The sequence below is a fragment of the Pseudomonas sp. ICMP22404 genome (assembly GCF_006227205.1).
Classification (GTDB): Bacteria; Pseudomonadota; Gammaproteobacteria; order Pseudomonadales; family Pseudomonadaceae; genus Aquipseudomonas.
On record NZ_VCNG01000007.1, the window covers coordinates 171153 to 228823 of the forward strand.

General features: G+C 57.8%; 52 protein-coding genes and 1 tRNA gene (2 of these 53 cut by a window edge). 42 read left to right on the plus strand and 11 right to left on the minus strand.

Annotated elements, in window-relative coordinates; genetic code table 11:
* The 7 genes from FGE05_RS14520 to FGE05_RS14550 all read left to right on the plus strand — a co-directional run.
* Window positions 1-126, plus strand: partial view of a helix-turn-helix domain-containing protein gene (locus tag FGE05_RS14520; protein WP_139645952.1) — the final stretch only. 441 nt of this gene lie to the left of the window's left edge; only the last 126 of its 567 coding nucleotides appear in the window; its start codon lies off the left edge, out of view; it ends in the stop codon at window positions 124-126.
* Between the two features lie 198 nt (window positions 127-324).
* The gene (locus tag FGE05_RS14525) at window positions 325-810 is read left to right on the plus strand and encodes a DUF3592 domain-containing protein (RefSeq protein ID WP_176563012.1); all 486 of its coding nucleotides are present in this window, start codon (window positions 325-327) and stop codon (window positions 808-810) included.
* A gap of 134 nt (window positions 811-944) precedes the next feature.
* A complete protein-coding gene (locus tag FGE05_RS14530; protein WP_139645954.1) occupies window positions 945-1640 on the plus strand; it encodes a hypothetical protein in 696 nt (231 codons plus the stop codon).
* Window positions 1641-1693: 53 nt separating this feature from the next.
* Window positions 1694-2281: a hypothetical protein gene (locus FGE05_RS14535; protein WP_139645955.1), complete on the plus strand. Its 588-nt coding sequence runs from the start codon at window positions 1694-1696 to the stop codon at window positions 2279-2281.
* Between the two features lie 305 nt (window positions 2282-2586).
* Window positions 2587-2952: a DUF6124 family protein gene (locus FGE05_RS14540; RefSeq protein WP_139645956.1), complete on the plus strand. Its 366-nt coding sequence runs from the start codon at window positions 2587-2589 to the stop codon at window positions 2950-2952.
* 451 nt (window positions 2953-3403) lie between these two features.
* Entirely contained in the window at window positions 3404-9277 is a 5874-nt protein-coding gene (locus FGE05_RS14545) for a hypothetical protein (protein ID WP_139645957.1), read from the plus strand.
* On the plus strand, window positions 9274-11145 hold the full coding sequence (locus FGE05_RS14550) for a hypothetical protein (protein ID WP_139645958.1): 1872 nt from the start codon (window positions 9274-9276) through the stop codon (window positions 11143-11145). Before FGE05_RS14545 ends, FGE05_RS14550 begins: the two co-directional genes overlap by 4 nt.
* Window positions 11146-11347: 202 nt before the next feature.
* Here the strand turns inward: FGE05_RS14550 and FGE05_RS14555 are convergent, their stop codons facing one another.
* From FGE05_RS14555 to FGE05_RS14575, 5 genes are all read right to left on the minus strand, one after another.
* Window positions 11348-12706, minus strand: coding sequence for a hypothetical protein (locus FGE05_RS14555; protein ID WP_139645959.1), 1359 nt, complete (start codon window positions 12704-12706; stop codon window positions 11348-11350).
* 18 nt (window positions 12707-12724) lie between these two features.
* Window positions 12725-13369, minus strand: coding sequence for a DUF3885 domain-containing protein (locus tag FGE05_RS14560; protein WP_257225653.1), 645 nt, complete (start codon window positions 13367-13369; stop codon window positions 12725-12727).
* A 126-nt stretch (window positions 13370-13495) separates the two neighbouring features.
* Window positions 13496-13783 (minus strand): barstar family protein, encoded by a 288-nt coding sequence (locus tag FGE05_RS14565; protein ID WP_139645962.1) that lies wholly within the window; start codon window positions 13781-13783, stop codon window positions 13496-13498.
* Between the two features lie 107 nt (window positions 13784-13890).
* Window positions 13891-14220 (minus strand): hypothetical protein, encoded by a 330-nt coding sequence (locus FGE05_RS14570; RefSeq protein WP_139645964.1) that lies wholly within the window; start codon window positions 14218-14220, stop codon window positions 13891-13893.
* A gap of 320 nt (window positions 14221-14540) precedes the next feature.
* Window positions 14541-14625: transfer RNA gene (locus FGE05_RS14575), tRNA-Leu, on the minus strand.
* Window positions 14626-14733: 108 nt separating this feature from the next.
* Between FGE05_RS14575 and queA the strand changes: the two genes are divergently transcribed.
* The 6 genes from queA to FGE05_RS14605 all read left to right on the plus strand — a co-directional run bounded on the left by queA (window position 14734) and on the right by FGE05_RS14605 (window position 20816).
* A complete protein-coding gene (gene queA, locus FGE05_RS14580) occupies window positions 14734-15783 on the plus strand; it encodes a tRNA preQ1(34) S-adenosylmethionine ribosyltransferase-isomerase QueA (RefSeq protein WP_053192626.1) in 1050 nt (349 codons plus the stop codon).
* A gap of 14 nt (window positions 15784-15797) precedes the next feature.
* Window positions 15798-16913, plus strand: a complete 1116-nt coding sequence (tgt, locus tag FGE05_RS14585) for a tRNA guanosine(34) transglycosylase Tgt (protein ID WP_162843649.1) — start codon at window positions 15798-15800, stop codon at window positions 16911-16913.
* Between the two features lie 43 nt (window positions 16914-16956).
* Entirely contained in the window at window positions 16957-17292 is a 336-nt protein-coding gene (gene yajC, locus FGE05_RS14590) for a preprotein translocase subunit YajC (protein ID WP_024777037.1), read from the plus strand.
* Between the two features lie 65 nt (window positions 17293-17357).
* Window positions 17358-19226 carry a protein translocase subunit SecD gene (gene secD, locus FGE05_RS14595; RefSeq protein ID WP_139645966.1) on the plus strand — a complete coding sequence of 623 codons (1869 nt, stop codon included), beginning with the start codon at window positions 17358-17360 and terminating at the stop codon, window positions 19224-19226.
* Between the two features lie 9 nt (window positions 19227-19235).
* Window positions 19236-20150 carry a protein translocase subunit SecF gene (gene secF / locus FGE05_RS14600; RefSeq protein ID WP_139645968.1) on the plus strand — a complete coding sequence of 305 codons (915 nt, stop codon included), beginning with the start codon at window positions 19236-19238 and terminating at the stop codon, window positions 20148-20150.
* A gap of 117 nt (window positions 20151-20267) precedes the next feature.
* Window positions 20268-20816 carry a glycine zipper 2TM domain-containing protein gene (locus FGE05_RS14605; RefSeq protein ID WP_041023394.1) on the plus strand — a complete coding sequence of 183 codons (549 nt, stop codon included), beginning with the start codon at window positions 20268-20270 and terminating at the stop codon, window positions 20814-20816.
* 237 nt (window positions 20817-21053) lie between these two features.
* Here the strand turns inward: FGE05_RS14605 and suhB are convergent, their stop codons facing one another.
* On the minus strand, window positions 21054-21872 hold the full coding sequence (gene suhB / locus FGE05_RS14610; protein WP_041023393.1) for an inositol-phosphate phosphatase: 819 nt from the start codon (window positions 21870-21872) through the stop codon (window positions 21054-21056).
* Between the two features lie 144 nt (window positions 21873-22016).
* Here suhB and trmJ point away from each other — a divergent pair, with 144 nt between their 5' ends.
* The 22 genes from trmJ (at window position 22017) to FGE05_RS14720 (ending at window position 41347) form a co-directional block, all read left to right on the plus strand.
* Window positions 22017-22787 (plus strand): tRNA (cytosine(32)/uridine(32)-2'-O)-methyltransferase TrmJ, encoded by a 771-nt coding sequence (gene trmJ / locus FGE05_RS14615; protein ID WP_139645970.1) that lies wholly within the window; start codon window positions 22017-22019, stop codon window positions 22785-22787.
* A gap of 1 nt (window position 22788) precedes the next feature.
* Entirely contained in the window at window positions 22789-23565 is a 777-nt protein-coding gene (cysE, locus tag FGE05_RS14620; RefSeq protein WP_139645972.1) for a serine O-acetyltransferase, read from the plus strand.
* Between the two features lie 239 nt (window positions 23566-23804).
* Complete coding sequence (iscR, locus tag FGE05_RS14625; RefSeq protein WP_024777044.1) at window positions 23805-24296, plus strand: Fe-S cluster assembly transcriptional regulator IscR; 492 nt, start codon at window positions 23805-23807, stop codon at window positions 24294-24296.
* Window positions 24297-24346: 50 nt separating this feature from the next.
* Window positions 24347-25561, plus strand: coding sequence for an IscS subfamily cysteine desulfurase (locus FGE05_RS14630; protein WP_024777045.1), 1215 nt, complete (start codon window positions 24347-24349; stop codon window positions 25559-25561).
* Between the two features lie 43 nt (window positions 25562-25604).
* Window positions 25605-25991, plus strand: coding sequence for a Fe-S cluster assembly scaffold IscU (gene iscU, locus FGE05_RS14635; RefSeq protein WP_003185157.1), 387 nt, complete (start codon window positions 25605-25607; stop codon window positions 25989-25991).
* 23 nt (window positions 25992-26014) lie between these two features.
* Complete coding sequence (gene iscA, locus FGE05_RS14640) at window positions 26015-26338, plus strand: iron-sulfur cluster assembly protein IscA (RefSeq protein ID WP_024777046.1); 324 nt, start codon at window positions 26015-26017, stop codon at window positions 26336-26338.
* Window positions 26339-26346: 8 nt separating this feature from the next.
* A complete protein-coding gene (gene hscB / locus FGE05_RS14645) occupies window positions 26347-26868 on the plus strand; it encodes a co-chaperone HscB (protein ID WP_139645973.1) in 522 nt (173 codons plus the stop codon).
* Window positions 26869-26918: 50 nt separating this feature from the next.
* Window positions 26919-28781 (plus strand): Fe-S protein assembly chaperone HscA, encoded by a 1863-nt coding sequence (gene hscA / locus FGE05_RS14650; RefSeq protein WP_139645975.1) that lies wholly within the window; start codon window positions 26919-26921, stop codon window positions 28779-28781.
* A 3-nt stretch (window positions 28782-28784) separates the two neighbouring features.
* Entirely contained in the window at window positions 28785-29126 is a 342-nt protein-coding gene (fdx, locus tag FGE05_RS14655) for an ISC system 2Fe-2S type ferredoxin (protein WP_008014719.1), read from the plus strand.
* Between the two features lie 14 nt (window positions 29127-29140).
* Window positions 29141-29341, plus strand: coding sequence for a Fe-S cluster assembly protein IscX (gene iscX / locus FGE05_RS14660; RefSeq protein ID WP_139645977.1), 201 nt, complete (start codon window positions 29141-29143; stop codon window positions 29339-29341).
* A gap of 91 nt (window positions 29342-29432) precedes the next feature.
* Window positions 29433-29858 (plus strand): nucleoside-diphosphate kinase, encoded by a 426-nt coding sequence (ndk, locus tag FGE05_RS14665; protein ID WP_003185145.1) that lies wholly within the window; start codon window positions 29433-29435, stop codon window positions 29856-29858.
* 27 nt (window positions 29859-29885) lie between these two features.
* Window positions 29886-31031 carry a 23S rRNA (adenine(2503)-C(2))-methyltransferase RlmN gene (gene rlmN / locus FGE05_RS14670; RefSeq protein WP_041023387.1) on the plus strand — a complete coding sequence of 382 codons (1146 nt, stop codon included), beginning with the start codon at window positions 29886-29888 and terminating at the stop codon, window positions 31029-31031.
* A gap of 12 nt (window positions 31032-31043) precedes the next feature.
* Window positions 31044-31802 (plus strand): type IV pilus biogenesis/stability protein PilW, encoded by a 759-nt coding sequence (gene pilW, locus FGE05_RS14675; RefSeq protein WP_041023386.1) that lies wholly within the window; start codon window positions 31044-31046, stop codon window positions 31800-31802.
* Window positions 31802-32836, plus strand: a complete 1035-nt coding sequence (locus FGE05_RS14680) for a RodZ family helix-turn-helix domain-containing protein (protein ID WP_139645979.1) — start codon at window positions 31802-31804, stop codon at window positions 32834-32836. Before pilW ends, FGE05_RS14680 begins: the two co-directional genes overlap by 1 nt.
* Window positions 32837-32839: 3 nt before the next feature.
* Entirely contained in the window at window positions 32840-33949 is a 1110-nt protein-coding gene (gene ispG / locus FGE05_RS14685; protein ID WP_020795607.1) for a flavodoxin-dependent (E)-4-hydroxy-3-methylbut-2-enyl-diphosphate synthase, read from the plus strand.
* Window positions 33950-33974: 25 nt separating this feature from the next.
* Window positions 33975-35264, plus strand: a complete 1290-nt coding sequence (gene hisS, locus FGE05_RS14690; protein ID WP_139645981.1) for a histidine--tRNA ligase — start codon at window positions 33975-33977, stop codon at window positions 35262-35264.
* A gap of 40 nt (window positions 35265-35304) precedes the next feature.
* Complete coding sequence (locus FGE05_RS14695) at window positions 35305-35946, plus strand: tetratricopeptide repeat protein (protein WP_041023383.1); 642 nt, start codon at window positions 35305-35307, stop codon at window positions 35944-35946.
* Window positions 35939-37090, plus strand: a complete 1152-nt coding sequence (gene bamB / locus FGE05_RS14700; RefSeq protein WP_041023382.1) for an outer membrane protein assembly factor BamB — start codon at window positions 35939-35941, stop codon at window positions 37088-37090. Before FGE05_RS14695 ends, bamB begins: the two co-directional genes overlap by 8 nt.
* Window positions 37091-37191: 101 nt before the next feature.
* Complete coding sequence (gene der / locus FGE05_RS14705; protein ID WP_041023381.1) at window positions 37192-38661, plus strand: ribosome biogenesis GTPase Der; 1470 nt, start codon at window positions 37192-37194, stop codon at window positions 38659-38661.
* Between the two features lie 273 nt (window positions 38662-38934).
* On the plus strand, window positions 38935-40083 hold the full coding sequence (locus FGE05_RS14710) for a pyridoxal phosphate-dependent aminotransferase (RefSeq protein WP_139645983.1): 1149 nt from the start codon (window positions 38935-38937) through the stop codon (window positions 40081-40083).
* A complete protein-coding gene (locus FGE05_RS14715; RefSeq protein WP_139645985.1) occupies window positions 40071-40862 on the plus strand; it encodes an amidohydrolase in 792 nt (263 codons plus the stop codon). The genes FGE05_RS14710 and FGE05_RS14715 overlap by 13 nt, the downstream gene beginning before the upstream one ends.
* Before the next feature lie 68 nt (window positions 40863-40930).
* A complete protein-coding gene (locus FGE05_RS14720) occupies window positions 40931-41347 on the plus strand; it encodes a hypothetical protein (RefSeq protein WP_139645987.1) in 417 nt (138 codons plus the stop codon).
* 167 nt (window positions 41348-41514) lie between these two features.
* On the opposite strand, the gene leuA is transcribed toward FGE05_RS14720, so the two are convergent.
* The 3 genes from leuA to xseA form a co-directional block, all read right to left on the minus strand.
* Entirely contained in the window at window positions 41515-43194 is a 1680-nt protein-coding gene (gene leuA / locus FGE05_RS14725) for a 2-isopropylmalate synthase (protein ID WP_139645989.1), read from the minus strand.
* Window positions 43195-43650: 456 nt separating this feature from the next.
* A complete protein-coding gene (locus FGE05_RS14735) occupies window positions 43651-44472 on the minus strand; it encodes a peptidoglycan DD-metalloendopeptidase family protein (protein WP_139645991.1) in 822 nt (273 codons plus the stop codon).
* 3 nt (window positions 44473-44475) lie between these two features.
* A complete protein-coding gene (xseA, locus tag FGE05_RS14740) occupies window positions 44476-45855 on the minus strand; it encodes an exodeoxyribonuclease VII large subunit (protein WP_025212018.1) in 1380 nt (459 codons plus the stop codon).
* Window positions 45856-46072: 217 nt separating this feature from the next.
* On the opposite strand from xseA, the gene FGE05_RS14745 reads away from it, so the two are divergent.
* The 5 genes from FGE05_RS14745 to FGE05_RS14770 all read left to right on the plus strand — a co-directional run bounded on the left by FGE05_RS14745 (window position 46073) and on the right by FGE05_RS14770 (window position 51844).
* Window positions 46073-46840, plus strand: a complete 768-nt coding sequence (locus tag FGE05_RS14745; RefSeq protein WP_139645993.1) for a sulfite exporter TauE/SafE family protein — start codon at window positions 46073-46075, stop codon at window positions 46838-46840.
* Window positions 46841-46991: 151 nt separating this feature from the next.
* On the plus strand, window positions 46992-47540 hold the full coding sequence (locus tag FGE05_RS14750) for a sugar ABC transporter ATPase (RefSeq protein ID WP_139645994.1): 549 nt from the start codon (window positions 46992-46994) through the stop codon (window positions 47538-47540).
* Window positions 47541-47833: 293 nt separating this feature from the next.
* Complete coding sequence (guaB, locus tag FGE05_RS14755) at window positions 47834-49303, plus strand: IMP dehydrogenase (RefSeq protein ID WP_139645996.1); 1470 nt, start codon at window positions 47834-47836, stop codon at window positions 49301-49303.
* 79 nt (window positions 49304-49382) lie between these two features.
* A complete protein-coding gene (gene guaA / locus FGE05_RS14760) occupies window positions 49383-50960 on the plus strand; it encodes a glutamine-hydrolyzing GMP synthase (protein ID WP_041020635.1) in 1578 nt (525 codons plus the stop codon).
* 485 nt (window positions 50961-51445) lie between these two features.
* Window positions 51446-51844, plus strand: coding sequence for a type II toxin-antitoxin system death-on-curing family toxin (locus FGE05_RS14770; RefSeq protein WP_024778922.1), 399 nt, complete (start codon window positions 51446-51448; stop codon window positions 51842-51844).
* A 428-nt stretch (window positions 51845-52272) separates the two neighbouring features.
* On the opposite strand, the gene FGE05_RS14775 is transcribed toward FGE05_RS14770, so the two are convergent.
* A complete protein-coding gene (locus FGE05_RS14775) occupies window positions 52273-54345 on the minus strand; it encodes a TerD family protein (protein ID WP_139645998.1) in 2073 nt (690 codons plus the stop codon).
* Between the two features lie 279 nt (window positions 54346-54624).
* A complete protein-coding gene (gene treR / locus FGE05_RS14780; protein WP_139646000.1) occupies window positions 54625-55329 on the minus strand; it encodes a trehalose operon repressor in 705 nt (234 codons plus the stop codon).
* A gap of 246 nt (window positions 55330-55575) precedes the next feature.
* On the opposite strand from treR, the gene treP reads away from it, so the two are divergent.
* Entirely contained in the window at window positions 55576-57018 is a 1443-nt protein-coding gene (gene treP / locus FGE05_RS14785; RefSeq protein WP_139646002.1) for a PTS system trehalose-specific EIIBC component, read from the plus strand.
* Between the two features lie 51 nt (window positions 57019-57069).
* Window positions 57070-57671 carry the start of an alpha,alpha-phosphotrehalase gene (gene treC, locus FGE05_RS14790; protein ID WP_139646003.1) on the plus strand. 1042 nt of this gene lie beyond the right edge of the window, so the window shows 602 of its 1644 coding nt (coding positions 1-602); the start codon lies at window positions 57070-57072; its stop codon lies off the right edge, out of view.

A 57671-nucleotide genomic window follows, 5' to 3' on the forward strand; every position in this document is an offset into this window, starting at 1 on the left:
CGCGGCGACGCCTTGCATTTCAATGCGCAGAAGCCCCATCGGTTGCGTTCGGTGGGGGATGTTCAGGCGCAGTTGTTGGTGGTGGTGCATAGCGATGAGGCGGCCGAAAAAGATGAGAACGCGTAGAGGCAACTGATCGTCATGCAGCTCAGGTAAGGACAACCATCAACCGGTGGCGAGGGCGCTTGCTCCCGCTGGGCTGTGCAGCAGCCCTGTAAAGCCCGACAGATGCTCCAGGAGCAAGGGAAAATCACTGGAGAAATTCAATTTGTTGGATCGAACGCCGATAGGATGCGCAAGAATTTATCCCCGAGGGACCGGAGCATGTTTTACCCACGTGAAGCTGAAAAAGATCATCTCTATAACCGCATCGTCCTGCTGACCATTGCTTGCATCTTGCTGTTGTTTCTAGCCTCACTGGCAAAACACTCAGGGACCATTTATGGCGCCATTCGGTGGACCCCTGTCGAAGCGAAAGGCACGGTGACGCATCTGGAAGGCATCCCGATGAATCCCAACGGCGTCATCATTCATTACCGGTATGTCGACAGTGATCAACAGGTTCATGAAGACGAATACTTTGACCAGCGCTACAGCGAACATTACCAGTACAAAGTAGGTGAAGAAATTTCACTGCTTTACTCTCGCTGGTTACCCCAAATCAGCAGCATCGCCACCGAGCTGCACACCAACCGCGCCAGCTTTATCGTTATGGCGGGCGGGGTATTGCTGACGCTGTTGTTCCTGTGGATCTCCTTCAGAACGTTCGGGCGCATTTATGGCATGAAGCAGGAAGACCGCTTCTACTAGAACGGTTGTCGGTCATGGCTACCCGAACCCCTTTTTATCCTGAGAGAAAACCGGAGCGGTCAGAGAGACGTTTTGGAACTCAAAGGTCCCTTCGCTCAGGCGACACGTCATTCATGCCATCGGTATTCCTATCAATGAAAAATCTGTTTCTCGCGTTGCTCTCGGTCAGCCTGCTTTCCGGGTGTGTCACCAAGTCTTTGAGTGTTGAAGACCGCCACCAGATCAAAACCATCAAAATCCTTCCTGTGTACTTTGCGGTGGAAAACTTCAAGTACACGAGCATGACCCAGGCTTGGGGGGCAGGCCTGGGTGCCGGGGCAGGCGCAGCGACTGGCATGGCGGCTGGCGCATCGAGCGCTGGCACGAGCGCATTGACGGGCGCTGGTTCGGTCATGGGCACCAAGACGGCCGATGGCGCGACGGCAGATATCTCTCAAGTGATTCTGAACAACATGCAGGCCCACGGTATCGATCTGGGAAAACTGGTGCGTGAAAGCTTCGAGAAGCGCATTAAGCAAGAAGGTATGTTCACCCTCGTGGCGGAAGGCGAGAAAGCGGATGCCGACGTTGAAATCATGGTCTCGCAGTGGGGACTGAGTCTGAAAAACTACAGCTCCGTGCTTTACCCGGTTATCGGCGTCAACGGCTCCATGAAACGTAGCGGCACATCGGTTTGGCGCAACTTCAATACCATCTCGCCCTTCAACGAAAGCAACACCCTCGCCTACACCCCTGAGCAGTACGCCACCGATCCCGAAGCACTGCGTGCAGCGTTTTCCCGCGTATCTGATCTGGCAGTCGGCAAGCTGATAGAAGACCTGAAGCAGTAACTGCACAGACGAACCGGAGTGCTGCACGCCTCCTCATGGATTAGGAGCTATTAATGACCACTGTCTCGACACTTAAGCAGTACTCGGTAAAAAGCTGGGCTGCTCTTGTAGCAATTGTTGGCTTGATGGCGGGGTTCCCCGCCATCTCAACCTGGTTGGACGACATGAGGGCTGACTACTACAAAAGCCATTTCATTGGACGTTGGACCGAGGAGTTCAGCTATCTCGATGGCGGTGTTCAGTTCGAGTTCAAGGGCATGACCGAGTACTTCGCCAACAACCATTACAATCTGAACGGCGTGATCGCGCTGGTTGGAACAGAGCCTTCGAAACCCTATCGGTTCGAGTACAGTGTTAACGGCGCGGGTAGCTGGAATGCGGATAGCGAGTACCTTTCGTTCACATTGGAGCAAATGAAGACGTTGCCCAAGACGTATAGGGTGGACGGCAAAGAGATCTCGCCTTTGACGGTGGCGCAGTTTGTCGGCTCTAGCATGCCCAACCTCAGTGATATCTACCCGGCAGGGGCATCGGGGCAGGCGCGCATCAAGGAGGTGGAGAAGAACAGGATTGTTCTGGAACAAAGAGCCCTGGACGGCAGGCCATTCATCGTGACCACCCGCCGTCAGGTCGCGCCCTAGAGCTCACATCGCCTTGCGCCTTTGCCTACAACTACGCCAGAATCCGCCGGCTTGTGCGCCTGGGGTGGTGTCGGTAGTTTGGACCTGTCATTGATGGTCAGTGATCGGGTTTAGCAGCTCGCCGAGTTAAGTCGCACAACGCGTCATCAGACGGGAATCCCATTCCTGCACTTGATGGTGGCTGTGCGCAGGGCGTCCTCGGGCGCGCCGATTTCTTAACTCGTCGGTCTGCTAACCTGCGTACAGCCGCCTCCCACTTCGTTTAGCAGCGAGCGGGTCGTGGCCTCAACCAGAGAGTTAAGACCATGGTCAAAATTACACCGAACCCTCCAGTTACAGATACGGACGAACCCACATCCCGTGCCCAGTCTGCCCGCAACAAAAAGCTCGACGACGCGGCCACCCGCGCGTTGGATTACTACCTGAAACCCAAGCCTAAGGGCGAAACGTCTGACAAGTCGGACTCCATTTTTCGGATTGATCCGGGAGTTGATTCTGAGTGTTTGCTTGCGAATCTCAGTGAGAACCTGGCTTCGGCGAATGCCATGATCAGTGATTTGGCGTTTGATTTGGATGGGTCAAGACGGCGTGTTGCGTTGGGGATTTTGCAGGTGATTGAGGTGAGTGAGCTGTTGGCGAATCGAGCGTTGGATATTGTTGAGGTGAGGTAGGGCGGAGGAGCTGCGCCGCCCAGGTTGGAAAAAGGTCTTGCTTGGCAAGGCCTTTTTTGTGCCCGAGGGAGACCCTATTACGCCTTATGAATCAGAGCTGTGAGAGCTCTTGAAGAAATAGGGATACAAGCAGGGATAGAAAAAGCTGTTGGCTGCTTCATAGGCTTTAACCTCTTTCCTTTATAAGCGCCCCTCCTTAGCACGTCGCGCCCCGTGAGCCGAAAGGCGCTCGAACGGAAGCGGATTGACAAAATCACCGGCAAGACCAATTCTTTGAGGCAAAACGCCATTATGAGGCCATCCTTTGCTTCCTCTGCTGAAATGAATCGGATACAGTCATTCTCAAAATATCGATTAGTGACACTTATCGACTACAAATTTTGGTGTTTTGAATGGTTTTGTAGAGTCTAATTTAACCTAAATCTCTCGAGCTAGGGGAAAGGGAAGTTCCATGAGTAAGAATTCTCAGTCATTAAATTTAGTGAGCTTGCCGAAAGTTTTTGAAAGCAAGCCTGGTGAGATTGATGTTGCGCTTCTTAAAAGAATTTGCAATGTTTGGCCTAAGTCATCTAGTCATATACGGGCAATAATAGAAGGTTTTACGGGTGTAAAGCTTAACCCCAGAGAAGATACATATGTTCGTTTAAGTAAGCTTGTCTTTTGGTCGGAATTTAGAAAGTTCTGGGAGTTTGCAAGGAAGTCAGGCTTTCCAACCTTTGATAGGTTGGTTTTTGTTTACATTACGCAGAAGCATAAAAAACTGCACTTCGATGCACCCGAGTTGGCATCTTTTTACGAGAAGAGAGCAAAAGAAAATAAGCGAGTTTTTCCTGTATTAGAAAATATCGGTGTGCTTACAGAACAAATGTGCGCGCCGTCAGTGGATAAGGTCACCGCAGCGTTATTTGCTTGGAGTATGTTCGAGTCTTGTCAGCTCCACTTGTTGGAAACCCCTGAGGAAAGTTCTCTTCAGAATCTTGAAGCAGCACTTCGCTCAAGATTGATCGAAGAGAAGGAGGCCGAGATATTAGAGCTTTTAGACGCTGGTAATTGGGAACTACCTTCAGAGAAGCAAAAGCAGAAAATCGTATCAACTGATGTTCCCGCTTTAAATGATCCGGTTTTTAACGGCGCTACGAAAGCAAAACAAACAGAAACAGTAAATGTATACGTCCATCCTTATCATCTTGAGCTAAGCTCTGATCTTCTTGAAGTTCGTGATGCTGTTAGCAAATTACGTGTCTTCAGTGAGGGGATAGCGCAGAAATCTAGTGCGTTGTTAGTCTCCAATAACATGAAGTCGGTATTGGAGGGGATGCATGAAGCTGTGGAGTCAGCACATGGATTGCTGGAGATAGTTGAGCAGAAGCAGAACAATATAGTATCGATGCTTAAAGATCCGTTGAAGAACGGGTATGAAGCATTGGAGCTAACGGATAATTTATTTATACCAAAGCTAATTAGTTTGAGTGGGTTCAGTGAGTGGGCGGTCGCGGTTGAAAATCACGAAAAAGAAATTGCGCAACGGAAGGAAAAAATCGATCAGATTTTGAGTAAAAGCGCCTGCGCAATAAAGGAGCTTGTGTTATATAAAAGAGATTGGAACGCTATGCTATCCACCGATGAAATCCTGGATAGACTAGTGCGGTTCGCAGAAAATATCGAGAGCGGGATACGGTCAGAGCAGGAGCTTTTTAAGGCTGTCGAAGAGAACTATAAAAATATAGATTGGAATCCTCTGCTGGATGATTCACTCGTTAATGTTTGGCGGAAGCTTGGGCTTTATTTAATCCAGAAGAAATTCATAAACAACATTCTGGGAATCTGCGTTCGTAAGGAGTTCGGACTTCTAAGTGGAGAGTTTGTTGGATTAATAGTTTCCTCATTGAGGGATCAGGAGGGCGCTACTGTATCGGGTATTATTTCCGTAGCAGCGTGGTTGACATTAGGCCAGAAAGAAGAAGTTGCTAAGCAAAACGAAAAGTGCGTGCCAGTGATGGCTTTAGCTCAGCTTCAGGCCTACTTAAATAGCGGTGGCGTAAATAATATCGATCGTTACTCTTATTGGAGTGCCTATCCACTACACGATGTTGTGAGCAACCCATTAACTCTTTTTGATGAGTTTTTCGCTGCGCTCTACATATGTACCGTTGAGTATGGTTCTGAAGTTGATGTTCGGTTCTTAACGCAGTATGTAGCGAAGGCTGTAATAAGAAATGGTGAGAAGCAGAGCAGTTCGAGTGTCGAGTTCGAAATGCGCAACAGGCTGTTTTCTATATTGGAACAGCATCGTAAAGGTGGAAGTAATACTTATGCTCATATCTGGAATCTGGCTTATAGTGAACTTTTTGCACCTTTATACGAGGTCGCTGAAAAGCGTGGGCTATCGGAATTTGTTATGGAGTATAAAAAATTCATTGACGATTTTGAAATCGAGAATCACTTGGCAGGATGGAAGCAAGAGATTCCCGAGCATTTAAAGAAGCGCTCCGAGTACGATAAGTTTATTCGTAATCAGGTTGGTATAAAGATTTTCGAAATTAATGATTGGGTGGGACTCTATCTGATCTCAATCTCAAAAGCTGCATATAGTGAAAAGCCAAAACACGAAGGCTTATTGAATAAGATATGTAAGGTTCTCGAGTCTCCCGATTCAGACGTTGCAATGTTAAAAGCATGGCTTCTCCAGTTGCACGAGAAAAGGGATTGCTTTCAGCATGCGTGTTTTGAGAAAAACCTAGATGGTGCTCTAGATGCTATTTATGAAAGTGATGATGTCAGTGCATTTTTTCCTCGTGCTTTCTCGAAAAGGCTTGAACATAAAAGTGTAATTCACAGTGATATTGTAGCTGATATTATTATATCGGAGGCTGGGTTTAATACTCACTCACAGCTGAGTAAGATCTACGCTGAACGGCAAATGTTTGAGGCTTTTTCTGCGCTTACAAGTGAATCCGATGAAGAGGTCCTTCCGAGTATCGAAAGGATTGTAGAGAAGGATCTTGAAGAGCTTGAGGTCGTCCAGCAATCAAAAATCAATTCCTTAAAAAAACGTGTTGACGCTTTGGGTGCGCTGAATCATGAGCTCGTAAACAGTTTAGATCGCGCGCAGGAATTGTTAATTGCTCATAAGTGGAAAAAACTCGAACGAGAACTGGTAGAAGTTGATCAATATCTTTCGTTGGAGGAAAGTGAGGTTCTCGAGTCGAGAGAACGTAACGATTTGACTTCGAAAATTAAAGCTTTAGGCGGAATAGCAAGTATTAATGATAGTGCGTCGGTGCTGAGAGGGAAGTTAAACGTAATCTTGGAGGAGATCAAGCCCCGTCGATCTCATGTTGAGAAAATCAGCAAGTTGTCATTGGTTCGCAATTTGGATGAGGGAGTGCTTGGCGCGGTTGAAAGTTGTATCATAGAGTTAGATACTAGGCTTCCCTACCCTGATGCCCAAACTTCAGAACTTCTCGCGTATTATTTTCAACAAGCCGTTGATCCGCTTTCACTTGAGCTCAATAGGATCAAAACATTATTACCATCTTATGGAAGAAAGTTAAAACTTCTGACGCTGACTTTTTTACATAATATTGTTGTCGACAAGAAATGTTTGGATGAACATTCGAGTCTAGTGCTCGCATTGATTGATACGGCCGAAATGTGGAAGGACTTAGGTTCTTTAGGTGAGAGCTGTGTCGACACAATATTATCCGTTTTCGAATCCAAAGGACTGGACACGAAGTTAGAGCTGGACGCAGAGATTCTGCCATCAGCACCTGAGCTAACTGAAAAAGTCAGTGCTCCGAGTAAAGAGCGTAATACCTCTGCTGATGAAAGATTTAATGCTGGTCTCGATCATTTGGTTAACAAAGCGAAGCTATTATCTGGTGGAAAAAGTGTTGTTAAGTATCCCGATGAATCGATTTCAAGTCTGATTGAATCCAAACAATGGCTCGAAGTTAGCTCTGACGCGCTCAGAGGAGTTCTTGGAGGTCATACCGAACACTCGGCTAACTGGCTTGAATCATTGACTGATTGGAGTGTCAGTCAAATTCTCCATGATCGACTTTCTTTCAACGTTGCCGAGTATTCGGCATGCCTCTATCTCATCAATACCGTAAAAAACTCCTCTGTAGCTAAGGCAATTACTCCGTCGAAAAATATGAAGGGTATGATCGGCGAAATCGCTTGCGAATTTGTTATACGGCTGCTTGAGGAAGTTTCGGAAGGGGATAGGGCAGATAGCAAGGCGACCTTGGCCGAAAGGATCCAATCTGTCTCTAGCGCTGTTGATTTGATATCGCAGTTTTCAGCGGAGTTTACTGCTGCGTTCACTGTAAAAGGTAACGGTGATAGCGTTGTGATGCGATCCCTTTGGGATTATTTCTCAGGCGACGCGCGACAAGCAGAAGCTCGTGCAGCATTTATGAATATTGCCTGGCGACTACACTGTCCAGCGGTCACTGCTGCTTGCTTGTCTTATTCTCCAATTGATATGGAGCGAAGAAGATCGCTGGCGCTTGCTGACATCGCCAACAGAGCGCTTGTCGATGGTAAACATGAGCTGCTGCAAGGCTTTGTAGACCTGCGTAAAAGTATCCAAGCTAAACCATTCCAGCTATTTGTTGAGATGGTTATGAGGCAAGCGCCAATTCATACAGAGAATCAAGCGCAGTTGTCTATGGCGGGCAATGTTGAATTCGTTAGTGGGGGCGTTTTACGGGGTATTCTAAATATCATCCCTCGGAAAGTGGATTGCCCAGATCTAATAAGCATTCTTTTGAGTCCTACAGCTCCGATTAGATTCAAGGGCGGTGACTTAAGGCTAGAGTTGATAGGACCATTTTTTTTCGAGGCATCTCGTCCTGTTGAGTTTGAACAGCTTGATGAAAATGCAGAACAGTTTCGGATCGAGGTAGATTGCGAATCTACGTCAATTACTGGTAGTCGCGCTAAATTTAGTCAAGTCCTTGAATTTAAAATAGCTGGGCGTGAAATATTTGAGCCTTTAGCGCCCGACTTTATTGACGATGCATTTGACAGCTTCCCTGAGCAACAGATGCGCTATGAGGATTACGTACCTAGGGCGGCGGATGAACAAAAAATCGAGAAAGCCCTATTCAACAGTAAAGTAGTTCGAAGCCTCTGGATATCGAGTCCCCGCAGGTCTGGAAAGACCTCAATGCTGTACAGGATCTTAGACTCATTTTCCCATAAAGTTGGCCGAGATAATTTCGTCATCTACCTTACGATTGACGAAAGTTTTCTGACGGGAATCGACTTCAATAAGTGGATATGGAAGCGCCTTTGCAGCATTCTCGCAAACAAAGAACTGCGCGACCTATTTAGTGATTTTGACGCGATGGGTAAAGGCCTTTCCTTTGATGCTGATGCTGGAACGTTTATCGGACAGTTGTCGGATTTGCTGATGGAGCACGGTCCACAGGGCAATCGGGTTATATTTCTCATCGACGAAATTGACCGCTTTGCTGCAATGTTTTTTGAGGGCGGTAGTAGAAAGAAATTAGCGACTGATATTCTTTGGCAGATACGTCATTTTATCGCAGAGCGCAGGGATATTGGCATTGTCTTTGCAGGCTCTTCGGCCGCCAGAGAGGTCTTCATCAGTAATCCCGAATCGCCTTTTTTTAATAGTATTGAGCACCTAGAGCTATCGCCGTTTTCGACTCGCACGAAACAGCAAGAAGTTAGCAGTAGACAGATTATTGAACCAGGGCAAATCCGTTATCGTCATGTGATCTCTAGGGAAAGTCTAGAGCATCTAGTTTGGGTGTGCTCAGGCATTCCTTACTACATGAAGCTCGTAGCTGGAGCTACTTATGCAGTAGCAACTCAATCACACATTCTTGTTTCTGATGTGAACGCAGGACTTCGGGCGCTTTTGTCAAAGAATACCGGTATATCTAAGCTCGATGATATGGGGGGAGACCCAGGCGCGGATGATCTAAGAACAACGGTAACGCTTGAGCGAAACAGCGACGGCGTATTGGTTAGAGCTGTACTTTATGCTGTTGCAGATCTGCATAGCCCTATAAGCGGACATAGGGTGTTGAGAGGTCGAGTAAGTTCGAAGGAAAGCAAGCTTTCCCAACATTATCGACTTCCAAAAGAAATGATTGAACGAGGAATTGAGATTTGCCTAAAACTGGGTCTTCTTAAGCTCGCTGCGTCCGAATCCTCACAGGAACTCTTCTTTGCAATCCCAATTCTGGGCGAATCCTTAAGAAATTCTTCAGCTCGACACTGGGCGTTGGTTGATCATGAGTTAAGCGCGATATCGGCAAACGTATTGGAAGGAACCAAACAATGAAGCTCCCCGGAACGCATATTATGTTGTGCAAGGAAATAGTTGAATCTTGGCTGAAAAAGCGGAGCAACTACATTGTGGTTTCGCCTCCGATGTGCGCATCGCGCCATTTTTTTAAGCACCTCTCTCACGATGAGGTTATCTATTCTTATATAGGTTCTAGTCTCCACTCGTTATGCATCGCAAAGATGGATACGGAGGACTTTCGTAGTGAGATAGTCTTTGCTCATAAGGTTGCGCAAAAGTGGGGTGTGGTTGAGTCTATAAATTTTTCAGAAAGTGATCCCGTTACCCTCTTAAATGCAGCTACTATTGCAGTAAAAGAACGCAATAAAATTCCTATTATTATAATTCATAGGTTTCATGAGGCTCTTGAGAATCTTGGTGAAAGTATCGGGACGGTACTGAGGAATCTAGAGCACGATATGGGACTTAAGACTGTAGTGGAGTTGCCTATTTCGCTTCCAATTCTTCGCGAACGATGGGAGTTGGCGAATAAAACTAAATCACCTTTTCTCGCCTCCGACTGGGGGCAAGGGCACCGCAGCAAGTGCCTCAAGGGCTTAAATGAACATGAAGTTGCCGCTGTGCTTGTTGAGCACGGGGTTAATGCTGAATTTGCGCTGGATGTTCAGCGCATTACTGGTGGGTTAGCTGAAATAGTTAACGATCTGGTCGAGGACTTAACTCGTATGAATCGGGGGGGGCTCGAGCCTTACATTAGGAGCCGAGCAAGGGAGTTATGTGAGCGCCTCATTGACTGGCTTGACGCTTCCTCGGACAGTCATACTTACAAGAAGCTTGTTGCGAGGTCAGTTGCTAATAAGCTTGATAGCAAAGATGCAGCGACGTTACTTAGTCATGACTGGGGAGGTTTGATTCTAGGTAGGGATGGCTCCTTAATTTTCAAAATGTTGGGTTGGGAGTGTTTGGCGAGACTCTCGTCAGTGGTCGATAATCCTGCGGTATCGTCGTTAGATGAGCTTATTAATAGTCGTAATTATAATAAAGCGATAGAGCTTATAGGCCTCTATGAGGGCGCTGACGGGGTGGATGCCCCTGCGTGGGCTTTAATGAGGAAAATAACCTCCGCGTGCAAAATTTTAGATAATATTTTTGGGAATGATGAGGATTGGCGCCACGCTAGGGACTTAATCACAGAGCTACAATTACTGGATCAGCAATCACGACTCGGTTTTGGTAGCTGTATTGAGTCACTAGTGCGCTGGTTGCCCTTGGCTGAATTGATGTGTGATTATTTCTTAAGGTCCAGAGTAGATAATAATCTTCGTTTTGAGCAGTACGTATGTGGTGAGATTGCGGTCAGAGGTTCGTTAGCGTTCTGGCAGCTGTTATATTTGCGTCTAGAAACAGCTAAAGATATGCCTGCATTCCAAGCCCTACAGTCCGTTATTACTCATCCTGAGTCGATGCTGCAAGTTTATGCTAGAGATAAATTGGATCTTTGTTTTTGGAAGGCAGAAAAATTATCTGATGAGGAAGTTAAGCAGATTTCAGAATTTGCCAAAATTCCTTTTCGCGCGCCCGCCAATAATGCTGTTTTGGGTTTTGCAGAGCTGATATATATAAGCTCTTCTCGCGAAGCGAAATTGCCACCGGAGCTAAGATTGGTATCCGGTTTTGACGAAATGCAAAAATTTTTGAAATCGTACGAGCTCCGAAAGCGGCAAGTGCATAGTACCTCTTTTGTAAGCTCAAATGATTGGATCAACTATTCAGAACTATGTAGTTCTATGTTGAGCAAACTCGCCAAGCTGTATGGGGAGAGCCCAAAAAACGTTATTTTACCGCCTGCGCAAACTCTTCTGTCTAGCGCGATAAATTCCTTGAAGGCGATTTCCAGAGCGTAGGAATAGCTGGTACTCGTACTCGAAAAAAGACGGACACGTTAGGAGAAAGTCTAGCTGGAGGAAAGTCGCTAGTCTGATAACCCCCGTGAAAAAAGGGGACGGATTTATTTTCCATGGCTATGGTTGAGCTGGTCCGTCTCCTTTGTTACCTAGATTGGCTTGGCATAAACGCCCGGCGCTCGGTATGTCTAGCGGTAGAGTATTAGTCTCCCCGTGCTTTTCCTCGTTTAAGCAGCTTGGATACGCGTGTCGCAGCGACCCATGCAAATTGGCCTGAACCGACCAGCAGGCACTTCAGTACACGAAGGCACTGACCCAGACGATGCCGTGCCCCCCTAAGAATTCGACGCCTATCAGCCACAGGCCGTGCATCAATCAAACACAGCTTGGTAGTCGCCAATGCCACTTTTGCGCCGACCGCTACGGCGACAGCAAGGAAGTACAGCCAACGCTGATTCTTGGCTTTGTCATGTTGGCTGACTAGCGCCGACAACTGCTTCAAGGAAGGCTTGGCACCGGCGAGCCAGGGAATGATGCATTCGCTGGCTAAGGCTACGGTATGACTGCTGATGTTTTTGTCTACGAGTCCCGGCGGACCATCAGGATTGACCGAGCAATAGCCACGGGGAACGTATTCGCAGGTGCTGGAGAGTGGCGATGAGCGTGACATGCCATTAGAAAAGTATTTCACGGGGCACAACCGCTGGTTGTAGTCGTTGATTTCTTTGCGGATGGCGATCACATCCTCGTCGCTTATGGTTCTTCTTGTCGCGGCGTAAAACCCTTTGGACTCGTTCGGTGCGAAATCTATGAAGTAGTTGGCTTCACCTTCCTTGATGTAGGTAAAGGTCCACTGTGAAACGCTGCTCCACCGGCATGACTTCAGGCTATCCAGACCATTAGCTCTGCAGTAATCATCGTAGCGCTTGATCTGGCTCAGCAGGAAGGCGCTGGCGTCCTGAATGCTCGCTGTCGCCTCCTTCAGCAATGCAGCGTCTTCATTGGCGCCGTTGTCCGCCACGAAAAACACTGCTGCGACCAATGCCAGCGGAAACCAGAAGTGATCGTATATTTGGCGGAAGCGTTCGGTGAGGTTGAGGTTGTCATAAATAAGAACCATGGCACCCCATCCGGCGAGGGCGCAAAGCATCAACAGGGGAATCAGCCCGACTTCGCTGCCCAGTTTCCCGACGCCATTGATGCTGTAACGGATGGGCAAGTAATTGATGTTTGGGAGAAAGCCCAGGCAGTTCAACGCACCCGGTAGGAGCAAGAGTACGAAGAAGATGAGCACGCCTCGCTTCTTGCCCACTGTATAGGCCGCTGATGCCAGCAAGGGAATCAGCAGCAGTGACCGCATCACCAGGTAGCCGAGCGTGAACATTAGCACTGCTTCATCGGGCGACCAGTAAGTTCCGGTGATTTGCCCGGCGTCGTTACGCCCGGTGAAAGTCGAAGATACGACGCCGAGGCCTTCCAGGATCTGGTGCAGATTGTAGGCTGCGCCGTGGAGAAATTTTACGTAAGGGTAGAGGAACCCCTCTATCGAAAACGATATCAATTTGAGTCCTTCAATTCTTCAGCCAAAGGGCGGAGAAGGCGTGACCGCCGCAAACGTGCTATCCATCTCTGCTCGGTCGTAATCCAGTAAATACTTTTGATGCTGACAGTACAGCTGCCTGAGCAGCGTCCCGTTAGGCCCAACGACATCCATGCCTCTGTCGTCATAGGGGAAGACCATTACGCGTTGCGGCAGGTTGAATAGATACAAAACGCAGTTGAATTGCGGCTGGATCGGAGCAAGGTCTTTGGCCAAGGCTCCCCAAAGCAACGTTTCAAGGCGGGAGATGGGGAGTTTGAAAGCAACGTTAATCCAATACTCTGGTTGATCTTCGCTATACCACTCGTCAGCGGCTATATCCTCGCGCCAGATTGAACGCATAGAGGGAATGGGTATCCCGGCTGATCGCAACGCGCGAAGCTCTGGCCTGTGGATGAAATGACTTCCGTTAGAGTAAGCGCGCAGGCAGACGACGAGCTCGTCTTCACCACGGAAAATGTCATTACAGATTCTTGTCGCTTTGCGGAGCGCGGTTAGAAACTGATCAATCACTCCGCCGGGCTCGGAGAGTTCAAAGCGCAAGCCGCCGGGATAGGAATAGAACAGTGGTCTGGCGAATGTGTTGCAGCCAAAGATCCGCTCGATTTCGATTTGTAGGTTCACGTGTGTCCTTGGCAACTCTTCAACCGTTTCCATGGTTTAGATAATGCGATGGGATGTTACGGCGCCTCGGATAGTGGGTCGATGACCTTGAGTGCCGCACCGCTAGCCGTCGAAGCGTTCTTGCAGTCAGTCGAACTCCACATTTGGCGCGAGCGATGGATGCTCAAGGCTCAAGTCTTCAAGGCACCGTTGCATAAGCTCAGCATCTTTCGGCAAACGCCTGCACAACACATCCCACCCGGAAATTCTCAGGTGCACGGGCATTTCCACCAATCCTGTAATTGCGTCCCAGAAGGCATCCCAGTTACAGCCGTACCAGCCCGGAAATCCGAGCGCATCGCTCAAAGTGGAATGCAGTTCCTTGGCATTCATCACTCCGTTTAGGTCTATCTGCACGAGCTGTGGGCGGGTCATCGTCCGAACCTAAATAGCGTTGTTCAATCTGCAACGCGGAGCGTCGCGGGATGCGTTACCACTCGGAGCGTGGGAACGATCGGTGTCGTTCTGCTTCGGCATCTCGCTCACTGAATGTCTTTCAGATAACCCGTAAGCGCCATGAGCGGAGCATCAAACTGTTCCATCGACGGCGCAGCACTGAAATCCGCCGCCAGTCGATTCAGCTCCCGCCCCAGCACCGTATCACCACCGCCAAGCGCTTGCAGGGCCAGCTCCAGGCAATGTTCCACCTTTTCCCGAATTCCTTCGATATCTCCCTTGCGCACCATCAACCCAAATACCTCCCGCTCATAATCCGCCATCAACGGATCATCCCGCAGAATCGGGCTATGGTCCTCTGCTTCATAAACCAGCTTGAGGCAATAAAGGGCGACGGTTTCCAGCAGCAATTCCATGGGGTGAAATCCTTTGTAGCCGGGAGTGAGGGTGGAGTTAACGGTTTAGGTGCCGAGAGCCGCGACGGGGTCAATCTTTGGGCGCCGCAATGACATTTTTGTGAGCGCTTTGCGCTCAAGCGGGAGCAAGCTCCCTCGCCACAGGTTCCTACTGGCCACAGATTCTTCCTTGCCAGAGGTTTGGTGGTTGGGGCCGCTTTGCGGCCCAGCGGGGATGAATCCCCTCGCCACAATGGATTGGGTGATGGGTGGGATCACGGCAAGTCCACTTTCCTGCAGACGAAAAAAAAGACCTTGAATTTCAAGGTCTTTCTTTAAGATGGTGCCCCGAGGGAGACTCGAACTCCCACTCCTTTCGAAAACGGATTTTGAATCCGCCGCGTCTACCAATTCCGCCATCAGGGCTCAATGGCGGCGAAGTATAGAGAGGTGCCTACCGTTGGTCAATCACGTTTCATGGTGAATTTTTGATATTTCCGCTAGACTTTCCGGCCCTGCTAGACGAACCCCATCATGCGTGTTGCTGACTTTACCTTCGAACTCCCGGATTCGCTGATCGCTCGCCACCCTCTGGCCGAGCGTCGCGCCAGTCGACTGTTGACCCTGGATGGGGTCAGCGGTGCCATGGCTCACCGTCAATTCACTGATTTGCTTGAGCATTTGCGCCCGGGTGATTTGATGGTGTTCAACAATACTCGCGTCATTCCCGCGCGGTTGTTTGGCCAGAAGGCCTCCGGCGGCAAGCTGGAGATTCTGGTGGAGCGGGTGCTGGACAGTCACCGGGTGCTGGCCCATGTGCGCTCCAGCAAGTCGCCCAAGCCGGGGTCGTCGATCTTGATCGACGGTGGCGGCGAGGCGGTGATGGTGGCGCGGCATGATGCATTGTTCGAGCTGGCGTTTGCCGAAGAGGTGTTGCCGCTGCTCGACCGTGTCGGGCACATGCCGTTGCCTCCTTATATAGACCGCCCGGACGAAGGTTCGGACCGCGAGCGCTACCAGACCGTGTACGCCGAGCGCCTGGGGGCGGTGGCGGCGCCGACGGCGGGGCTGCATTTCGATCAGCCGTTGCTGGAGGCGATTGCCGCCAAGGGCGTCGAGACCACGTTCGTGACGCTGCACGTCGGCGCTGGTACGTTCCAGCCGGTGCGGGTGGAGCGTATCGAAGACCACCACATGCACAGCGAATGGCTGGAAGTGAGCCAGGACGTGGTCGATGCCGTGGCGGCCTGTCGCGCTCGCGGCGGGCGGGTGGTGGCGGTGGGGACCACCAGCGTGCGGTCCCTGGAAAGCGCTGCCCGCGATGGCGTGCTCAAGCCGTTCAGCGGCGACACCGATATCTTCATCTACCCGGGCCGGCCGTTTCATGTGGTCGATGCCCTGGTCACCAATTTCCATTTGCCCGAATCCACGCTGTTGATGCTGGTTTCGGCGTTCGCCGGTTATCCCGAAGCCATGGCCGCCTACAAGGCCGCCGTCGAGCATGGTTACCGCTTTTTCAGCTACGGTGATGCGATGTTCATCACCCGTAACCCCGCGCCACGCGGGCCCGAGGAAACAGTATGAGTCGCACCTGTCGCATGTCCTTCGAGTTGCTGGCCACCGATGGCAAGGCACGTCGCGGTCGCCTGACCTTCCCCCGCGGTACGGTGGAAACCCCGGCGTTCATGCCGGTAGGCACCTACGGCACGGTCAAGGGCATGCTGCCACGGGATATCGAGGCCATCGGCGCGGAGATCATCCTGGGCAACACCTTCCACCTGTGGCTGCGTCCGGGCATGGAAGTGATCAAGGCCCACGGCGACTTGCACGATTTCATGCAGTGGAAAGGCCCGATCCTGACCGACTCCGGCGGTTTCCAGGTGTTCAGCCTGGGCGCCATGCGCAAGATCAAGGAGGAGGGCGTGACCTTCGCCTCGCCGGTGGATGGTTCCAAGGTGTTCATGGGCCCGGAAGAGTCGATGCAGGTCCAGCGCGACCTGGGCTCGGACATCGTGATGATCTTCGACGAATGCACCCCGTACCCGGCCGATGAAGACGTCGCGCGGGTGTCCATGGAGCTGTCGTTGCGCTGGGCCCAGCGCTCCAAGAACGCCCATGGCGACAACACGGCGGCGCTGTTCGGTATCGTCCAGGGCGGCATGCACCAGGACCTGCGCATGCGCTCCCTCGAAGGCCTGGACAAGATCGGTTTCGACGGCCTGGCCATTGGCGGCCTGTCGGTGGGCGAACCCAAGCACGAAATGATCAAAGTGCTGGATTACCTGCCGGGCCAGATGCCTGCTGACAAACCTCGTTACCTTATGGGCGTTGGCAAACCGGAAGATCTGGTTGAGGGTGTGCGCCGCGGGGTGGACATGTTCGATTGCGTGATGCCAACCCGTAATGCCCGCAATGGGCATCTGTTCATCGACACGGGCGTGCTGAAGATCCGTAACGCGTTTCATCGCCATGATGATTCGCCGCTGGATCCGACCTGCGACTGCTACACGTGCAAGAACTTCTCCCGCGCTTATCTGCACCATTTGGACAAGTGCGGCGAAATGCTCGGTAGCATGCTGAATACGATCCACAATTTGCGCCATTACCAGGTGCTTATGGCTGGTTTGCGCGAGGCTATTCAACAGGGTACATTGGCCGCCTTCGTCGAGGCCTTCTATGCCAAGCGCGGGTTGCCTGTGCCGCCCTTGGACTGAGTTTTCCGATCCTAAGATTCAATACTTGCAACTGGAGTGCTAAATGAGCTTTTTTATCTCTAACGCCATGGCTGATGCCGCTGCTCCCGCAGCCGCGCCTATGGGTGGCGGTTTCGAGTGGATTTTCCTGGTCGGCTTCCTGGTCATCTTCTACCTGATGATCTGGCGTCCACAGGCCAAGCGCGCCAAAGAGCAGAAGAACCTGCTTGGTAGCCTGCAGAAGGGCGACGAAGTGGTGACCACTGGCGGTATCGCCGGCAAGATCACCAAAGTGGCCGACGATTTCGTGGTGCTGGAAGTGTCCGACACCGTTGAAATGAAGTTCCAGAAGGGCGCTATCGCGGCCACGCTGCCAAAAGGCACGCTGAAAGCGATCTAAGGTTTCAAACATCTCTTCAATCGACGGGGCGCGCAAGGCGCCCCGCGTCATAAGCGGGCGGCGTGATGCTGAACAAATACCCTCTGTGGAAATATGTACTGATCCTGGCGGTGCTGGCGGTCGGTCTGATTTATTCCGCTCCCAACCTCTACCCGGATGACCCGGCCATTCAGGTCAGTGGCGCAAGCACTGCCTTGCAGGTCACCCAGGCGGATCTGGACCGTGCGAGCGCGGCCCTCAAGACCTCCGGTATCGAAGTCAAGGCTGCGTCTGTTGCCGATAACGGCAAGGGCGGCCTGTTGCGCCTGGCCAAGGCTGAAGACCAGCTGCCGGCCAAGGATGTCGTGCGCAAGGCATTGGGCGACGAATACGTCGTGGCCTTGAACCTGGCCCAGACCACCCCGCAATGGCTGCGCAAACTCGGCGCGCATCCGATGAAGCTGGGTCTGGACTTGTCCGGCGGTGTGCACTTCCTGCTGGAAGTGGACATGGAAAAAGCCCTCGACGCGCGGATGAAAGTCTACGAAGGCGACGTCAAGAGCCTGTTGCGTAAAGAGCGCGTGCGCTATCGCAGCCTGCCAGACTTCAACGGCGCCATTCAGTTGGGCTTCAGCGATGAAGATACCCGCGAACAGGCCCGTGCGCTGATCCGCAAGACCTTCAACGATTTCGACATTGTGCCGGCTGACCTCAATGGTCAGGCGGTGCTGCGTCTGGCGATGACCCCGGCCAAGCTGGCGGAAATCCGCGAATACTCCATCAAGCAGAACTTGACCACCGTGCGTAACCGGGTCAACGAGCTGGGTGTGGCTGAACCGATCGTGCAGCGCCAGGGCGCCAACCGCATCGTGGTCGAGCTGCCGGGTGTGCAGGACACCGCCGAAGCCAAGCGTATCCTCGGCAAGACCGCCAACCTGGAGTTCCGCCTCGCGGCTGAGCCGGGTGCGTCCAAGGCCACTTCCGAGAGCTTCGAGTTCCGTGAGGGCAACCGCCCTGCGGCGCAGATCGAGCGCGGCCTGATCATCACCGGTGACCAAGTCACCGACGCCAAGGCGAGCTTCGACGAGCACGGTCGTCCACAGGTGAACATCCACCTCGACGGCCACGGCGGCGAACTGATGAGCCGCGCCACGCGCAGCAACGTCGGTCGTAGCATGGCGGTGATCTTCATCGAGCAGAAGCCGGTCACCACCTATACCAAGCAAGTGGTCGACGGCGTCGAGAAAGACGTCGCGGTGCAGGCGTTCAAGGAAGAGAAGAAGATCATCAGCCTGGCGACCATCCAGTCGCCACTGGGCAGCCAGTTCCGCATCACCGGCCTGAACGGCCAGGGTGAATCCTCCGAGCTGGCCCTGCTGCTGCGCGCCGGTGGCCTGGCCGCACCGATGTACTTCGCTGAAGAACGCACCATCGGCCCGAGCCTGGGTGCGGACAACATCACCAAGGGTATCGATGCATCGCTGTGGGGCATGCTGTTCGTGTCGCTGTTCATCATCGCCATCTACCGCTTCTTCGGCATCATCGCCACCGTCGCGCTGGCGGTGAACATGGTGATGCTGCTGGCCCTGATGTCGCTGCTGGGCGCCACGCTGACCCTGCCGGGTATCGCCGGTATCGTGTTGACCATGGGTATGGCGGTGGACGCCAACGTGCTGATCTTCTCGCGGATACGTGAAGAGATCGCCGCGGGCATGTCGATCCAGCGGGCAATCAACGAAGGCTTCGGCCGGGCATTCACCGCGATCCTCGACGCCAACCTGACCACGTTGCTGGTCGGCGGGATTCTCTTCGCCATGGGCACCGGCCCGGTCAAGGGCTTCGCAGTGACCATGTCCCTCGGGATCTTTACCTCGATGTTCACAGCCATCATGGTGACCCGCGCAATGGTCAACCTGATCTTTGGCGGTCGTGACTTCAAGAAGTTGTGGATTTAAGGGGCTGCCATGTTACGTACAATCAACTTCATGGGCGTTCGCAACGTTGCGTTCGGCGTCACATTGTTCCTCACTGCGCTGGCGTTGTTCAGCTGGGCTACCAAGGGCCTGAACTACGGCCTGGACTTCACCGGCGGTACGCTCATCGAGCTGACCTACGAGCGTCCGGCCGACGTGACCAAGGTGCGTGAGCAGCTGGCAACGTCCGGCTACCACGAAGCCATCGTGCAGAGCTTCGGCGCAACCACCGACCTGTTGGTGCGCATGCCGGGTGAAGACCCGCAACTGGGTCACCAGGTTGCCGATGCCTTGCAGAAGGCCGGTGGCGACAACCCGGCGAAGGTCAAACGCGTCGAGTTCGTGGGGCCGCAAGTGGGTGAAGAACTGCGCGACCAGGGCGGCCTCGGCATGCTGATGGCGCTGGGCGGCATCCTGATCTACCTGGCCTTCCGCTTTCAGTGGAAGTTCGCGGTGGGCGCCATTGTCTCGCTGATCCACGACGTGGCCGTGACCGTGGGTATCCTGTCGTTCTTCCAGATCACCTTCGACCTGACGGTGCTGGCGGCGGTACTGGCGATCATCGGTTACTCGCTCAACGACACCATCGTGGTGTTCGACCGGGTGCGTGAGAACTTCCGCGTGCTGCGCAAGGCCTCGTTGATCGAGAACATCAACATCTCGACCACCCAGACCCTGCTGCGGACCATGGCGACGTCGATCTCCACCTTGCTGGCGATTGCCGCGCTGCTGTTCTTTGGTGGTGACAACCTGTTCGGTTTCTCCATTGCGCTGTTTGTCGGTGTCCTGGCGGGTACCTACTCGTCGATCTACATCGCCAACGTGGTGCTGATCTGGCTGAACCTGAGCACCGAGGATCTGATTCCTCCGGCGGCCACCGAAACGGAAGTGGACGATCGCCCGTAAGGCTCGTCGCTCCGTCCGTCACCGCTGAAAAGGCGCGAGTTGAACTCGCGCCTTTTTTTATGCTCCAAGGCTGGGAGAAGCGCGGATTATTCCGTTGGTGATGGCCAGGAGGTTCAAGTGAACAAATCGATGCTGGTTGGTGCGGTATTGGGTGCTGTCGGTGTTACTGCCGGTGGTGCGGTCGCGACCTACAGCTTGGTGAAAAGTGGTCCTGAGTATGCACAAGTACTGGCGGTGGAGCCGGTCAAGACTCAGATCAAAACCCCGCGTGAAGTCTGCAAGGACGTCACCGTGACCCGGCAGAAGCCGGTCCAGGATCAACATCAGATCGCCGGTACTGTGTTGGGCGCCGTGGCGGGCGGCCTGTTGGGTAACCAGATCGGCGGCGGCACCGGCAAGAAAATCGCCACCGTGGCGGGTGCGGCCGGTGGTGGTTATGCCGGTAACAAGATTCAGGAAGGCATGCAGGAGCGTGACACCTACACCACCACTCAAACCCGCTGCAACACCGTCAATGACATCAGCGACAAAGTGGTTGGCTACGACGTGCGCTACATGCTCGACGGCAAGGAAGGCAAGGTCCGCATGGACCGCGACCCGGGCAACCAGATCCCGGTGAACAAAGAAGGTCAACTGATCCTGGGCCAGAACCAACCAGCCCAGTGATCCAACCGCTATGAAAAAAGCACCCTTCGGGGTGCTTTTTTTTCGCCTGAATTCTGGGCTGTAGATCGTTCCCACGCTCCGCGTGGGAATGCATCCCGTGACGCTCTGCGTCACCTTCGAGAAGCGGAACGCGGAGCGTCCCTGGCGGCATTCCCACGCGGAGCGTGGGAACGATCAATTACCGAAATTCAGGCATAAAAAAGCACCCCGAAGGGTGCTTTTCTGTAGCTGGGGCGCTTAGCGCTTCAGCGAGTGTGGCAGGTGTGGCTGGATGGCTGTCAGAACAGCCTTGAAGCACTTGGTGTTGCCGGCAACGATGTGGCCTTTTTCAAGGAAGTCGTGACCGCCGGTAAAGTCGCTCACCAAGCCACCTGCTTCCTGGATCAGCAGGGCGCCCGCTGCCATGTCCCACTCGGACAGGCCCGATTCCCAGAATGCATCAAAACGGCCTGCCGCTACATAAGCCAGGTCCAGGCTCGCGGCGCCGGCGCGGCGGATGCCAGCGGTCTGGCCGACCAGGGCGCGGAACATGCCCAGGTAGTTGTCCAGGTTGTCCATCTGGTCATCACGGAACGGGAAGCCGGTACCCAGCAGGGCGCCGTCCAGGCTGGTGCGACCGCTCACCCGCAGGCGACGACCGTTCAGTTGGGCGCCACGGCCACGGCTGGCAGTGAATTCTTCCTGGCGAACCGGATCCAGCACGACGGCGTGTTCCAGGCGGCCACGGTATTTGCAGGCGATGCTGACGGCGAAGTGAGGAATGCCGCGCAGGAAGTTGGTGGTGCCGTCCAGCGGATCGATGATCCACAGGTACTCTTCACCCTCGATGCCGGTGCCGGCGTGCATACCGGTCTCTTCACCCATGATCGAGTGGTTCGGGTAAGCCTTGCGCAGGGCATCGACGATTTTCTGTTCGGCGGCACGATCAACCTCGGACACATAGTCCTTGGCGTCTTTTTCATCGACCTTGATGGTATCCAGGCGCTCGATGGAGCGGAAGATCAGTTCACTGGCGCTGCGGGCGGCGCGCAGCGCGATATTCAGCATGGGCTGCATGGATGTGTCACCTAAGGTTGTTAAAGAAAGCCGCGCATTCTATCAGAAAGTTTTCTCAGGAGAAGGTTGGCGTTCGCTTTCATAGCTTAACGGTAGGTGCTTATGTAAGATTTGCTCCCTTTATCGTGTTCGAGAGCGCCTCCCTTGTTGCAGAACATTCGTGTCGTCCTGGTCAATACGAGCCATCCGGGCAATATCGGCGGAGCTGCGCGGGCCATGAAGAACATGGGCCTGTCGCGGCTGGTGCTGGTCGAGCCTCGCTTGTTTCCTCATCACGAAGCCGACGCCCGAGCCTCCGGCGCCGGTGACATCCTGGCCGGTGCGCAGGTCGTCGCCACCCTGGAAGACGCCCTGGTGGGCTGCAACCTGGTGCTCGGCACCAGCGCCCGCGACCGCCGTATCCCCTGGCCCATGCTCGATCCCCGCGAGTGCGGGACGAAAGTGGTCGAGGAAGCCGCGCAGGGTATCGAAATAGCACTGGTGTTCGGCCGTGAAGACTCCGGCCTCACCAACGACGAGCTGCATCGATGTCACTTTCACGTGCATATCCCTTCCGACCCCGGATTCAGTTCCCTGAACCTCGGGGCGGCGGTGCAGGTGTTGAGCTATGAAGTGCGCATGGCCTGGCTGGCGGCCGAAGGCAAGCCGAGCAAGGTCGAAAAATATGAGGCGACGTCGCCGCGCAGTGAGACACTGGCGACCATGGACGAACTGGAGCGATTCTATGAACACCTGGAGCAGACCCTGGTGGACGTCGAGTTCCTCGACCCGGACAAGCCTCGGCACTTGATGGCGCGCCTGCGTCGGTTGTACGGACGAAGCTCGGTCAGCCGGGCGGAGATGAATATATTGCGCGGCATCCTCACGGAAACCCAAAAAGCGGCCCGTGGCGAGCTGATTAAGCGGAAGGATTAAAATGTTCGATCGTTTGCGTGAAGATATCCAAAGCGTTTTCCATCGTGACCCGGCGGCGCGCAACGCCTTTGAAGTGCTGACCTGCTACCCGGGAATGCACGCGATCTGGCTCCATCGCCTGTCCGGCGCCTTGTGGAACATGGGGTGGAAGTGGCTGGCGCGGCTGGTGTCCAACTTCGGGCGCTGGCTGACCGGGATCGAGATCCATCCGGGCGCCAAGGTCGGTCGTCGGTTCTTCATCGACCACGGCATGGGCATCGTCATTGGCGAAACCGCCGAGATTGGTGATGACGTGACCCTGTACCAGGGCGTGACCCTGGGCGGCACCAGCTGGAACAAGGGCAAGCGCCACCCGACCCTGGGCGATGGCGTGGTGGTCGGCGCGGGCGCCAAGGTACTCGGTCCGTTCACTGTGGGGGCAGGGGCGAAGGTCGGCTCCAACGCCGTAGTCACCAAGGCCGTGCCGCCTGGTGCGACCGTGGTGGGCATTCCTGGGCGGATCATCGTCAAGTCAGATGACGAGCAGGACGCCCGGCGCAAGGCCATGGCCGAGAAGATCGGCTTCGACGCCTACGGTGTCGGCGAGGACATGCCCGACCCGGTCGCCCGCGCCATCAACCAATTGCTCGATCACCTGCAGGCCGTCGACGGACGCCTGGAGGGGATGTGCGGCGCCCTGAAGGACCTGGGCAGTAATTACTGTGCCAAGGAGCTGCCTGAACTGCGCGAGGAAGATTTCGCGTGTGTGAAGGACAAGGATCAGAGCCAGGTCGGCTGACCGAGGCGTCTGCATCGCGGGCAAGCCTTGCTCCCACAGACCCAGTGGAGACGTCTGTGGGAGCAAGGCTTGCCCGCGATGAACGATAACGCGGTATCGCTGGTCCCCGGCGATCACCCTTTGCTATCATGCGCGCGCTCTTTCGCGGGTAAACCCGAGTACCCCACTAGGTCTTATAGTTGACTTAATTACTCGGGAATTGCATACTCGCCCCATTCCGAACTCCGTGGTAATTGTCCATGCGACTGACTACAAAAGGCCGATACGCCGTGACCGCAATGCTGGATCTGGCATTGCATGCGCAGCACGGGCCGGTGTCCCTGGCCGATATCTCCGAGCGCCAGGGCATTTCCCTGTCTTACCTTGAACAACTGTTCGCCAAGCTGCGTCGCAGCAACCTGGTGTCCAGCGTGCGTGGTCCCGGTGGCGGCTATCAGCTGTCGCGGGACATGCAAGGCATCCAGGTCGCCCAGGTGATCGATGCGGTGAACGAATCGGTCGATGCGACCAAATGTCAGGGGTTGGGCGACTGCCATGGCGGTGATACTTGCCTGACCCATCATCTGTGGTGCGACTTGAGCCTGCAGATCCACGAATTTCTGAGCGGTATCAGCTTGGCTGACCTTGTCACTCGTCGTGAGGTGCAGGAAGTAGCCCAGCGTCAGGACCAGCGCCGTTGCAATGGCAAGGCGCCGCACCTGGACAAGATTGAAGCGTCCGCCGTCGAATGACTGCCGCAGAGCAAGCGGAACGCCAGCCAGCCTGATTTAGGAGAGAGTCCATGAAATTGCCGATTTACCTTGATTACTCTGCGACCACCCCGGTTGACCCACGTGTCGCGCAGAAAATGAGTGAATGCCTGCTGGTCGACGGAAACTTCGGTAACCCGGCCTCCCGCTCCCACGTGTTCGGCTGGAAGGCCGAGGAGTCGGTCGAGAACGCCCGTCGCCAGGTCGCTGACCTGGTCAACGCCGACCCGCGTGAAATCGTCTGGACCTCCGGTGCCACCGAGTCCGACAACCTGGCAATCAAGGGTGTCGCGCACTTCTATCACACCAAGGGCAAGCACCTGATCACCTCCAAGATCGAGCACAAGGCTGTCCTGGACACCACGCGCCAACTGGAGCGTGAAGGTTTCGAAGTTACCTACATCGAGCCTGGCGAAGACGGCCTGATCACCCCGGCCATGGTCGAAGCCGCGCTGCGCGACGACACCATCCTGGTTTCGATCATGCACGTGAACAACGAAATCGGCACCGTCAACGACATCGAAGCCATCGGCGAACTGACCCGTTCCCGGGGCGTCCTGTTCCACGTCGACGCGGCCCAGTCCACCGGCAAGGTCGACATCGATCTGTCGAAGCTCAAAGTCGACCTGATGTCGTTCTCCGCCCACAAGACCTACGGCCCTAAAGGCATCGGCGCGCTGTACGTGAGCCGCAAGCCGCGTGTTCGCCTCGAAGCGACCATGCACGGCGGCGGTCACGAGCGTGGCATGCGTTCCGGCACCCTGGCGACCCACCAGATCGTTGGCATGGGCGAAGCCTTCCGCGTAGCCAAGGAAGACATGGCTGCCGAGAACGTGCGCATCAAGGCCCTGAGCGACCGCTTCTTCAAGCAGGTCGAGCACCTGGAAGAGCTCTACGTCAACGGCAGCATGACCGCCCGCGTACCGCACAACCTGAACCTGAGCTTCAACTACGTTGAAGGCGAGTCGCTGATCATGGCGCTCAAGGATCTGGCCGTGTCGTCCGGTTCGGCGTGCACCTCGGCGTCCCTCGAGCCTTCGTATGTATTGCGCGCCCTGGGCCGCAACGACGAACTGGCCCACAGTTCGATCCGCTTCACCTTCGGCCGCTTCACCACCGAAGAAGAAATCGATTACGCCGCGCAGAAAGTCTGCGAGGCCGTCACCAAGCTGCGCGCACTTTCGCCGCTGTGGGACATGTACAAAGACGGCGTCGACATTTCGAAAATCGAATGGGCGGCGCACTGAGAAGTCGCCACCAGAGCGGCTCCACTGATGAGGATTGAAGCAAATGGCATATAGCGAAAAGGTCATCGACCACTACGAGAACCCGCGCAACGTCGGCAAGATGGACGCGCAGGATCCTGATGTCGGCACCGGCATGGTCGGCGCCCCGGCGTGTGGCGACGTGATGCGTCTGCAGATCAAGGTCAACGAGCAAGGCATCATCGAAGATGCCAAGTTCAAGACCTACGGCTGCGGCTCGGCCATCGCGTCCAGCTCCCTGGCCACCGAGTGGATGAAGGGCAAGACCCTTGATGAAGCCGAAACCATCAAGAACACCCAGCTGGCCGAAGAACTGGCCCTGCCGCCAGTGAAAATCCACTGCTCGGTACTCGCTGAAGACGCCATCAAGGCCGCCGTTCGCGACTACAAGCAGAAGAAAGGCTTGATCTGAACCGCGACAGGTAAGGAGTTTTCATGGCTATCCAGATGACAGAAGCAGCCGCCAGGCACATACAGCGCTCCCTCGCGGGGCGCGGCAAGGGCGAGGGCATCCGCCTGGGTGTTCGCACCACGGGTTGTTCCGGCCTTGCCTATGTACTGGAGTTCGTCGATGAAGTCGGCGAAGACGATCAGGTGTTCGAAAGTCATGGTCAGAAAGTGATCATCGACCCGAAGAGCCTGACGTACCTGGACGGCACTGAGCTGGATTTCGTCAAGGAAGGGTTGAACGAAGGCTTCAAGTTCAACAACCCCAACGTGCGCGGTGAATGTGGCTGCGGCGAAAGCTTCAACATCTGAGGCGGCTCGTGGGTACTCCTTGTCATTTTGCTTTGTTCCAGATGCAGCCGGGTTTCAGCCTGGATCTCGATGAGCTGTCGGCGCGTTATCTCGAGCTGGCCCGAGGCGTCCATCCGGACCGCTTCGCGGACGCCTCCGAGGCCGAGCAGCGGCGGGCGCTCGAGCAGTCCGCGAACCTCAACGAGGCCTACCAGACGCTCAAGAGTCCGGCCAAGCGCGCGCGATACCTGCTTGCCATCAGTGGTCATGAACTGCCCCTGGAAGTCACGGTGCACGATCCCGAGTTTCTTCTGCAGCAGATGCAGTGGCGCGAAGAGCTCGAAGACCTGCAGGACAGTGCCGACCTGGCGGGTGTCGCCACGTTCAAGCGCCGCTTGAAGGACGCCCAGCAAACCCTGAACGAAAGCTTCGCAGCCTGCTGGAACGATGCCGCGCAACGCGAACAGGCCGAACGCCTGATGCGGCGCATGCAGTTCCTCGACAAGCTCACCTACGAAGTGCGCCAGCTAGAAGAGCGCCTCGACGATTAACCCAGTGCCGCTCCGGTCGCACGCCTGATTACAGATAAGTCCTGATTACGATGGCCCTACTGCAGATCGCCGAACCCGGCCAAAGTCCTCAACCGCACCAGCGTCGCCTGGCTGTGGGAATCGACTTGGGTACCACCAATTCCCTGGTCGCTGCGTTGCGCAGCGGTCTTTCCGAGCCGCTGGCCGATGAGCAGGGGCGGGTGATCCTGCCGTCCGCCGTCCGCTACCACGCCGATCGCGTCGAAGTGGGCGAGTCGGCCAAGCTGGCCGCCGCGACCGATCCGCTGAACACCATCGTCTCGGTCAAGCGCCTGATGGGGCGTGGCCTGTCCGACGTCAAGCAATTGGGCGATCAACTGCCGTACCGCTTCGTCGGCGGCGAGTCCCACATGCCGTTCATCGAAACCGTGCAGGGCCCGAAAAGCCCGGTGGAAGTGTCGGCCGACATCCTCAAGGTCCTGCGTCAGCGCGCCGAAGCCGCGTTGGGCGGTGAACTGGTGGGTGCGGTCATCACCGTCCCGGCCTACTTCGACGACGCCCAGCGTCAAGCCACCAAGGATGCGGCCAAACTGGCCGGCCTGAACGTGCTGCGCCTGCTCAACGAGCCGACCGCCGCTGCGGTGGCGTATGGCCTGGACCAGCATGCCGAAGGCCTGGTCGCCATCTACGACCTGGGCGGCGGTACCTTTGATATCTCGATTCTGCGCCTGACCGGCGGTGTTTTCGAAGTCCTGGCCACCGGCGGCGACAGCGCTCTGGGCGGTGATGACTTCGACCACGCCATCGCCGGCTGGATCATCGAGCAAGCGGGCCTGTCCGCTGATCTTGATCCGGGTGCGCAACGTCACCTGCTGCAAACCGCCTGCGCCGCCAAGGAAGCCCTGACCGACGCGATGAGTGTCGAGGTCGTCTACGGCGACTGGAAAGCCTCCTTGAACCGCGAAGCCTTCAATGCGCTGATCGAACCCATGGTCGCCCGCAGCCTCAAGGCCTGCCGCCGCGCTGTGCGCGATTCCGGCGTCGAGCTCGAAGACGTCAAGGCTGTGGTCATGGTCGGCGGCTCGACTCGCGTGCCGCGGGTTCGCGAAGCCGTTGCCGAGGCCTTTGGTCGTCAACCGCTGACTGAAATCGACCCGGACCAGGTGGTCGCCATCGGCGCCGCGATCCAGGCCGATACCCTGGCCGGCAACAAGCGCGACGGCGGCGAACTGCTGTTGCTCGACGTGATCCCGCTGTCCCTGGGCCTGGAAACCATGGGCGGCCTGATGGAGAAGGTGATTCCGCGCAACACCACCATCCCCGTCGCTCGCGCCCAGGATTTCACCACCTATAAAGACGGCCAGTCGGCCATGATGATCCACGTGCTGCAAGGCGAGCGGGAACTCATCAGCGACTGCCGTTCCCTGGCGCGCTTCGAATTGCGCGGCATCCCGGCCATGGTCGCCGGCGCGGCGAAGATCCGCGTGACCTTCCAGGTCGACGCCGACGGCTTGCTCAATGTCTCCGCCCGCGAGCTGGGTTCGGGCGTCGAGGCCAGCATTCAGGTCAAGCCTTCCTACGGCCTGACCGACGGCGAAATCGCCCGGATGCTCAAGGATTCCTTCCAGTACGCCGGTGACGACAAGGTGGCCCGCGTGCTGCGCGAGCAGCAGGTCGACGCCCAGCGCCTGATCGAAGCCGTGCAAGGCGCCCTTGAGGCCGACGGTGAGCGTCTGCTGGACGCGGAAGAACGCATGGTCATCGAATTGCAGATGCAGGAATTGTCCGAATTGATCAAGGGCACCGATGGCTATGCCATCGAGCAGCAGACCAAGCGTCTGTCGCAAGTCACCGATGCCTTTGCCGCCCGCCGCCTGGATTCGACGGTCAAAGCCGCCCTGGCGGGGCGTAACCTGAATGAGATCGAGGAGTAATAGATGCCGCAGGTGATTTTTTTACCCCACGAGAAGTTCTGCCCCGAGGGCATGGTTGTGGAGGCTGAACCTGGGATTTCCATCCTCGAGCTCGCCCATGAACACCATATCGAGATGGAAAGTGCCTGCGGCGGTGTCTGTGCCTGCACCACTTGTCATTGCATCATCCGTGAAGGGTTCGATTCGCTGGAAGAAGCGGACGAACTGGAAGAAGATTTCCTCGACCGGGCCTGGGGCCTGGAAGCGCAATCGCGCCTGGGTTGCCAGGCCATCGTCGGTACGGAAGACCTGACCGTCGAGATCCCGAAATATTCGCTTAACCATGCGGCCGAAGCGCCGCATTGATTCAAGGAACCGTCATGGGCCTGAAATGGGTTGATGTACAAGAGATCGCTATTCTGTTGGCCGATGGTCACCCGGATACGGATCCCTATTCGATGAACTTTGTAGAGTTGCGTGACATGGTCATGGCTCTGCCAGAGTTCGAAGACGAGCGGGATCGCGGCGGTGAAAAGGTCCTTGAAGCCATCCAGACTGCCTGGAAAGACGAGCAGGACTGAAGCCTCCCTTACGCAGTTAGGCAATACCCAGGAACCCGCGTATAATTCGCGGGTTTAATTTTTCACACATTACCGATTCTGGAGCTACACCATGGCTGTTCAACGTACTTTCTCCATCATCAAGCCTGACGCCGTTGCTAAAAACGTGATCGGCAAGATCGTGACCCGCTTCGAAGACGCTGGCCTGCGCGTCGTCGCTTCGAAAATGAAGCAACTGTCCAAGGCCGAAGCCGAAGGCTTCTACGCTGAGCACAGCGAGCGCGGTTTCTTCGGTGAGCTGGTTGCGTTCATGACTTCCGGTCCGGTTGTCGTTCAGGTGCTGGAAGGCGAAAACGCCATCGCTCGCAACCGTGAGCTGATGGGCGCTACCAACCCTAAAGAAGCCGCTGCCGGTACCATCCGTGCTGACTTCGCCGAGTCCATCGACGCCAACGCCGTCCACGGTTCGGACTCCGAAGCCGCTGCTGCTCGCGAAATCGCCTACTTTTTCGCCGCTACTGAAGTAACCGCTCGCTAAGTAAAGCTTGTGAGTGAGGGTGAGACCATGACTGCATCGATCGGCAAGATTAACCTGTTGGGCTTGACCCAGCCGGAAATGGAGAAATTCTTCGACTCAATCGGGGAGAAGCGTTTCCGTGCCGGTCAGGTAATGAAGTGGATTCACCACTTTGGCGTCGACGATTTCGACGCCATGACGAATGTCGGCAAGGCCTTGCGTGAAAAACTCAAGGCCGTTGCCGAGATTCGCGGCCCCGAGGTGGTCAGCGAGGACATTTCCAGCGACGGCACCCGCAAGTGGGTGGTGCGCGTGGCGTCCGGCAGCTGCGTCGAGACCGTCTACATTCCCCAGGGCAAGCGCGGCACCTTGTGCGTTTCGTCCCAGGCAGGCTGTGCCCTGGATTGCAGTTTCTGCTCCACCGGCAAGCAAGGCTTCAACAGCAACCTCACCGCCGCCGAAGTGATCGGCCAGGTGTGGATTGCCAACAAATCCTTTGGCAGCGTCCCGGCGACCGTCGACCGTGCCATCACCAACGTGGTGATGATGGGCATGGGTGAGCCGCTGCTGAACTTCGACAACGTCGTGTCCGCCATGCACCTGATGATGGACGACCTGGGCTACGGCATTTCCAAGCGCCGCGTGACCCTGTCCACGTCCGGCGTGGTGCCGATGATCGATGAGCTGGCCAAGCACATCGACGTCTCCCTGGCGTTGTCGCTGCACGCACCCAATGACGCATTGCGTAACCAATTGGTGCCGATCAACAAGAAGTATCCGCTTAAGATGCTGCTGGAGTCGTGCCAGCGCTACATGTCGGCTTTGGGCGAAAAACGCGTGCTGACCATCGAGTACACCCTGCTCAAGGATGTGAACGACAAGGTCGAGCATGCGGTCGAGATGATCGAACTGCTCAAGAACATCCCGTGCAAGATCAACCTGATCCCGTTCAACCCGTTCCCGCACTCCGGTTACGAGCGTCCGAGCAACAACGCGATCCGTCGCTTCCAGGATCAGCTTCATCACGCGGGTTTCAACGTGACCGTGCGCACCACCCGCGGCGAAGACATCGATGCCGCCTGTGGTCAATTGGTCGGACAGGTGCTGGACCGCACCCGTCGTAGCGAACGCTACATTGCCGTGCGCGAGTTGAACGCCACCGACGATGTACAGAACGCTGCGAACGGTCACTAAGAGAGGAACTCTATGTCCCTGCGCTTCGCGCTGCTGTTGCTGTTCACCGGTCTGTGCGCCGGTTGTGTTCTGTCGGGCGACTACAACCCGATGAAGACCAGCAAGGGGCGTGACGAAGCGCGTGTGGCCTATGTGCAACTGGGCATTGGCTATCTGCAGCAGGGCATGACCGAACGGGCCAAGGTGCCGCTCAAGAAGGCCCTGGAGCTGGACAGCTCCGACGCCGATGCCAACGCGGCCCTGGCCCTGGTGTTCCAGGCCGAGCTGGAACCGGAACTGGCCGACGAGCATTTTCGCAAGGCGCTGTCCAGTCGGCCGCAGGATGCACGGATCCTGAACAACTACGGCAGCTTCCTTTACGAGCAACAACGTTACAAGGAGGCCTACGAGCGCTTCGAGCAGGCCGCCGCCGATACCCTTTACCCTGAGCGTTCGCGGGTTTTCGAGAACCTTGGCATGACCGCCGCGAAACTCGGCCAGCGTGACCTGGCCCGCCAGCAACTGGAAAAGGCGTTGCGGCTCAACCGCCAGCAACCGCGAGCCTTGCTGGAAATGGCTGAGTTGTCCTACGAGGACAGGCAATATGTGCCCGCGCGGGACTATTACGAACGTTTTAGTCTGCTGAGCGAGCAAAATGCACGTAGTCTATTGCTCGGCGTTCGGCTGGCACATGTATTCGAAGATCGTGACAAGGCCGCCAGTTATGGCCTGCAACTAAAAAGACTCTATCCCGGTACGCCGGAATATCAGCAATACCTGTCGGAGCAATGATGAAAGCGGCGCATCCTGAAGTGGTAGCAGCGACTCGCGTGAACCCCGGTGAGACCCTGCGTCAAGCCCGCGAAAGCAATGGTTGGTCGCTGGCCCAAGTAGCCCTCAAGCTCAATCTCACCGTGGCTTCCCTGAGCAACCTGGAAGCGGGCGCGTTCGACAAATTGCCAGGGCATACCTTCGCCCGGGGCTACATCCGCGCCTACGCCAAATTACTCGACATGGACCAGACCGTGCTGGTCCAGCAATTCGATCAGTACACCGGTTCCGACGCCCAGGGCAGCAATGTGCACAGCCTGGGCCGCATCGAGGAGCCGGTGCGTGTTTCCCACACCATTTTGCGAATCGTCAGCCTGTTGTTGCTGATCGCGGTGATTGGGGGCGGTTTCGTCTGGTGGCAGGATCAAACCTCGCTGCGTAGCAAGGAATCGGTCGCCCTGGCTCCGGAGCATGTAGAAGTGGAGGGCGCCGACGGCACCACGCGGATCCATCCATTGGACGAGCCGGAAGACCAGGCGGTGCTCGAAGGCCAGGCAGAAGGCGAAAGCAACCTGGCGTTGCCACAAGGCCAGGACGGTGCCGACGCCGAAGCCGGCGCTGAGCCGAATACGCCTGCTGCCCCAACTGTGGCCCCGGCCGTGCCAAACACGCATACGCCCACTGCCGGCGCACCGGTTGCCCCGAGCACTCCAGCGCCGACCGTGGCGGCTCCAGCAGCCCCAGCAGCCCCAGCAGCTCCAGTCGCTCCTGCGCCGGCAGCAACACCGGTTGCCCCTGTGGCGCCGGCCGCAGGTGAAGGCCAGGTGCAGATTCAATTCACCGCGGATTGCTGGACCCAGGTCACCGACGGCAACGGCAAGGTGCTGTTCAGCGGCCTCAAGCGCAAGGGCGATACCACGTCCATCAACGGCAAGCCGCCGTTTGCCGTGCGCCTGGGCTATGCCCGTGGCGCGCAGGTCAGCTACAACGGCCAGCCGGTCGATGTGGCTCCGTTCACCAGTGGCGAGACTGCTCGCCTGAAGTTGGGTCAATAAGTCATGCACGGCGAATCTCCAATCAAACGTCGCGAATCCCGCAAGATCTGGGTCGGTAACGTGCCCGTGGGCGGCGATGCGCCTATCGCTGTGCAGAGCATGACCAACAGTGACACCAACGACGTGGCTGCCACCGTTGCGCAGATCAATCGCCTGGAAGCCGCCGGCGTCGACATCGTGCGGGTGTCCGTGCCGGACATGGACGCCGCCGAGGCGTTCGGCAAGATCAAGCAACTGGTCAAGGTGCCCCTGGTGGCGGACATTCACTTCGACTACCGCATTGCCCTGCGCGTGGCCGAGCTGGGTGTCGACTGCCTGCGCATCAACCCGGGCAATATCGGTCGCGAAGACCGCGTGCGCGCCGTGGTGGATGCCGCTCGGGACCGTGGCATTCCGATCCGCATCGGTGTGAACGCCGGTTCCCTGGAAAAAGACCTGCAGAAGAAATACGGCGAACCCACGCCGGCGGCCCTGGTGGAGTCGGCGCTGCGTCATGTCGAGCATCTCGAACGCCTGAATTTCCAGGACTTCAAGGTCAGCGTGAAGGCCTCCGACGTGTTCATGGCCGTCGAAGCCTACCGCCTGCTGGCCAAGGAAATCGTCCAGCCGCTGCACTTGGGCATCACTGAAGCCGGTGGGTTGCGTTCGGGCACGGTGAAATCCGCCGTCGGCCTCGGTATGCTGCTCGCCGAAGGGATTGGCGATACCATCCGCATCTCGTTGGCGGCCGATCCGGTCGAGGAAGTGAAGGTCGGCTACGACATTCTCAAATCCCTGCACCTGCGTTCCCGTGGCATCAACTTCATCGCCTGCCCGAGCTGCTCGCGGCAGAACTTCGATGTGGTCAAGACCATGAACGAGCTGGAAGGGCGTCTCGAAGACCTGCTGGTGCCGCTGGATGTCGCGGTGATCGGTTGCGTGGTCAACGGGCCGGGCGAAGCCAAGGAGGCCCATATCGGTCTCACCGGCGGTACGCCGAACCTGATTTACATCGACGGCAAGCCGTCGCAGAAGTTGACGAATGACAATCTGGTGGATGAGCTGGAACGGCTGATCCGCGAGAAAGCGGCCGAAAAGGTCGAAGCCGACGCAGCGGTCATCGCACGCGGCTGAGCAAACGAATTTTTAAGGATTTATTGTGAGCAAGTCTCTGCAAGCCATCCGTGGCATGAACGACATCCTGCCCGAACAGACGCCCCTGTGGCGCTATTTCGAGGGCACCGTCGCACGTTTGCTGGATAACTACGGTTATCGGCAGATCCGCATGCCCATCGTCGAGTTCACCGAGCTGTTCAAGCGCTCCATCGGCGAAGTGACCGACATCGTCGAAAAAGAGATGTACACCTTCGAGGATCGCAACGGCGACTCCCTGACCCTGCGCCCCGAAGGCACGGCGGCCTGTGTGCGTGCGGTGCTCGAACACGGCATTACCGGCGGCGGCCAAGTGCAGAAGCTCTGGTACATCGGCCCGATGTTCCGTCACGAGCGTCCGCAGAAAGGCCGCTATCGCCAGTTCCATCAGATCGGTCTGGAAGTGTTCAACCTCGACGGCCCGGACATCGACGCCGAGCTGATCGTCATGACCTGGCGCCTGTGGGGCGAGCTGGGTCTTCGTGACGCGGTCAAGCTTGAGCTCAACAGTCTGGGCACCAGCGAGTCCCGTGGCCGCTATCGTGAAGCGCTGGTGGAGTTTCTTTCCGCGCACCTGGACAAGCTCGACGAAGACAGCCAGCGCCGTCTGAAGACCAATCCGCTGCGTGTGCTCGACACCAAGAATGCCGACACCCAAGCGATCCTGGTCGATGCGCCGAAAATGGCCGACTACCTCGACGACGAATCCCGTGCGCACTTCGAAGGGTTGAAGGCGCGCCTGGACGCCGTGGGCATTCCTTACGTGATCAACCCCAAGTTGGTCCGTGGCCTGGATTACTACAGCAAGACCGTTTTCGAATGGGTCACCGACAAGCTTGGCGCCCAGGGCACCGTGTGTGCCGGTGGCCGTTACGACGGCCTGGTGGAACAGATGGGCGGCAAGCCGACGCCAGGCGTGGGCTTTGCCATGGGCATCGAGCGCCTAGTGCTGATGCTCGAGGCATTGGACAAGGTGCCGGAAGCGCTTTCCCGGCAGGTCGACGTCTACCTGTGTGCCTTCGGTGAAGCAGCCGAACTGGCGGCCTTGTCCCTGAGCGAGCGGGTCCGCGACCAGTTGCCTGGTCTGCGCCTGCAGATCAATGCCGGCGCCGGCAGCTTCAAGAGCCAGTTCAAGAAGGCCGACAAGAGCGGTGCGTTGTATGCACTGATCCTGGGTGACGACGAAATGGCCCAACAAGTGGTAGGTTTCAAACCCCTGCGTGGCCAGGGCGAACAACAAAGTATTGCCTGGGATGCGCTTGCCGCACACCTGGCCACCTGCGTCGTGCAGGGTTGAAGCTGTCAAACAGCCGATTTAGCGATTAAGGAGTATTGGGGTGTCGAGTACCGAAGATGAACAGCTGGCGGATTTGAAGGACTGGTGGAGTCGCAACGGCAAGCCGCTGGTCACTGGCGGCCTGTTGGCGCTGGTCATCGTATTCGGCTGGCAGGCGTTCCAGAAATACCAGAGCAACCAGTCGCAAGGCGCCTCGATGCTCTATCAGCAATTGCTGGAAACCACCCTGACCCCGGACGGCAAGCCTGACGCTGCCCGCGTGGCGGACCTGGCCGGCAAGCTCAACAGTGAATACGGCGGCACCGCCTACGCGCAGTACGGTCGCCTGTTCGTGGCCAAGGTCGCGGTAGACAGCGGCAAGCTGGACGACGCTGCCATCGAGCTGAAAGGCATCATCGACAAGCCTGCCAACCCGACCCTGGGCGAAGTGGCGCGTCAGCGCCTGGCCCAGGTACTGGCGGCGCAGAACAAGACCGAAGATGCATTGAAGCTGCTCGACGGCGATGCCGACAAGGCGTTCCTGGCGACCCGCGAAGAACTCAAGGGCGACTTGCTGGTACAGCTGGGTCGTGCTGATGAGGCCTATGCGGCCTACCAAAAAGCCAAGGCCGCGCTGTCGGATGAAGCCGCAGTCGGTGGCCTGCAAATCAAGCTGGACGACCTGGCCAAAGGGGATGCGTGACGTGATCCGTTGGAAACATGCAGCATTGCTGGCTCTGGCCATTCTGGCCGCGGGTTGCAGCAGCAACAGCAAGAAAGAACTGCCGCCGGCCGAACTGACCGACTTCAAAGAAGAAGTCGTGCTGCAGAAGCAATGGAGCCGCTCCATTGGCGACGGCCAGGGCGAAACCTACAACATGCTGGTGCCGGCCATCGACGGCGACACCATCTATGCCGGTGACGTCACGGGCGTGGTGATGGCGATGGATCGCCTGAACGGCGACGTCAAATGGAAAAAAGATCTCGAACTGCCGGTTTCCGGCGCCGTCGGCGTAGGTTACGGGCTGGTCATGATCGGCACGCTCAAGGGCGAGATCGTCGCCTTGGACGCCAGCAGCGGTGAAGAGAAATGGCGCGCTCGCGTGAGCAGCGAAGTACTCGCACCGCCTGCCTCCAACGGTGACGTGGTCGTGGTCCAGACCCAGGATGACCGTCTGATCGGCCTGGATGCTGCCACCGGCAACCAGCGCTGGTTGTACGACAGCACCCCGGCGGTCCTGACCTTGCGTGGCACCAGCGCACCGATCGTCACCAACCGTCTCGCGGTGGCCGGGTTGTCGACCGGTAAGGTGGTTGCCCTGGACATCTCCAACGGCGTGCCGGCGTGGGAGCAACGTGTTGCCGTCCCACAAGGTCGTTCGGAACTGGAGCGCGTGGTCGATATCGACGGCGGCTTGCTGCTGTCCGGCGGTACGATCTACGTCGCCAGCTACCAGGGTCGCGTTGCGGCACTGGACCTGGAAAGCGGTCGCCCGCTGTGGCAGCGCGATGCGTCCAGCTACGCCGGTGTCGCCCAGGGTTTCGGCAGCGTCTATGTCAGCCTGTCCTCGGGTACGGTTGAAGGCGTCGACGAGCGTTCCACTACCGCACTGTGGAGCAACGACTCCCTGGCCCGTCGTCAATTGTCGGCCCCGGAAGTGTTCTCCAGCTACGTTGCAGTCGGCGACCTGGAAGGTTACCTGCACCTGCTGAGCCAGGTGGACGGTCGTTTCGTCGGCCGCGAGCGTATCGACAGCGACGGCCTGCGTGCCCGTCCGCTGGTGGCAGGCAACATGATTTATGTGTATGGCAACAGCGGCAAACTGGAAGCCCTGACCATCAAGTAAGACTATGCTTGGGGTTTAATCCCCAAGCGGCTTCACCTGAGCACCAGCCGCTGCCTCGCAGCGGCTTTTGTATTTTCTGAAATAACGAAGTGGAGAGCCGCATGGTTCCCGTAATCGCCCTGGTGGGCCGACCGAACGTCGGCAAGTCCACCTTGTTCAATCGCCTGACCAGGACTCGCGACGCCATCGTCGGCGACTTGTCCGGTCTGACCCGTGATCGCCAATACGGTGAGGCCAAGTGGCAAGGGCGTACCTACATTCTGATCGACACCGGCGGCATCTCCGGCGACGAACACGGCATGGACGAAAAAATGGCCGAGCAGTCGCTGCTCGCCATCGAAGAAGCGGATGTGGTGCTGTTCCTGGTAGACGCCAAGGCCGGTTTTACCGCCGCCGACCAGATGATCGCCGAGCATTTGCGCAAGCGTAACAAGCGCTCCCATGTCGTCGCCAACAAGGTCGACAACATCGACCCGGACATGGCTCGCGCCGAGTTCGCGCCGTTGGGCATGGGCCAGGCGATTCCGATTGCCGGTGCCCACGGTCGCGGTATCAGCCAGTTGCTGGAAGTCGCCCTGGCTGACTTCCCGAAAGATGACGATGAGCCCGAAGAGGGCGAAGAAGAGATCGTTGCCGAAGGCGAGGAAGCCAAGCGCATTCCGGGCCCGAGCGAAAAAGACGGGATCAAGATCGCGATCATCGGCCGTCCGAACGTGGGCAAGTCGACGCTGGTCAACCGCATGCTTGGCGAGGACCGGGTCATCGTGTACGACCAGCCTGGCACCACTCGCGACAGTATCTACATCCCGTTCGAGCGCAACGAAGAGAAGTACACGCTGATCGACACCGCCGGTGTGCGCAAGCGCGGCAAGATCCACGAAGAAGTCGAGAAGTTCTCCGTGGTCAAGACGTTGCAGGCCATCAAGGACGCCAACGTGGTCATCTTCGTGATGGATGCACGCGAAGGCGTGGTCGATCACGACCTGAACCTGTTGGGCTTCGCCCTGGAAGCCGGTCGCGCGCTGGTCATCGCGATCAACAAGTGGGACGGCATGACGCCGAGCGAGCGCGATTTCGTGAAGGTCGAATTGCAGCGTCGCCTGTTCTTCGTCGACTTCGCCGACATCCACTTCATCTCGGCCCTGCACGGTACGGGCGTAGGTAACCTCTACGCGTCGGTGCAGAACTCGTTCAAGTCGGCAGTGACCCGCTGGCCGACCAACCGCCTGACCCAGATCCTGGAAGACGCGGTTGGCGAACACGCGCCACCGATGGTCAACAACCGCCGGATCAAGCTGCGTTACGCTCACTTGGGCGGCGCCAACCCGCCGATCATCGTGATCCACGGCAACCAGATCGAGAAGGTGCCCAAGTCGTACGTCCGTTACCTGGAAAACACCTATCGCCGTGTCCTGAAGTTGGTCGGTACGCCGATCCGCATCGAGTTCAAGGGCGGTGAGAACCCGTACGAAGGCAACAAGAACACGCTCACCGACCGTCAGGTCAACAAGAAGCGCCGCTTGATGTCGCACCACAAGAAGGCCGACAAGAAGCGTCGCGACAAGCGCTGATTGGCTTTTGTGGCGAGGGGATTTATCCCCGCTGGGGCGCGAAGCGGCCCTGAATCCTGTCACCTCGGTGTTTCAGGCAGATTGAGTTGACCTTTTTGGGGCCGCTTCGCGCCCCAGCGGGGATAAATCCCCTCGCCACAGGTTTTGCAGTGGGCTGGTAGTTGAGATCGAAAAGGGTGCCAATTCGGCACCCTTTTTCATGCCCGGCGATTGGGCTATCCTCGACCTCTCCCGCGCCGTGCCAGAGCCGGGCGCAGACGCAGAGAACCCCTGATGATCACCAGCAAGCTGCCGAATGTCGGCATCACCATTTTCACCCAGATGTCCCAGCTCGCCGCGCAGACCGGCGCGCTCAACCTGTCCCAGGGGTTTCCCGATTTCGATGGTCCGCAGGCCCTGCGCGATGCGGTTGGCCGGCATATCGCCCAAGGTCATAACCAGTATTCACCCATGACCGGGCTACCGGCCTTGCGTCAGCAGATCGCGGCGAAGATCGCCCGCAGTTATGGCGCCAGCGTCGATGCCGACCAGGAAGTCACCGTGACCCCCGGTGCGACCCAGGCAATTTTCTGCGCCATCGCGGCGGTGGTCCAAAGCGGCGATGAAGTGATCGTATTCGACCCCTGCTATGACAGCTACGAACCCTCGGTCCAACTGGCCGGAGGGCGTTGCGTGCACGTCCAGTTGGGCCTGGATGACTTTGCCATCGATTTCCAGAAGCTCGGCGAAGCCCTGAGCCCGCGTACGCGGATGATCATTCTCAACACCCCCCACAACCCCAGCGGCGCCCTGATCAGTCGCGCCGAGCTGGATCAACTGGCGGCGTTGATCCGTGATCGCGACATCTACCTGATCAGCGATGAAGTCTATGAACACCTGGTGTTCGACGGTGTGCCCCATGCCAGCGTCCTCGCCCACGAGGAACTGTACCGCCGCGCCTTCGTGGTCAGCTCATTCGGCAAGACCTACCACGTGACCGGCTGGAAAACCGGCTACGTCGTGGCGCCACCGGCCCTGACGGCGGAGCTGCGCAAGGTGCATCAGTACGTCAGCTTCTGTGGCGTGACACCGCTGCAATACGCCTTGGCCGACTACATGGCCGCGCATCCCGAACACGTGGAAGAACTGCCGGATTTCTACCAGGCCAAGCGCGACCTGTTCTGCGATCTGCTGGCCCCGTCGCGGTTCAGCTTCAAGCGCGTGACCGGCACCTATTTCCAGTTGGTGGATTATTCGCACATTCGTCCGGACCTGAACGATGTCGACATGGCGGTCTGGATGACCCGTGAGCACGGCGTGGCGACGATTCCGGTGTCGGTGTTCTACCAGAACCCACCCGAAGGCCAGCGCCTGGTACGCCTGTGCTTTGCCAAACGCGAGGAGACGCTGCGTGAAGCAGCGGAAAAACTATGCGTGATCTGAGCGCGTTGCCAAACCTCAATATCGCCCTGATCCAGACCACCCTGACCTGGCATGACCGCCAGGCCAACCTGGAACATTTCGAAAGCCTGCTGGAGCAGGCGCGGGGGGCAGACCTGGTCATCCTGCCGGAAATGTTCACCACCGGGTTTTCCATGGAGTCGCAAACCCTGGCGGAGCCGGAATACGGGCCTACCAGCGTCTGGATGCGGACCCAGGCGGCAAGACTGGACGCGGTGATCACCGGCAGCGTGATTGTCCAGGCCGCTGACGGCAGCCATCGCAATCGCCTGCTCTGGGTGCGACCAGACGGCGAGGTGCTGCACTACGACAAGCGCCATCTGTTCCGCATGGCCGGCGAACACGATCACTACACGCCGGGCGAGCGCCAGGTGCTGTTCGAGCTCAAGGGCTGGCGGGTCCGTCCGCTGATTTGCTACGACCTGCGTTTCCCGGCCTGGAGCCGCGACGCCGACGACACCGACCTGTTGCTGTACACCGCCAACTGGCCGGGGGCCCGGCGCCAGCACTGGAACCGCCTGCTGCCGGCCCGGGCCATCGAGAACCTGTGCTACGTGGCGGCGGTGAACCGCATCGGCACCGACGGCAAGGGCTTCGCCTATACCGGCGACAGTCAGGTGCTGGACTTCCAGGGCGAAACCTTGCTCAGCGCAGGGGAGGCCGATGGTGTGTTCATGGTGAGTTTGAATGCGGCGGACCTGGCGGCGTATCGCACGCGGTTTCCGGCGAACCTGGATGCCGACCGTTTCGAATTCATCTGATTGAAACGATTCAGCCCTTAAGAAGCGCTGTTGCGTGCCGATAACGGGTCAGCCAAGGAGGAGTCCCCATGACCACGATCAGCGCAACTACCGTAAATCCTTACCCACTCTCGGCCCCAAAGGCCCGGATCGGCGGGGCGGCCGAGGAAACGACGGCTACTTCGCCGGCATCGGCTGATGCCGGCGACGAGAAGGAAAAATCACTGAAAATCGATACCAGCGGCGCCAATATCGCCGGTGCGCCTGCCAGCAGCGGCGTCGATGTCGTCGAGCAGTTGAAAAAGCAGATCGAGCAGGCCGAAAAGCTGTTGGCCCAGCAGCAGGCCGAACTGGCCCGCGTGGAGAAGAGTCAGGCCAACGAAGAGCAGAAGACCCAGCAGGCCATGGCCATCCAGACCCAGATCATGGGCACCCAGGCCGCCTTGCAGACCTTGCGGGCTGCGTTGCTGCAGGCGATGGCCGGTTCTGTCGATACCCATGCCTGAGTTTTTGGTTGTTTGATCGTTCCCACGCTCCGCGTGGGAATGCAGCCGGGGACGCTCCGCGTCTCAAGAGCCGAACGCAGAGCGTCCGTTGATGCGTGCCCACGCGGAGCGTGGGAACGAGGCCCCAGGGTTCACACCCCGGGGCCTTTTTGCATTTCAGCCGCGAATCAGGCTGCCTTGGCCTCAGGTTGGCTCAGCGAGCGGTTCAGTGCGCTGAACAGGGCCTTGAAGCTGGCGGTGGTGATGTTTTCATCGATGCCCACGCCGTGCACCGCACGTTCACCATTGACCCGCAGCTCGATGTACGCCGCCGCCTTGGCATTGGTGCCAGCGCCGATGGCGTGTTCGTTGTAGTCCATGATCTCCACGGGAATCGGCAGGCCGGCCACCAGGGCCTCCAGCGCGCCGTTGCCCTTGCCGCGCCAGTGCAGGTTGGTTTCGCCCTGGCCCTTGCTGGCGACTTCCACTTCCACAGCACTATTGCCGTTCTCTTCCTGCAGACGATGGCTGACCAGCGCGTACGGGGTGTTGGCTTGCAGGTATTCGCGTTGCAGCAAGCTGTGGATCTGCTGGGCGGTCATTTCGAGGCCGAGGCGGTCGGTCTCGCGCTGAACCACCTGGCTGAACTCGATCTGCATGCGGCGCGGCAGGCTGATGCCGTATTCCTGTTCCAGCAGATAGGCGATACCGCCCTTGCCCGACTGGCTGTTGACGCGAATCACCGCCTCGTAGCTGCGGCCGATGTCGGCCGGGTCGATCGGCAGGTACGGCACTTCCCACAGCGTGTCGGATTTCTGCTGGGCGAAGCCCTTGCGGATGGCGTCCTGGTGCGAGCCGGAGAACGCGGTGTGAACCAGGTCGCCGACGTAGGGGTGACGTGGGTGCACCGCAATCTGGTTGCACTCTTCGACCACTTTGCGCACGCCGTCGATGTCGGAGAAATCCAGCTCAGGGTTGATGCCCTGGGTGTAGAGGTTCAGCGCCACGGTCACCAGGTCGACGTTGCCGGTGCGCTCGCCGTTGCCGAACAGGCAGCCTTCGACACGGTCGGCGCCGGCCATCAGGCCCAGTTCGGTGGCGGCCACGCCGGTGCCACGGTCGTTGTGGGTGTGCAGGCTGATGAGCACGCTGTCACGACGGGTGATGTTGCGGTGGAACCACTCGATCTGGTCGGCGTAGACGTTCGGGGTGGCGACTTCCACAGTGGCGGGCAGGTTGAGGATGACCTTGCGCTCTGGTGTCGGGTTCCAGACTTCGATGACGGCGTCGCAGACTTCCTTGGCGAATTCCAGCTCGGTGGCACTGAAGGTTTCTGGCGAGTATTCGAACTGCCACTGGGTTTCCGGCTGTTGGGCGGCGTACTTGACGAACAGCTTGGCCGCGTTCACCGCGATTTCCTTCACGCCTTCCTTGTCCTGGTTGAACACGATGCGGCGGAACGACGGGCAGGTGGCGTTGTACAGGTGGACGATGGCTTTCTTCGCGCCGCGCAGGGATTCGAAGGTCCGGGCGATCAGGTCTTCACGGGCCTGGGTCAGCACCTGGATGGTGGTGTCGTCCGGGATGTGGCCTTCTTCGATGAGGGTGCGCACAAAGTCGAAGTCAGTTTGCGAGGCCGCCGGGAACGACGCTTCGATTTCCTTGACGCCCACGGCGACCAGGGTTTTCCAGAAGCGCAGTTTCTTGACCGCGTCCATCGGCTCGATCAGCGACTGGTTGCCATCGCGCAGGTCGGAGCTGCACCAGATCGGCGCGGCGGTGATGGTCTTCGACGGCCAGGTGCGATCCGGCAGGTTGATGGTCGGGAAGGCGCGGTATTTGGAAGACGGGTCTTTGAGCATGCTCATGGGCGGAATCCTTAGTGTCGTGGCCGGAAAAAGGCGGCCTGCCGGTGGTTCGAACGGGGTGGCTCTACAGCCTGGACGGGGTGCCGCGATTCAGCCTGGCAGTCGTGCGCTGACGAGGCACAGGCTGCGGTGCTGGCGAAGCTGGATGAGGGTGTGAGAGGTTTTCATGCCTTCAACCCTAACCGGGTGGGGAGAGGATCGCAAGCAGTCGGAAAAAATTGAGAGAAGTTCTGCTTTGTTGAAGGTTTTCGAGATTTTATTGCGGTATTTTTGGGAGATTGTCGGTTTATTGCGTTGATGTTTGTGGCTTGGCAATCTCTGCCGCAGCGGTGCATGTGCCGGCCTCATCGCGAGCAAGCTCGGCTCCCACAGGATATTCGGCGCTTTCGAAATGGCGCAGTAGCTGTGGGAGCCGAGCTTGCTCGCGATGAGGCCAGTAGGCTCACCACAAAAAACTCAGGGCTCGAACGCTCCGATAAAAATCGCCGGATCCACCCGCGCATCGTTCAGGCTGATGTTCCAGTGCATGTGCGGTCCGGTCGCTCGACCTGTAGAGCCAACCTTTCCCACCACCGCGCCTCGGGCCAATTGCTGGCCGACCTTCACATCGATCTTCGACATATGGCAGAACATACTGATGAAGCCCTGGCCGTGGTCGACGAACACGGTGTTGCCATTGAAGAAGTAGTTGCCGGTGAGGATCACCTTGCCGGCCGCCGGCGTCTTGATCGGCGTGCCGGCGGGCACGGCGAAGTCCAGGCCGGCATGGGGGTTGCGCTCTTCGCCGTTGAAGAAGCGACGCACGCCAAACCGGCTCGACAGCGGGCCGTTGACCGGCTTGTCCAACAGCAGGTTGCTGGGGATGTTCGGGCTGAAGCTACGGTAGGCTTTCAACTGCACGGCCAGCTCGGCGTCGATGCGCTTGAGGTCTGCCGGGTTCGGGTTGACCTGGCGCTTGTTCTTCAGGGTGATGTGCTGCTCGGGGTACTTTTTATAGCCGACCACGAACGGCTGGGTGCCGCCGCCGCTGTTGATCTGCTGGGTGCCCGGCTGGACGGTCAGCGGGATACCGACAATCGCCAGCCAGTTGTTCTGTTCCTTGACCACCAGCACCGGCTTGCCTTGATAGCTGGCTTTCGGCGCCTGGGCCACGCTGCCCAGGTCGACCACGGCCACGCCCCCCGGCACCGGTTTGTTCAGCAGGCGGGTGATGTAACTGTCGGCGTGGGCGTTGAAGGTCAGGCACAGCAAAAGCAGAGGCGTTAGAAATCGCGGCATGGATCAATCCAGTAAAGAGAGGGTGACCGGCGTCAGGTGATTGTCTTCGACCCGCACCAGCAATTCGCCTTCGCCGAGCCGGGCCGTCAGGCGCTGGCCGGTCTGGGTCTGTCCGGCACTGCGGATCGCATGGCCGCGTTCGTCCAGCAAGATGCTGTAGCCCCGACCGAGGGTCGCCAGGGGACTGACGATGTGCAGCGTCTGCATCTGGTTGTGCAATTGCACGCGTCGCGCCTTCAAGCCTTCGCGCATGGCCCGGGGCAGGCGTTCGGCCAGGCTGTCCAGGCGCTGGCGCAGCAGCGCCAGGTGACGGCCCGGATGTTGGCCGGCCAGGCGGGTTTCCAGGCGGATCAGGCGTTCGCGGCGGGTATTGAGGCTGCGTTCGAAGGCCCGGCGCAGGCGCATGTCCAGGTCGTCGAGGCGCTGGGCTTGCTGGCGCAGGCGTTCGCCGGGGTGGCGCAGTCGTCGGGTCAGGCCTTCGAGGCGCAGTTGATCGCGCATCAAGCGGTCACGCATGCGCATCACCAGCCGCCGATGGAGGCTTTCGACCCGGCGCACCAGATCGCCAGCGTCCGGTGCCAACAGTTCGGCAGCGGCGGACGGCGTCGGGGCGCGTACGTCAGCGACGAAATCGCTGATGGACACGTCGGTTTCATGGCCGACCGCGCTGACGATCGGTGTCACGCAGGCGTCCACGGCCCGGGCCACGGCTTCTTCGTTGAAGCACCACAAGTCTTCCAGCGAACCGCCGCCCCGGGCCAGGATCAGCGCATCGAAGCCCCGGGCGTCCGCCAGTTTCAGGGCGCGGACGATCTGCGCGGTGGCTTCGCGGCCCTGCACGGCGGTGGGGATCAGCGTCAGGGCGATCTGCGGCGCACGGCGACGGAACACGCTGATGATGTCGCGGATCACCGCGCCGGTGGGCGAACTGATGATGCCGATGCGTTGTGGATGAGCGGGCAGGGGCACCTTGCGCTCGGCGCTGAACAGGCCTTCGGCGCTGAGCTTTTCCTTCAGGGCATCGAAGGCCAGGCGCAGGGCACCGTCGCCAGCCGGCTCCACGGTGTCGAGAATCAGCTGGTAATCGCCACGGCCTTCGAACAGCGAAACCTTGCCACGCACCTTGACCGCCAACCCATCCTTCAAGGCCTGGCGCACCCGCGCGGCGTTCTGCCGGAACAGCGCGCAGCGTACCTGGGCGCCGCTGTCCTTGAGGGTGAAATACACGTGGCCGGAGGCGGGGCGGGCGAGGTTGGAGATTTCGCCCTCGACCCAGATGTTGCTGAACACGTCCTCCAGCAACACCCGCGCGCGGCCGTTGAGCTGACTGACAGTCAGGACCTCGCGGTCCAGGCCCAGGCGGGCAAAGGGATCTTTAATCATGGGCGGCATGATAAGGGCATTTGCCGCTTAATCTCCATGCGTGGAAACAATTAGACCGGGTTGCCTTCATCGCGAGCAGGCTCGCTCCCACAAAGGTTCTGCGTCGTACACAGCATATGAATCCAAATGTGGGAGCGAACCTGCTCGCGGATAGCAGTGCTGGATAAGCCTGCGACCTCTGGCTAAAGTCGCCGCTCCGTAAGCAAGGAAGTACCGGATGAACCTTTTCTCGTGGTTGGGCCAATGGGCATTCGCACCCACGGAATGGCTGGTGATCGGCCTTGCCATCGCCTTGGCTTATATCGTGTTCGGCATTGCCGGGTTCGGAACGGCGCTGGTGGCCGCACCTATCCTGCTGCTGTTCATGCCATTGTCGAAAATCGTGCCGCTGCTGGTGTTGCTGGATTTTGTCGCGGCGTTCGGCAACCTGCTGCCGTCGCGCAAGGATGTTGCCCGGCCGGAGTTGCTGCGGTTGTTGCCGTGCATGGCGGTTGGTTGCACCCTGGGCGTGATTTTCCTGCTCAACCTCAAGTCGGACCTGCTGTTGCTGTTGATGGGGCTGTTCATCAGCGCCTACGCGATCTACAGCCTGTGGATAAAGACCCGACCCACGCAGCTGTCGGCGCTATGGGCGATCCCGATGGGCACGGTAGGCGGGATGTTCGGGGCCTTGTTCGGCAGTGGCGGCTTTTTATATGCGATCTATTTGAATAGCCGCTTGCCCAAGGAACCGGCCCGGGCCACCCAAAGCGCCCTGATCAGTTGCAGCACCGTGGTGCGCTTGAGCCTGTTCGCTGTCGCGGGCGTGTATGCCGAACTACCCTTGTTGGTACTGGCGCTGTGTTTGTTGCCGGCCATGGCGCTGGGGCTGTGGACAGGTCGTCGCCTGACGATGAGGATGTCGCGCGAGACGTTCGTGCGCCTGGTGACCTGGCTGGTGCTTGCCAGCGGCCTCGCGCTGATCGGGCGCTACCTGAGCGCTTGACCTGGTGTGGCCAGGGATTAAGCTGCCGGCCTTTGATAACACTCGTAGGAGCAAAGCTTGCTCGCGATGGAATCGCCCCCATCATCTGATGGACTGAAGTGTCCGCATCGCGAGCAAGCTTTGCGCCTACAGAGAACCCCCAGGCCTTGTCATGAACTCCCAAAGCATCATCGTCCCGAAAATCTCCACCTTGCCGGTCCATGAGCCCAGGGCTCGGGCGATCGTGCGCTGGCTGGTGCGCAAGAACATTGTCGAAGAACAACTGACCACCTGTGGGCGCACCGGCAATCGCATGGCCCATGCCATCGCTCCAGGCGCCCGCACCGTGGTCCTGCGCCCCGATGCCTTGCCGTTCGACGAGCCGATCAACGGCCTGGAGATCATCACCAAGCGCTGCATCTACACCCCGGCCAAGGGCTTTCTCGAGGAAGCGGGCTGCGCCGAGTGCCGGCGGGAAATCGGCGAGGCGCTGTTCGAAAGCCTGGAGGACTGGATGCCCGAACGCACCGACAACTTCACCTGCCCCGAGTGCGGGCATGAAGATGACATCAACGGCTTTCTGTTCCTGCAGCCCTGCGGCTTCTCCAACCTGGGGTTCATCTTCAACAACTGGCTGGAGGCGGGGTTCAAGCAGGACTTCCTCGACGAATTCGCCGATTGGCTGGATCAGCCGGTGAGTTGGGTGCAGGTGGAGTTGTAGGTAGGCACACTGGAGACTGCTTTTGTGGCGAGGGGATTTATCCCCGCTGGGGCGCGAAGCGGCCCTAAACCCAGGCTGTGCGGTACATCAGGCATATGAGTCGACCACCTTGGGACTGCTGCGCAGTCCAGCGGGGATAAATCCCCTCGCCACAGGGGGGCGGTGTACCGCCGCAGTGGGGCGATCAGCCCCGTCAATCACCCCGCCAATAATAGACAGAGTTTTACATTGAGCCAGACGGTGTGCATGAGTATAATGGCGCGCTTCCATTTTCCCGCTCGGGAGCCCCCGCGATGCTGCGTATCAGCCAAGAAGCTCTGACCTTCGACGACATTCTCCTAGTGCCTGGTTATTCCGAGGTGCTGCCTAACGAAGTCAGCCTCAAAACCCGTCTTACCCGTGGCATCGAACTGAATATCCCGTTGGTTTCCGCTGCCATGGACACCGTGACCGAAGCCCGTCTGGCCATTGCCATGGCCCAGGAAGGCGGTATCGGTATCATCCACAAGAACATGACCATCGAACAGCAGGCCGCCGAAGTGCGCAAGGTCAAGCGGTTCGAGGCTGGCGTGGTCAAGGACCCGATCACCATCGAGGCCGATGCCACGGTGCGCGATCTGTTCGATCTGACCCGCATGCACAACATCTCCGGCGTTCCGGTGCTGCACGATGGCGACCTGGTCGGCATCGTCACCTCCCGCGACGTGCGTTTCGAGAACCGCCTGGATGCCACCGTCCGCCAAGTGATGACGCCTAAAGAGCGCCTGGTCACGGTCAAGGAAGGCACCAGCAAGGACGAAGTTCGCGAGTTGCTGCACAAGCACCGCATCGAGCGCGTGCTGATCGTCGACGACAAATTCGCCCTCAAGGGCATGATGACCGTCAACGACATCGAAAAAGCCAAGGCCTACCCGCTGGCCAGCAAGGACGACCAGGGTCGTCTGCGCGTCGGTGCCGCGGTCGGTACCGGCAAGGACACCGGTGATCGCGTCGCCGCGCTGGTCAATGCCGGCGTCGACGTGGTGGTGGTCGACACCGCCCACGGCCATTCCAAGGGTGTGATCGACCGCGTTCGTTGGGTCAAGCAGAACTTCCCTGAAGTGCAGGTGATTGGCGGCAACATCGCCACCGGCGCTGCCGCCAAGGCCCTGGCCGAAGCTGGCGCCGACGCGGTCAAGGTCGGTATCGGCCCTGGCTCGATCTGCACCACCCGGATCGTCGCCGGTGTCGGCGTGCCGCAGATCAGTGCCATCGCCAACGTCGCAGCCGCCCTTGAAGGCACTGGCGTACCGTTGATCGCCGACGGCGGCATCCGTTTCTCCGGTGACCTGTCCAAGGCCATCGTGGCCGGTGCCTCTGCCGTGATGATGGGCTCGATGTTCGCCGGTACCGAAGAAGCGCCGGGCGAGATCGAACTGTTCCAGGGCCGTAGCTACAAGGCTTATCGCGGCATGGGTTCGCTGGGCGCCATGTCCCAGGCCCAGGGCTCTTCCGACCGCTACTTCCAGGACTCCTCCGCGGGTGCCGAGAAGCTGGTACCGGAAGGCATCGAAGGTCGTGTGCCGTACAAAGGCACCCTGACCGCGATCATCCATCAACTGATGGGTGGCCTGCGTTCTTCGATGGGCTACACCGGCAGTGCCAACATCGAAGAGATGCGCACCAAGCCGGAGTTCGTGCGCATCACCGGCGCCGGCATGGCCGAGTCCCATGTCCACGACGTACAGATCACCAAGGAAGCGCCGAACTACCGCGTAGGTTAAGGCTTCCAGCAAAACGTTAATCACCGGGGCTGTTCATTCAGCCCCGAGTTGTTTCTGATTCACTACATGAGAATGAGTCATGGCCCTCGACATTCACGCTCACCGCATCCTGATCCTCGACTTCGGTTCCCAGTACACCCAACTGATTGCCCGCCGCGTGCGTGAAATCGGCGTGTACTGCGAGTTGCACCCGTTCGACATGGATGACGAAGCGATTCGCGAGTTCGCTCCCAAAGGCGTCATCCTCGCCGGCGGTCCCGAGTCCGTGCACGAAGCCAACAGCCCGCGCTGCCCGCAAGCGGTGTTCGACCTGGGCGTGCCGGTCTTCGGCATCTGCTACGGCATGCAGACCATGGCCGAGCAGCTCGGCGGCAAGGTGGAAGGCTCCGACCTGCGTGAGTTCGGTTATGCCCGTGTTGACGTGGTCGGCAAGAGCCGCCTGCTGGATGGCATCGAAGACCATGTCGACGCCGATGGCCTGTTCGGTCTGGACGTGTGGATGAGCCACGGTGACAAGGTCACCAAGATGCCGGAAGACTTCCACATCCTCGCCAGCACGCCGAGTTGCCCGATTGCCGGCATGTTCAGCGACGAGCGTCGTTACTACGGCGTGCAGTTCCACCCGGAAGTGACCCACACCAAGCAGGGCGGCCGCATCCTGTCGCGCTTCATCCTCGACATCTGCGAGTGCGAAGCCCTGTGGACACCGTCGAAAATCGCTGAAGACGCCATCGCCCAGGTGCGCGCCCAGGTCGGTACCGACAACGTGCTGCTGGGCTTGTCCGGCGGCGTCGACTCCTCGGTAGTCGCCGCGCTGCTGCACAAGGCCATCGGTGATCAACTGACCTGCGTCTTCGTCGACAACGGCCTGCTGCGCCTGCACGAAGGCGAGCAAGTGATGGCCATGTTCGCCGAGAACATGGGCGTCAAGGTGATCCGCGCCAACGCCGAAGAGCAATTCCTGACCAACCTGGCCGGTGAGTCCGACCCGGAGAAGAAGCGCAAGATCATCGGTCGTACCTTCATCGACGTGTTCGATGCCGAATCCTGCAAGCTCGACAACATCAAGTACCTGGCCCAGGGCACCATCTATCCCGACGTGATCGAGTCGGCCGGCGCCAAGAGCGGCAAGGCCCACGTGATCAAGTCCCACCACAACGTCGGTGGCCTGCCGGAAGAAATGAACCTCAAGCTGGTCGAGCCGCTGCGCGAGCTGTTCAAGGACGAGGTCCGTCGCCTCGGCCTGGAGCTGGGCCTGCCTTACGACATGGTCTACCGCCACCCATTCCCGGGTCCGGGCCTGGGCGTGCGAATCCTCGGTGAAGTGAAGAAGGAATACGCCGACCTGTTGCGTCGCGCCGACCACATCTTCATCGAAGAACTGCGCAAGGCCGACTGGTACCACAAGGTCAGCCAGGCGTTCGTGGTGTTCCAACCGGTGAAATCCGTCGGCGTGGTCGGCGATGGCCGTCGCTACGCCTGGGTCGTGGCCCTGCGTGCGGTGGAAACCATCGACTTCATGACCGCTCGCTGGGCGCACCTGCCGTACGAGCTGCTGGAAACCGTTTCCGGCCGCATCATCAACGAAATCGACGGCATCTCCCGCGTGACGTATGACGTGTCGAGCAAGCCGCCGGCGACGATTGAGTGGGAATGATTAGAGGGCCGGAATTGTCCGGCGCCACCTAGCAGAAATACCCTGAAGCCCGCGTAATTGTGGGCTTTTGGTTCTTTGGATCTGGGAGTTCCGGCGTTCAGAACGCCTTCCGGGGCCCCCGGCGAGCGGTCGGTGATGATCGACGGCGCGGGATGGATTGTCACGGCACGCAATCCGGCAAGCTGACGGGAATTACAGCGGAGGCGCCTCCGCTCGGTGGAGTGGGGTGACGCTCTTGATGGCTTGGTGTGTCTTCCTTCTTGGTGTGCTACCTTGTGAGCAGAAATTGATCAAGCCGTTGAGGGTCCTCAAGCCATGAACCACAAGCTGAACACCTATGGTGTATCCATAGTAGAGAGGCCTAAAATTAAAGCTACCAAGAAGCTGGATTTGGGTGGCGATTTGGGTAAGCAAATCGTTTATTCAGAAACCAAGCTCGTTCTCAGAACTCACAAGAAGACCTTTCAGAAGCTGGCTGACATGTAATGGAATTGATCTTCTTTCCATTTGAACGGGTCATTGAAATAAACACTCAGATCTTGACTACCGAGCCCGGCATGAAAGGGGCAGTTAATATTCCGGTCTTGCAAGGCGCGCTGGCCCGAATCGACAATGCGATCGCCTATAATGGCCTCGACGATGTATTTGAAATTGCCGCCAAGTACACTGCCAGTATCGCGCGAGGCCATGCACTGCCTGATGCTAACAAGCGCACCGGGCTTGCAGTCGGCTTGGAGTACCTTTCGCTCAATGATTATGAAATTACCCTGGACAATGATCTGCTAGCTGATGCCGTTAGGGATTTGGTCACCGGGGATATCAATGAGCATGATTTCGCTGATATTCTTTACTCCTGTTTTAGCGCTTCTCAAAATCAGGCTTAGTACTAGGAAGACCTGTCAGGTTCACTGACTTGATTCGCCGTAGTCATGATGAGGCAAGGGTAGAGATTTTCAGGCTAATCCATCATATACAGCTGAGCTGCTGGCTGAAGTTGTACATGACGGCCATGCAGACGATTGCCCGACCGTTCCCCAGGCTAACTGGACAGTTGGAAATAGTCATTTTTGTACGCATCTCTTTTTCATAATCCTATTTATCTGACTTAAACCATCAATTAACAAGATCAGGCGTCTTGGACCCTTCCGATCTCGGCGGTTATTGGAGAGGATGAGGGCGAGCGTCACGGCTAGGATTGGATGCTGGACCGAAGATCGATGCCTGTGATGTAGGTCGTACGCGAGCAAGTAGACGGCCTTACCGAATGGTGTGAGTCGTGCTTTGGATGTCAGAGTTTGACCAGCTTTAGATGTTAGAGAAACTGGGATCGGATCAAGCCCGTATCGAACGGCGTTATTCCTTGATCAAGCGCAAATACTGTCTGTGCCTGTTGCGACGAAGCCACCCGTTCGCCTCGTGCTCGTGCATGTAAATCGAACAACGTTTCCAAATCCGGCCGTGGTGTATGCACCAACGCCCGCAGCATCAACGATATCCCACTCAGGTTGTTCTGGACGTTGTTCCACCGAGGCGATGACGTGAGTCCCAGATCGGCCCAAATCACGCGCCGCTCCTGCAAGTCCATCACGAATGGCAGGCAGATCACGGTGTTGGATGCGATATCGATACGGTCGATCACGGATCGCGGTTCGAATACTTCACCCGATGCCGTGTCGACACGGGCCATCCAGCCAGCGAAGCATTCGGGAAGATCGCAGTACGCCTGTCCGGTGAAGCAGTTGATGGACGTAACGACGTAGCGGATCCCCTTCTCGACGAGGGTATCGATGTCGAGGTCGATGAACTCCGAAGCTCCGTCGGGCGCGTCAACAATGTCGCCGCTGTGGTAGCCGCCGAAACCCTTCAAGTTGTAGTACGCGACTGTTTGCATGAACACGAAGTTGGTATCGAAAAAAGCGGCGGACAAGTCGATGTCCGTGCGTTCACGGCCGTTCTTCCACCATAGGAACAGGCGAATGAAGCGCGTGTCAGGCATAGGTAACCGACTGCCTCGCACCAGTGTACGTAATGACTTCGATGCGGCACGCTGAGCCAGCGGGACCTTATATTCGCGAAGCGCGGTGTCGATGAAAGTGCGACCGAGAGGCGGCAACGAAGCAAAGCGCGTCACGAGAGCGTCCTGGCAGATTCGGCCTGCGCGTGCCAACACCTCGGATGTAAGAGGTTCACGCCGATCCTCGATACCGTAGACCTTGGCCAATGCCCCTTTCGGCGTAAAGGCCCGCAAGGACAGGGGGCGCGGGGCTCGTACCTGGGCCAGTACCTGCAACAGGATAGGTGTGGCCACTTGTGTTGCGACAGCCTCGAACGCGTCGAGTACCGAGCCTGCTTCGGTCGCGCGGCGCAAGGTTACATCCAGCCGTCGTGCGAATTCACCAGGACGAGTCTGTAGCAAGGGCGTAAGCGCGGTGATCTGACGCTGGGCAAGCAATGTTTCAACACGCGATCCAAACGAGGCCGGCGGGTCGTTGCGACGCGCTGCCGTGATGGCGGCGAATGCTTGTGGATATTTATTGGGGTACTCGCCCGGATGCAATACTTCGGCCAGGCGTTTCCAGCGTTCGGCATGCCGCATCACGTCTTCCGCAGCGTTGGGTGCGCGATCGAGCAGGCGCAACAGCAGACGGCGCATTGCGCGTTTCATTGCTGTGAAACGTGTCGAAGCTGTTGCCAGGGACACGTCTCCTCCACTCAGTGCGACCGCCAGTCGTAGCACATCTGTTGCAGTTTCGACGTTTCGCTCCAGGAATGCACCCACCCGTGCATCGCGAGCTACATACTGGATCAGTGCGCCGCCAACCAGTGCGCGAACCTCCCGGAATGGTATGGCCTCGGGCAGTAGACGGAACACATCGTTCTTGTATTCCCGGATAAACCAGATGACATCGGCAGTTTCCTCCTCGGAGAGTGAGGTACGCGATGAAACCAGGGGCTCGAGCAGTGACTCGAACTCAGAGACGCTTCCCGGTTCGATAATCCGGGAGATCAAGTTTCCTTCGAGCATCGCAGGTCGAGCTTGTTCTATCGATGGTAAACGTTGAAGCGTGAGGTAATGCATTACGGCGGTCAGGTACAACTCCGCCTCGCAGGCTGTTAGAACTTGTTCGGGGAAGTCAGGATAAAGCGGCATGTGGTGCACATGAGCGCCGGTCTGTTGGCGAAGCACTCCGACAACTTCGTGTAGCCAGTGCGAGAGCTCTGTCGATGACAGCATGCCGATTTGCTCAATCAGCGGCTCCGACAGAGCGCATCGGAATGCCGCGACCTCCTGGACAGCGGACGCGACCTGAGCGCGCGTTGCACCGCCGGCGCCCATGGGGACGTGAACCTTGGTACGGCGACGCAGGAACAGCTCCTGATTCATGCTTGATCAACTCCATTGGTCGCCGCTTCGAATGAAATGCTTCATTCGTAGTGTCTACAGTCGACGTAAAAACGCCTGCAAGTAGCAGGCGTGAAGTGGAGAGCGGAACCCCTAAGTCATAGGAGGTAAGAAGGAAGGTGTTCCATAGCCACGTCGGCATTCTATGAAAGATCGCCCCGCGTGTCAGGCCGTTACATACCTTGAAACGTACTCCCAGCTGCTCATCTCGGTCAGTACACAAAGAACCGTGCGAACCTGCGTTCACACTGTTTTTTCCTTTCAGCGCCGCGCCACATCCGAGAAATAGAACTTGTCGAGGGTATGCCGTGATTCGGTGTATTCGAACTGCCGGCCGTCCTGAAGAAAGGTCTGGTTGCTGACCACGATGACATGGCTTTGGCCGTCGAGGTCGAGGTGTTGCTGGTCGTCGTTGCTGCACCGGACGGCTTCGATGGTGCGCTGGGCATAGGCGATCTGCAGTTGCAGGGTCTGTTCGATGTGGGCATAGATCGATCGCTCGGCGATCTCGCGGGTCAGGTCGGGGATCACGTCGCTGACGAAATGGTTGATGTCCAGGATCACCCGTTTGCCGTCGATTCTTCGCACGCGCTTGATGCGCGTCACCTGGCTGCCAGCGGGGGCCTTGATGTGTTCGAGCAACGCACCTTCAAGCGGCAGTTGGCTGAACTCGACCACTTCAGTGCGGACGTCATCGCCCAGGCGCGGGTACGTCTCCTGGAAGCTGACAATGCCGCCGAGCTGGAATTCGATAGGGGAGGTGGACAGTACAAAGGTGCCCTTGCCATGGATCTTCTGGGCGAAACCGCGCTCCTGAAGCTGTTCGATCGCCTTGCGCACGGTGCCCCGACTGGCTTGGTAGCTGTCCATCAATTCGGTTTCGGAAGGCAGGCGGGCGCCACGCTCCAAGCGTTCGGTGGTGATGCTGGCGAGCAGGTCGCTGTAGATCCGGTTGTATTTACTCATGGAAATGGCTCTGTAACGCGCGGTACACCGGGGGCGGAACCTTAAGGGTGAAGTGGGGGGCTTGTCCAATTCACTGTGGTTTTTTGCAGCAAGGAGCGTAGGGCGTTTCGCGATGATAGTGGAGTACTTAAATAAAAAAACACAACTCGTCTGTACGAGTTGTTGATTTAACTCGTACAGACGAGTATTTTTTCCTTCCATGTGCTGTCGACTCTCAATAACAACAACGACGCGGAAGAAAAAAGCATGAGCCACGATTACCCCAGAATCGCCAGCGAGCTGCTGCAAAGCCTCGGCGGCGTCGGCAATATCGAGCAGGCAGCCCATTGCGTGACGCGCCTGCGGCTATCCCTCAAGGATGCATCACAGGTGGACAGCGCAACATTGAACCAGGTCGACCTGGTCAAGGGTTCGTTTTTCACCGGCGGCTTGTTCCAGGTGGTCATCGGGCCGGGCGAGGTGGAAAAGGTCTACGCCGCCTTGCGCGAGCTGACAGGCCTGGCCGCCGCGACCATCGCCGACGTCAAGCGCCAGGGCGCACAGAAAGGCAACGGCATGCAGCGCCTGGTGCGGGTGCTTTCCGACGTGTTCATGCCGATCCTGCCCGCGCTGGTGATCGCCGGCCTGCTGATGGGCGTCAACAACCTGCTGGGCGCCAAGGGCATGTTCATTGCCGACCAGACACTGCTCGACGCGTATCCGAACCTGGACGGTGTCTGGAGCCTGATCAACCTGATGGCCAACACTTCCTTTGTCTTTCTTCCGGCACTGGTGGGCTGGTCGGCGGCCAAGCGTTTTGGCGGCAGTGAGATCCTGGGCATCGTGCTCGGGCTGATGCTCGTTCACCCGGACCTGCTCAATGCCTGGAACTACGGCAAGGCCGTGGCGGGGCTGGATGGCCAGAGCTTGCCGTACTTCGATATCTTCGGTTGGTTCCGGATCGAAAAAGTCGGTTACCAGGGACAGATCCTGCCGATCCTGTTGGCCGCCTTTGTCATGAGCGTGATCGAGCGTTGGTTGCGTGCCAGGGTGCCCAACGCTATCCAACTGCTGGTCGTGCCGATTACCACCATCGTCGTCACAGGTGTATTGGCGCTGGCGATCATTGGACCGGTCACCCGGCACCTGGGCATCCTGATTACAGAAGGCATGGTGGCGTTGTTCGATCTCGCGCCGGTGATCGGTGGGGCGATCTTCGGCCTGTTATATGCACCGCTGGTGGTGACCGGCATGCACCACATGTTCCTGGCGGTGGATCTGCAATTGATCTCGACACAGGGCGGCACCTTCATCTGGCCGATGATCGTCATGTCCAACCTGGCCCAGGGTAGCGCGGCGCTGGCGGTGTTCTACATGACCCGCAATGCCCGGGACAAGAGCATGGCTTCCACTTCGGCCATTTCCGCCTACTTCGGTATCACTGAACCGGCGATGTTCGGGGTCAACCTGCGCTACAAATTTCCCTTCTACTGTGCCCTGGTCGGCTCGGCCCTGGGCTGCATCTTCCTGTCGCTGAACAAGATCAAGGCTTCGGCCATTGGTGTGGGTGGCTTGCCGGGTTTCATTTCGATCGTTCCCGACTACATACCGATGTTCGTGATCGGCATGGTCATCGCCATGACCGTGCCCTTTGCGCTGACCTGCGGGTTGAGCATGAAGATCGTCCGCCCCGGCTATCGCGTCGCCTGACAACCGGACTGTCCACGATGGGCCATGGGCCCGCACTGAAGGAATCGCGTCATGCAAGACTGGCAACGCTCCGTGATCTACCAGATTTATCCGAAGAGTTTCTACAGCCACGGCGGTCAGGCGACCGGTGATTTACTGGGGATCGTGGACAAGCTCGATTATCTGCACTGGCTCGGAGTGGATTACCTGTGGCTGACGCCGTTCCTGCGTTCGCCACAGCGCGATAACGGTTATGACATCAGCGACTACTACGCCATCGACCCCAGCTACGGCACGATGGCTGACTGTGAGCTGCTGATCGCCGAGGCCGGCAGACGCGGTATCAAGTTGATGCTCGATATCGTGGTCAATCACACGTCCATTGAGCATCCCTGGTTCCAGGCCGCCCGCAGCAGCCTCGACAACCCGTACCGCGATTTCTACATATGGCGCGACCAACCGAACAGCTGGGAATCCAAGTTCGGCGGCTCGGCCTGGGAATACGAGGCGCAGACCGGCCAGTATTACCTGCACCTGTTCGATCACACCCAGGCCGACCTGAACTGGGATAACCCTCAGGTGCGTGCCGAAGTGTTCAAGATGATGCGCTTCTGGCGGGACAAGGGCGTGGGGGGCTTTCGCCTCGACGTCATCAACCTGATCTCCAAGCCGGC

What these genes read in the sequence shown, in the direction of transcription:
- FGE05_RS14565 (WP_139645962.1), bottom strand. Translation starts at nt 13,783, where the DNA reads ATGACCCGCCCACAGCTCGTGCAGATAGACCTAAACGGAGTGATGAAT.
- FGE05_RS14735 (WP_139645991.1), bottom strand. Translation starts at nt 44,472, where the DNA reads ATGCCGCGATTTCTAACGCCTCTGCTTTTGCTGTGCCTGACCTTCAAC.
- fdx (WP_008014719.1), top strand. Translation starts at nt 28,785, where the DNA reads ATGCCGCAGGTGATTTTTTTACCCCACGAGAAGTTCTGCCCCGAGGGC.
- yajC (WP_024777037.1), top strand. Translation starts at nt 16,957, where the DNA reads ATGAGCTTTTTTATCTCTAACGCCATGGCTGATGCCGCTGCTCCCGCA.
- der (WP_041023381.1), top strand. Translation starts at nt 37,192, where the DNA reads ATGGTTCCCGTAATCGCCCTGGTGGGCCGACCGAACGTCGGCAAGTCC.
- queA (WP_053192626.1), top strand. Translation starts at nt 14,734, where the DNA reads ATGCGTGTTGCTGACTTTACCTTCGAACTCCCGGATTCGCTGATCGCT.
- FGE05_RS14750 (WP_139645994.1), top strand. Translation starts at nt 46,992, where the DNA reads ATGAACTCCCAAAGCATCATCGTCCCGAAAATCTCCACCTTGCCGGTC.
- FGE05_RS14715 (WP_139645985.1), top strand. Translation starts at nt 40,071, where the DNA reads ATGCGTGATCTGAGCGCGTTGCCAAACCTCAATATCGCCCTGATCCAG.
- FGE05_RS14570 (WP_139645964.1), bottom strand. Translation starts at nt 14,220, where the DNA reads ATGGAATTGCTGCTGGAAACCGTCGCCCTTTATTGCCTCAAGCTGGTT.
- guaB (WP_139645996.1), top strand. Translation starts at nt 47,834, where the DNA reads ATGCTGCGTATCAGCCAAGAAGCTCTGACCTTCGACGACATTCTCCTA.
- cysE (WP_139645972.1), top strand. Translation starts at nt 22,789, where the DNA reads ATGTTCGATCGTTTGCGTGAAGATATCCAAAGCGTTTTCCATCGTGAC.
- ndk (WP_003185145.1), top strand. Translation starts at nt 29,433, where the DNA reads ATGGCTGTTCAACGTACTTTCTCCATCATCAAGCCTGACGCCGTTGCT.
- treP (WP_139646002.1), top strand. Translation starts at nt 55,576, where the DNA reads ATGAGCCACGATTACCCCAGAATCGCCAGCGAGCTGCTGCAAAGCCTC.
- FGE05_RS14550 (WP_139645958.1), top strand. Translation starts at nt 9,274, where the DNA reads ATGAAGCTCCCCGGAACGCATATTATGTTGTGCAAGGAAATAGTTGAA.
- leuA (WP_139645989.1), bottom strand. Translation starts at nt 43,194, where the DNA reads ATGAGCATGCTCAAAGACCCGTCTTCCAAATACCGCGCCTTCCCGACC.
- suhB (WP_041023393.1), bottom strand. Translation starts at nt 21,872, where the DNA reads ATGCAGCCCATGCTGAATATCGCGCTGCGCGCCGCCCGCAGCGCCAGT.
- rlmN (WP_041023387.1), top strand. Translation starts at nt 29,886, where the DNA reads ATGACTGCATCGATCGGCAAGATTAACCTGTTGGGCTTGACCCAGCCG.
- iscA (WP_024777046.1), top strand. Translation starts at nt 26,015, where the DNA reads ATGGCTATCCAGATGACAGAAGCAGCCGCCAGGCACATACAGCGCTCC.
- FGE05_RS14745 (WP_139645993.1), top strand. Translation starts at nt 46,073, where the DNA reads ATGAACCTTTTCTCGTGGTTGGGCCAATGGGCATTCGCACCCACGGAA.
- iscR (WP_024777044.1), top strand. Translation starts at nt 23,805, where the DNA reads ATGCGACTGACTACAAAAGGCCGATACGCCGTGACCGCAATGCTGGAT.
- iscX (WP_139645977.1), top strand. Translation starts at nt 29,141, where the DNA reads ATGGGCCTGAAATGGGTTGATGTACAAGAGATCGCTATTCTGTTGGCC.
- FGE05_RS14630 (WP_024777045.1), top strand. Translation starts at nt 24,347, where the DNA reads ATGAAATTGCCGATTTACCTTGATTACTCTGCGACCACCCCGGTTGAC.
- FGE05_RS14680 (WP_139645979.1), top strand. Translation starts at nt 31,802, where the DNA reads ATGAAAGCGGCGCATCCTGAAGTGGTAGCAGCGACTCGCGTGAACCCC.
- FGE05_RS14770 (WP_024778922.1), top strand. Translation starts at nt 51,446, where the DNA reads ATGGAATTGATCTTCTTTCCATTTGAACGGGTCATTGAAATAAACACT.
- FGE05_RS14545 (WP_139645957.1), top strand. Translation starts at nt 3,404, where the DNA reads ATGAGTAAGAATTCTCAGTCATTAAATTTAGTGAGCTTGCCGAAAGTT.
- iscU (WP_003185157.1), top strand. Translation starts at nt 25,605, where the DNA reads ATGGCATATAGCGAAAAGGTCATCGACCACTACGAGAACCCGCGCAAC.
- FGE05_RS14530 (WP_139645954.1), top strand. Translation starts at nt 945, where the DNA reads ATGAAAAATCTGTTTCTCGCGTTGCTCTCGGTCAGCCTGCTTTCCGGG.
- guaA (WP_041020635.1), top strand. Translation starts at nt 49,383, where the DNA reads ATGGCCCTCGACATTCACGCTCACCGCATCCTGATCCTCGACTTCGGT.
- FGE05_RS14710 (WP_139645983.1), top strand. Translation starts at nt 38,935, where the DNA reads ATGATCACCAGCAAGCTGCCGAATGTCGGCATCACCATTTTCACCCAG.
- FGE05_RS14540 (WP_139645956.1), top strand. Translation starts at nt 2,587, where the DNA reads ATGGTCAAAATTACACCGAACCCTCCAGTTACAGATACGGACGAACCC.
- xseA (WP_025212018.1), bottom strand. Translation starts at nt 45,855, where the DNA reads ATGATTAAAGATCCCTTTGCCCGCCTGGGCCTGGACCGCGAGGTCCTG.
- FGE05_RS14535 (WP_139645955.1), top strand. Translation starts at nt 1,694, where the DNA reads ATGACCACTGTCTCGACACTTAAGCAGTACTCGGTAAAAAGCTGGGCT.
- treR (WP_139646000.1), bottom strand. Translation starts at nt 55,329, where the DNA reads ATGAGTAAATACAACCGGATCTACAGCGACCTGCTCGCCAGCATCACC.
- tgt (WP_162843649.1), top strand. Translation starts at nt 15,798, where the DNA reads ATGTCCTTCGAGTTGCTGGCCACCGATGGCAAGGCACGTCGCGGTCGC.
- secD (WP_139645966.1), top strand. Translation starts at nt 17,358, where the DNA reads ATGCTGAACAAATACCCTCTGTGGAAATATGTACTGATCCTGGCGGTG.
- pilW (WP_041023386.1), top strand. Translation starts at nt 31,044, where the DNA reads ATGTCCCTGCGCTTCGCGCTGCTGTTGCTGTTCACCGGTCTGTGCGCC.
- FGE05_RS14720 (WP_139645987.1), top strand. Translation starts at nt 40,931, where the DNA reads ATGACCACGATCAGCGCAACTACCGTAAATCCTTACCCACTCTCGGCC.
- hscA (WP_139645975.1), top strand. Translation starts at nt 26,919, where the DNA reads ATGGCCCTACTGCAGATCGCCGAACCCGGCCAAAGTCCTCAACCGCAC.
- ispG (WP_020795607.1), top strand. Translation starts at nt 32,840, where the DNA reads ATGCACGGCGAATCTCCAATCAAACGTCGCGAATCCCGCAAGATCTGG.
- secF (WP_139645968.1), top strand. Translation starts at nt 19,236, where the DNA reads ATGTTACGTACAATCAACTTCATGGGCGTTCGCAACGTTGCGTTCGGC.
- FGE05_RS14775 (WP_139645998.1), bottom strand. Translation starts at nt 54,345, where the DNA reads ATGAATCAGGAGCTGTTCCTGCGTCGCCGTACCAAGGTTCACGTCCCC.
- FGE05_RS14525 (WP_176563012.1), top strand. Translation starts at nt 325, where the DNA reads ATGTTTTACCCACGTGAAGCTGAAAAAGATCATCTCTATAACCGCATC.
- bamB (WP_041023382.1), top strand. Translation starts at nt 35,939, where the DNA reads ATGCGTGACGTGATCCGTTGGAAACATGCAGCATTGCTGGCTCTGGCC.